This window comes from Geodermatophilus obscurus (assembly GCF_900143215.1).
Classification (GTDB): Bacteria; Actinomycetota; Actinomycetes; order Mycobacteriales; family Geodermatophilaceae; genus Geodermatophilus; species Geodermatophilus obscurus_A.
The window spans coordinates 1-56028 of sequence record NZ_FRDM01000016.1 but is presented as its reverse complement, the minus strand read 5'-3'; the positions used below and the strand labels follow the sequence as shown (position 1 = coordinate 56028).

At 74.8% G+C, this 56028-nt stretch carries 62 protein-coding genes and 1 pseudogene (1 of these 63 only partly in view); 47 read left to right on the top strand and 16 right to left on the bottom strand.

The features are described 5' to 3' along the window. Positions 1 to 637 carry the 5' portion of a CDP-alcohol phosphatidyltransferase family protein gene (locus tag BUB17_RS15415; protein WP_083606359.1) on the bottom strand. The gene continues 167 nt to the left of window position 1, outside the view, so the window shows 637 of its 804 coding nt (coding positions 1–637); the start codon lies at positions 635 to 637; its stop codon lies beyond the left edge, outside the window. Positions 638 to 729: 92 nt separating this feature from the next. Between BUB17_RS15415 and BUB17_RS15410 the strand changes: the two genes are divergently transcribed. Then, complete coding sequence (locus tag BUB17_RS15410) at positions 730 to 1884, top strand: D-alanine--D-alanine ligase family protein (protein WP_072919404.1); 1155 nt, start codon at positions 730 to 732, stop codon at positions 1882 to 1884. Continuing rightward, positions 1881 to 2525 (top strand): hypothetical protein, encoded by a 645-nt coding sequence (locus tag BUB17_RS15405; protein ID WP_072919403.1) that lies wholly within the window; start codon positions 1881 to 1883, stop codon positions 2523 to 2525. Before BUB17_RS15410 ends, BUB17_RS15405 begins: the two co-directional genes overlap by 4 nt. 118 nt (positions 2526 to 2643) lie before the next feature. Here the strand turns inward: BUB17_RS15405 and BUB17_RS15400 are convergent, their stop codons facing one another. Continuing rightward, positions 2644 to 3171, bottom strand: a complete 528-nt coding sequence (locus tag BUB17_RS15400) for a DUF3515 domain-containing protein (RefSeq protein ID WP_244277246.1) — start codon at positions 3169 to 3171, stop codon at positions 2644 to 2646. A gap of 101 nt (positions 3172 to 3272) precedes the next feature. After that, positions 3273 to 3506 (bottom strand): Lrp/AsnC ligand binding domain-containing protein, encoded by a 234-nt coding sequence (locus BUB17_RS15395; protein ID WP_012950031.1) that lies wholly within the window; start codon positions 3504 to 3506, stop codon positions 3273 to 3275. Between the two features lie 92 nt (positions 3507 to 3598). Between BUB17_RS15395 and BUB17_RS15390 the strand changes: the two genes are divergently transcribed. The 3 genes from BUB17_RS15390 to BUB17_RS15380 are packed head-to-tail and all read left to right on the top strand — an operon-like array spanning position 3599 to position 5755. Then, positions 3599 to 4633 (top strand): thiamine-phosphate kinase, encoded by a 1035-nt coding sequence (locus tag BUB17_RS15390; RefSeq protein ID WP_072919399.1) that lies wholly within the window; start codon positions 3599 to 3601, stop codon positions 4631 to 4633. Next, positions 4617 to 5126, top strand: a complete 510-nt coding sequence (locus BUB17_RS15385) for a GNAT family N-acetyltransferase (RefSeq protein WP_072919398.1) — start codon at positions 4617 to 4619, stop codon at positions 5124 to 5126. The genes BUB17_RS15390 and BUB17_RS15385 overlap by 17 nt, the downstream gene beginning before the upstream one ends. Further along, entirely contained in the window at positions 5123 to 5755 is a 633-nt protein-coding gene (locus BUB17_RS15380) for a cytidylate kinase-like family protein (protein WP_072919396.1), read from the top strand. Before BUB17_RS15385 ends, BUB17_RS15380 begins: the two co-directional genes overlap by 4 nt. A gap of 131 nt (positions 5756 to 5886) precedes the next feature. Here BUB17_RS15380 and rpmB read toward each other — a convergent pair whose 3' ends face one another. After that, positions 5887 to 6069, bottom strand: coding sequence for a 50S ribosomal protein L28 (gene rpmB, locus BUB17_RS15375; RefSeq protein ID WP_425283681.1), 183 nt, complete (start codon positions 6067 to 6069; stop codon positions 5887 to 5889). Between the two features lie 183 nt (positions 6070 to 6252). On the opposite strand from rpmB, the gene BUB17_RS15370 reads away from it, so the two are divergent. The 12 genes from BUB17_RS15370 (at position 6253) to smc (ending at position 18901) form a co-directional block, all read left to right on the top strand. Next, positions 6253 to 7881 (top strand): DAK2 domain-containing protein, encoded by a 1629-nt coding sequence (locus BUB17_RS15370; protein ID WP_072919395.1) that lies wholly within the window; start codon positions 6253 to 6255, stop codon positions 7879 to 7881. Then, positions 7881 to 10061, top strand: coding sequence for an ATP-dependent DNA helicase RecG (recG, locus tag BUB17_RS15365; RefSeq protein WP_083606354.1), 2181 nt, complete (start codon positions 7881 to 7883; stop codon positions 10059 to 10061). Before BUB17_RS15370 ends, recG begins: the two co-directional genes overlap by 1 nt. Next, positions 10058 to 10612 carry a 16S rRNA (guanine(966)-N(2))-methyltransferase RsmD gene (gene rsmD, locus BUB17_RS15360; RefSeq protein ID WP_072919393.1) on the top strand — a complete coding sequence of 185 codons (555 nt, stop codon included), beginning with the start codon at positions 10058 to 10060 and terminating at the stop codon, positions 10610 to 10612. Before recG ends, rsmD begins: the two co-directional genes overlap by 4 nt. Then, complete coding sequence (gene coaD / locus BUB17_RS15355; protein WP_072919392.1) at positions 10609 to 11091, top strand: pantetheine-phosphate adenylyltransferase; 483 nt, start codon at positions 10609 to 10611, stop codon at positions 11089 to 11091. Before rsmD ends, coaD begins: the two co-directional genes overlap by 4 nt. A 73-nt stretch (positions 11092 to 11164) precedes the next feature. After that, a complete protein-coding gene (locus tag BUB17_RS15350; protein WP_072919390.1) occupies positions 11165 to 11857 on the top strand; it encodes a hypothetical protein in 693 nt (230 codons plus the stop codon). A 310-nt stretch (positions 11858 to 12167) separates the two neighbouring features. Continuing rightward, positions 12168 to 12713, top strand: coding sequence for a YceD family protein (locus BUB17_RS15345; protein WP_141243037.1), 546 nt, complete (start codon positions 12168 to 12170; stop codon positions 12711 to 12713). A gap of 1 nt (position 12714) precedes the next feature. Further along, complete coding sequence (rpmF, locus tag BUB17_RS15340) at positions 12715 to 12894, top strand: 50S ribosomal protein L32 (protein ID WP_012950020.1); 180 nt, start codon at positions 12715 to 12717, stop codon at positions 12892 to 12894. A gap of 17 nt (positions 12895 to 12911) precedes the next feature. After that, a complete protein-coding gene (gene rnc / locus BUB17_RS15335; RefSeq protein ID WP_175561382.1) occupies positions 12912 to 13724 on the top strand; it encodes a ribonuclease III in 813 nt (270 codons plus the stop codon). A 6-nt stretch (positions 13725 to 13730) separates the two neighbouring features. Then, positions 13731 to 14609: a bifunctional DNA-formamidopyrimidine glycosylase/DNA-(apurinic or apyrimidinic site) lyase gene (mutM, locus tag BUB17_RS15330; protein WP_072919387.1), complete on the top strand. Its 879-nt coding sequence runs from the start codon at positions 13731 to 13733 to the stop codon at positions 14607 to 14609. 34 nt (positions 14610 to 14643) lie between these two features. Beyond that, entirely contained in the window at positions 14644 to 14931 is a 288-nt protein-coding gene (locus BUB17_RS15325; RefSeq protein WP_244277244.1) for an acylphosphatase, read from the top strand. A gap of 149 nt (positions 14932 to 15080) precedes the next feature. Continuing rightward, positions 15081 to 15272, top strand: coding sequence for a hypothetical protein (locus BUB17_RS15320; protein WP_012950016.1), 192 nt, complete (start codon positions 15081 to 15083; stop codon positions 15270 to 15272). Between the two features lie 62 nt (positions 15273 to 15334). Further along, the gene (gene smc / locus BUB17_RS15315) at positions 15335 to 18901 is read left to right on the top strand and encodes a chromosome segregation protein SMC (RefSeq protein ID WP_072919482.1); all 3567 of its coding nucleotides are present in this window, start codon (positions 15335 to 15337) and stop codon (positions 18899 to 18901) included. 113 nt (positions 18902 to 19014) lie between these two features. On the opposite strand, the gene BUB17_RS15310 is transcribed toward smc, so the two are convergent. Next, a complete protein-coding gene (locus BUB17_RS15310) occupies positions 19015 to 19806 on the bottom strand; it encodes a LysE family translocator (protein WP_208983417.1) in 792 nt (263 codons plus the stop codon). On the opposite strand from BUB17_RS15310, the gene BUB17_RS15305 reads away from it, so the two are divergent. Both BUB17_RS15305 and BUB17_RS15300 read left to right on the top strand, forming a co-directional pair. Beyond that, positions 19726 to 20532, top strand: a complete 807-nt coding sequence (locus BUB17_RS15305) for an AraC family transcriptional regulator (protein WP_072919385.1) — start codon at positions 19726 to 19728, stop codon at positions 20530 to 20532. The two genes, BUB17_RS15310 and BUB17_RS15305, sit on opposite strands and share 81 nt — an antisense overlap. 136 nt (positions 20533 to 20668) lie before the next feature. Continuing rightward, on the top strand, positions 20669 to 21181 hold the full coding sequence (locus BUB17_RS15300) for a DinB family protein (RefSeq protein WP_072919383.1): 513 nt from the start codon (positions 20669 to 20671) through the stop codon (positions 21179 to 21181). Positions 21182 to 21315: 134 nt separating this feature from the next. On the opposite strand, the gene BUB17_RS15295 is transcribed toward BUB17_RS15300, so the two are convergent. Continuing rightward, on the bottom strand, positions 21316 to 22722 hold the full coding sequence (locus BUB17_RS15295) for a MocR-like pyridoxine biosynthesis transcription factor PdxR (protein WP_208983413.1): 1407 nt from the start codon (positions 22720 to 22722) through the stop codon (positions 21316 to 21318). Between the two features lie 104 nt (positions 22723 to 22826). Between BUB17_RS15295 and BUB17_RS15290 the strand changes: the two genes are divergently transcribed. The 3 genes from BUB17_RS15290 (at position 22827) to BUB17_RS26905 (ending at position 24343) form a co-directional block, all read left to right on the top strand. Then, a complete protein-coding gene (locus BUB17_RS15290; RefSeq protein ID WP_072919382.1) occupies positions 22827 to 23189 on the top strand; it encodes a nuclear transport factor 2 family protein in 363 nt (120 codons plus the stop codon). Positions 23190 to 23741: 552 nt separating this feature from the next. After that, positions 23742 to 24143: an MmcQ/YjbR family DNA-binding protein gene (locus tag BUB17_RS15280; RefSeq protein WP_072919381.1), complete on the top strand. Its 402-nt coding sequence runs from the start codon at positions 23742 to 23744 to the stop codon at positions 24141 to 24143. 56 nt (positions 24144 to 24199) lie between these two features. After that, on the top strand, positions 24200 to 24343 hold the full coding sequence (locus BUB17_RS26905; protein ID WP_175561381.1) for a hypothetical protein: 144 nt from the start codon (positions 24200 to 24202) through the stop codon (positions 24341 to 24343). Between the two features lie 29 nt (positions 24344 to 24372). On the opposite strand, the gene BUB17_RS15275 is transcribed toward BUB17_RS26905, so the two are convergent. After that, positions 24373 to 25188, bottom strand: a complete 816-nt coding sequence (locus tag BUB17_RS15275) for an endonuclease/exonuclease/phosphatase family protein (protein ID WP_072919380.1) — start codon at positions 25186 to 25188, stop codon at positions 24373 to 24375. Between the two features lie 82 nt (positions 25189 to 25270). Then, positions 25271 to 26950 (bottom strand): alkaline phosphatase D family protein, encoded by a 1680-nt coding sequence (locus BUB17_RS15270; RefSeq protein ID WP_072919379.1) that lies wholly within the window; start codon positions 26948 to 26950, stop codon positions 25271 to 25273. Positions 26951 to 27021: 71 nt separating this feature from the next. Between BUB17_RS15270 and ftsY the strand changes: the two genes are divergently transcribed. After that, a complete protein-coding gene (gene ftsY / locus BUB17_RS15265) occupies positions 27022 to 28248 on the top strand; it encodes a signal recognition particle-docking protein FtsY (RefSeq protein ID WP_072919378.1) in 1227 nt (408 codons plus the stop codon). 133 nt (positions 28249 to 28381) lie between these two features. Here ftsY and BUB17_RS15260 read toward each other — a convergent pair whose 3' ends face one another. The 5 genes from BUB17_RS15260 to BUB17_RS15245 are packed head-to-tail and all read right to left on the bottom strand — an operon-like array spanning position 28382 to position 31371. Beyond that, entirely contained in the window at positions 28382 to 28780 is a 399-nt protein-coding gene (locus tag BUB17_RS15260) for a beta-eliminating lyase-related protein (protein ID WP_072919377.1), read from the bottom strand. A 3-nt stretch (positions 28781 to 28783) separates the two neighbouring features. Then, positions 28784 to 29566 carry an energy-coupling factor ABC transporter ATP-binding protein gene (locus tag BUB17_RS15255; protein WP_072919376.1) on the bottom strand — a complete coding sequence of 261 codons (783 nt, stop codon included), beginning with the start codon at positions 29564 to 29566 and terminating at the stop codon, positions 28784 to 28786. Then, positions 29563 to 30345: a cobalt ECF transporter T component CbiQ gene (cbiQ, locus tag BUB17_RS15250; RefSeq protein WP_072919375.1), complete on the bottom strand. Its 783-nt coding sequence runs from the start codon at positions 30343 to 30345 to the stop codon at positions 29563 to 29565. The genes BUB17_RS15255 and cbiQ overlap by 4 nt, the downstream gene beginning before the upstream one ends. A 1-nt stretch (position 30346) precedes the next feature. Continuing rightward, entirely contained in the window at positions 30347 to 30673 is a 327-nt protein-coding gene (locus BUB17_RS26900; protein WP_175561380.1) for a PDGLE domain-containing protein, read from the bottom strand. After that, positions 30670 to 31371, bottom strand: a complete 702-nt coding sequence (locus tag BUB17_RS15245) for an energy-coupling factor ABC transporter permease (protein ID WP_175561379.1) — start codon at positions 31369 to 31371, stop codon at positions 30670 to 30672. Before BUB17_RS15245 ends, BUB17_RS26900 begins: the two co-directional genes overlap by 4 nt. 342 nt (positions 31372 to 31713) lie before the next feature. Here BUB17_RS15245 and BUB17_RS15240 point away from each other — a divergent pair, with 342 nt between their 5' ends. The 21 genes from BUB17_RS15240 to dprA all read left to right on the top strand — a co-directional run bounded on the left by BUB17_RS15240 (position 31714) and on the right by dprA (position 51806). After that, on the top strand, positions 31714 to 33114 hold the full coding sequence (locus tag BUB17_RS15240) for an ammonium transporter (RefSeq protein WP_072919374.1): 1401 nt from the start codon (positions 31714 to 31716) through the stop codon (positions 33112 to 33114). Continuing rightward, on the top strand, positions 33111 to 33449 hold the full coding sequence (locus BUB17_RS15235) for a P-II family nitrogen regulator (RefSeq protein WP_012950005.1): 339 nt from the start codon (positions 33111 to 33113) through the stop codon (positions 33447 to 33449). The genes BUB17_RS15240 and BUB17_RS15235 overlap by 4 nt, the downstream gene beginning before the upstream one ends. Before the next feature lie 143 nt (positions 33450 to 33592). Continuing rightward, positions 33593 to 35968 carry a [protein-PII] uridylyltransferase gene (locus BUB17_RS15230; protein ID WP_072919373.1) on the top strand — a complete coding sequence of 792 codons (2376 nt, stop codon included), beginning with the start codon at positions 33593 to 33595 and terminating at the stop codon, positions 35966 to 35968. An 89-nt stretch (positions 35969 to 36057) separates the two neighbouring features. Continuing rightward, on the top strand, positions 36058 to 36276 hold the full coding sequence (locus BUB17_RS15225; protein ID WP_072919372.1) for a hypothetical protein: 219 nt from the start codon (positions 36058 to 36060) through the stop codon (positions 36274 to 36276). Positions 36277 to 36554: 278 nt separating this feature from the next. After that, positions 36555 to 38156, top strand: coding sequence for a signal recognition particle protein (gene ffh / locus BUB17_RS15220; RefSeq protein WP_072919371.1), 1602 nt, complete (start codon positions 36555 to 36557; stop codon positions 38154 to 38156). After that, complete coding sequence (locus tag BUB17_RS15215; RefSeq protein ID WP_244277242.1) at positions 38153 to 39247, top strand: amidohydrolase family protein; 1095 nt, start codon at positions 38153 to 38155, stop codon at positions 39245 to 39247. The genes ffh and BUB17_RS15215 overlap by 4 nt, the downstream gene beginning before the upstream one ends. Positions 39248 to 39524: 277 nt before the next feature. Then, positions 39525 to 40073 carry a hypothetical protein gene (locus BUB17_RS15210; protein ID WP_072919370.1) on the top strand — a complete coding sequence of 183 codons (549 nt, stop codon included), beginning with the start codon at positions 39525 to 39527 and terminating at the stop codon, positions 40071 to 40073. 125 nt (positions 40074 to 40198) lie between these two features. Then, positions 40199 to 41947 (top strand): proline--tRNA ligase, encoded by a 1749-nt coding sequence (locus tag BUB17_RS15205; RefSeq protein WP_072919369.1) that lies wholly within the window; start codon positions 40199 to 40201, stop codon positions 41945 to 41947. 212 nt (positions 41948 to 42159) lie between these two features. Next, positions 42160 to 42600 carry a 30S ribosomal protein S16 gene (gene rpsP / locus BUB17_RS15200; RefSeq protein WP_072919368.1) on the top strand — a complete coding sequence of 147 codons (441 nt, stop codon included), beginning with the start codon at positions 42160 to 42162 and terminating at the stop codon, positions 42598 to 42600. A gap of 3 nt (positions 42601 to 42603) precedes the next feature. Beyond that, on the top strand, positions 42604 to 42840 hold the full coding sequence (locus BUB17_RS15195; RefSeq protein WP_012949998.1) for an RNA-binding protein: 237 nt from the start codon (positions 42604 to 42606) through the stop codon (positions 42838 to 42840). 18 nt (positions 42841 to 42858) lie between these two features. Beyond that, entirely contained in the window at positions 42859 to 43407 is a 549-nt protein-coding gene (rimM, locus tag BUB17_RS15190) for a ribosome maturation factor RimM (RefSeq protein WP_072919367.1), read from the top strand. After that, entirely contained in the window at positions 43404 to 44147 is a 744-nt protein-coding gene (gene trmD, locus BUB17_RS15185; RefSeq protein ID WP_072919366.1) for a tRNA (guanosine(37)-N1)-methyltransferase TrmD, read from the top strand. The genes rimM and trmD overlap by 4 nt, the downstream gene beginning before the upstream one ends. 22 nt (positions 44148 to 44169) lie before the next feature. After that, complete coding sequence (locus BUB17_RS15180) at positions 44170 to 44655, top strand: NUDIX hydrolase (protein WP_072919473.1); 486 nt, start codon at positions 44170 to 44172, stop codon at positions 44653 to 44655. Positions 44656 to 44800: 145 nt separating this feature from the next. Beyond that, on the top strand, positions 44801 to 45157 hold the full coding sequence (gene rplS / locus BUB17_RS15175) for a 50S ribosomal protein L19 (protein WP_012949994.1): 357 nt from the start codon (positions 44801 to 44803) through the stop codon (positions 45155 to 45157). 65 nt (positions 45158 to 45222) lie between these two features. After that, entirely contained in the window at positions 45223 to 46164 is a 942-nt protein-coding gene (gene lepB, locus BUB17_RS15170; protein ID WP_072919365.1) for a signal peptidase I, read from the top strand. Positions 46165 to 46422: 258 nt separating this feature from the next. Further along, positions 46423 to 47133, top strand: coding sequence for a response regulator transcription factor (locus BUB17_RS15165; protein ID WP_244277240.1), 711 nt, complete (start codon positions 46423 to 46425; stop codon positions 47131 to 47133). Positions 47134 to 47450: 317 nt separating this feature from the next. Beyond that, the gene (locus BUB17_RS15160; RefSeq protein ID WP_072919363.1) at positions 47451 to 48227 is read left to right on the top strand and encodes a ribonuclease HII; all 777 of its coding nucleotides are present in this window, start codon (positions 47451 to 47453) and stop codon (positions 48225 to 48227) included. After that, positions 48224 to 48544 carry a DUF2469 domain-containing protein gene (locus BUB17_RS15155; protein ID WP_012949990.1) on the top strand — a complete coding sequence of 107 codons (321 nt, stop codon included), beginning with the start codon at positions 48224 to 48226 and terminating at the stop codon, positions 48542 to 48544. Before BUB17_RS15160 ends, BUB17_RS15155 begins: the two co-directional genes overlap by 4 nt. A gap of 132 nt (positions 48545 to 48676) precedes the next feature. Continuing rightward, positions 48677 to 49036, top strand: coding sequence for a YraN family protein (locus tag BUB17_RS15150; protein ID WP_072919362.1), 360 nt, complete (start codon positions 48677 to 48679; stop codon positions 49034 to 49036). Beyond that, positions 49033 to 50553: a YifB family Mg chelatase-like AAA ATPase gene (locus tag BUB17_RS15145; protein ID WP_072919361.1), complete on the top strand. Its 1521-nt coding sequence runs from the start codon at positions 49033 to 49035 to the stop codon at positions 50551 to 50553. The genes BUB17_RS15150 and BUB17_RS15145 overlap by 4 nt, the downstream gene beginning before the upstream one ends. After that, the gene (gene dprA, locus BUB17_RS15140; RefSeq protein WP_208983412.1) at positions 50550 to 51806 is read left to right on the top strand and encodes a DNA-processing protein DprA; all 1257 of its coding nucleotides are present in this window, start codon (positions 50550 to 50552) and stop codon (positions 51804 to 51806) included. The genes BUB17_RS15145 and dprA overlap by 4 nt, the downstream gene beginning before the upstream one ends. Positions 51807 to 51940: 134 nt before the next feature. Here the strand turns inward: dprA and BUB17_RS28260 are convergent, their stop codons facing one another. Beyond that, positions 51941 to 52342, bottom strand: coding sequence for a transposase (locus BUB17_RS28260; RefSeq protein WP_280173887.1), 402 nt, complete (start codon positions 52340 to 52342; stop codon positions 51941 to 51943). 53 nt (positions 52343 to 52395) lie between these two features. Then, positions 52396 to 53226, bottom strand: a pseudogene (locus tag BUB17_RS28255) (transposase); the annotation flags it as partial. 355 nt (positions 53227 to 53581) lie between these two features. Here BUB17_RS28255 and BUB17_RS26160 point away from each other — a divergent pair. The 3 genes from BUB17_RS26160 (at position 53582) to BUB17_RS27440 (ending at position 55263) form a co-directional block, all read left to right on the top strand. Beyond that, complete coding sequence (locus BUB17_RS26160; protein ID WP_141243036.1) at positions 53582 to 53839, top strand: hypothetical protein; 258 nt, start codon at positions 53582 to 53584, stop codon at positions 53837 to 53839. A 72-nt stretch (positions 53840 to 53911) separates the two neighbouring features. Beyond that, entirely contained in the window at positions 53912 to 54613 is a 702-nt protein-coding gene (locus BUB17_RS27445) for a helix-turn-helix domain-containing protein (RefSeq protein WP_208983411.1), read from the top strand. A 35-nt stretch (positions 54614 to 54648) separates the two neighbouring features. Next, positions 54649 to 55263 carry a transposase gene (locus tag BUB17_RS27440; protein ID WP_244277239.1) on the top strand — a complete coding sequence of 205 codons (615 nt, stop codon included), beginning with the start codon at positions 54649 to 54651 and terminating at the stop codon, positions 55261 to 55263. A 146-nt stretch (positions 55264 to 55409) separates the two neighbouring features. Here the strand turns inward: BUB17_RS27440 and BUB17_RS15125 are convergent. Then, positions 55410 to 56028: tetratricopeptide repeat protein (locus BUB17_RS15125; protein ID WP_141243035.1), on the bottom strand; the 619-nt coding region annotated here is incomplete at its 5' end.

Here is a 56028-nt window from a genome sequence, read left to right as displayed (position 1 = left end):
CCGTCAGCGCCAGGCTCAGCGCCCGCAGCGCCTGGGTGCGCGAGGGGTACAGGTAGCGGACCGGCACGAAGACCAGGACCGAGCAGACCACCAGCACCGCCGCGATCGCGCCCGGCCCGAGGTCCAGGACGATCGCGTAGAAGGCGACGACGTTCCAGTAGCTGGGGAAGCCCAGGAACGTGTGGTCGTCGGTCTTCGCGTCCACCCGGCAGAACTGGTAGCTGGAGGCCAGCAGCGGCAGCGCGGCCACGACCCACCCGAGCACGCCGTCGGGCAGCGACCCGGTGGTCCACAACAGCACGACGGGGGCGAAGGCGTAGGTCAGGTAGTCGACGATGTCGTCGAGCCGGGCCCCGTCGAACCAGGGGATCGTCTCCTTGACCCGCATCCGGCGGGCGAGCATCCCGTCGGTGCCGTCCACGACGAGGGCGATCAGGCCCAGCCAGAGCGCGGCCACCGCGTCGCCGTCGAACGCGGCGAGCACGATGAGCAGCGCCAGCACCGTGCCGCTGGCGGTGTAGAGGTGCACGGCGGCTCCGGCCAGCCGCAGCCCACGCGGGAAGGACGGCGGGACGACGTCGTCGGCCGCCGTCCCCGGGAGGCTCCCGCCGGGCGGGACGGCCAGGTTCTCGCGCATCGACGACGAGGTTCCCACACCACGGGTGCGGCGGCGCGGTTCACCGCCCGTCGTCCGGGCCCGTCGGGCGGCCTCCACTAGGGTCGGCCGCGATGAGCGGACAGGCGGGCAAGCTGCGGATCGCGGTCGTCTTCGGCGGCCGCAGCGCGGAACACTCCATCTCCTGCGTCTCCGCCGGGGCCGTCCTCGCGGCGCTGGACCCCGACCGGTACGACGTCGTCCCCGTCGGCATCGCCCGCGACGGCCGCTGGGTGCTCGCCGACCCGGCGCAGCGCCTGGCGATCGCCGACGGGGAGCTGCCGGAGGTCACGGGCGGGACGGCGGTCTCGCTGGTGGGCGACCCGGGGGGACGGGGGCTGGCCGTCCTCGAGCCGACCGCCGGCATGGCCTCCGCGCTGACCGAGGTTGACGTCGTCTTCCCGGTGCTGCACGGCGCGTACGGCGAGGACGGCACCATCCAGGGCCTGCTGGAGATGAGCGGCATCCCGTACGTGGGCTCGGGCGTCTTCGCCAGCGCGGCGTCGATGGACAAGGAGTTCACCAAGAAGCTGCTGGCGGCCGCCGGGCTGCCGCAGGGTGCCCACGTCGTGCTGCGGGACGCGTCGGGCGCGGTGTCGGCCGATCCCGGCGTGCTCGACGACGCCGCCCGCGAGCGGCTGGGCCTGCCGGTGTTCGTGAAGCCCTGCCGCGCCGGGTCCAGCATCGGGATCACCAAGGTGACCGACTGGGCGCAGTTGCCCGAGGCCGTGGCGACCGCCGCCGCGGTGGACCCCAAGGTGATCGTGGAGGCCGCCGTCCCCGGACGGGAGGTGGAGTGCGGCGTGCTCGCCCGGCCGGACGGCCCCCCGCAGGCCAGCCTGCCGGCCGAGATCCGGTTGCGCCCGGGCACCGAGTGGTACGACTTCGCCGCCAAGTACCTCGACGACGCGGTCGACTTCGACGTGCCCGCCGATCTCACCCCGGAGCAGACCCGGCTGGTGCAGGACACCGCGCGCACGGCGTTCCTGGCGCTGGACTGCCGCGGCCTGGCGCGGGTCGACTTCTTCCTCGGCACCGGCGCGGACGGCGCCGACCGGCTCGTGGTCAACGAGGTCAACACCATGCCCGGCTTCACCCCGATCTCGATGTACCCGCGGATGTGGGCGGCGACCGGCGTCGACTTCGCCGCGCTCGTGGACCGGCTCGTCGAGGTCGCCCTGGCCGCCCGACCGGCTGCCGAGGCGACGCTGGACGGCACCCGGGCGTGAGCCCGCCGGCGGTCGCCCGGCACGGCAGCCTGGTGCTGCTGCTGGCCCTGCTGCCGGGCTGCGCGCCCCCGTCCGACGGCGGGGCGTCCGCCGCACCCGCCGCGGCGACGCCGAGCACCTCCGGGGAGCTCGAGGAGCTGGTCGTCCCCGCCGTGCCGTCCGGCCTGCCGCGGGTCCCCGACGACGCCCTGTCACCGCCGGCGGGGGAGAAGTCGGTGGAGGACGTCGCCGGCTACGCCGAGGATCCGGCCCGTGAGCGCGAGGTGCTGCGCGACTACGGCTACCGGTTCGGCTGGGAGCGCTACTGGGGGTCCGGGGCGGGTCCGCTGACCACCGTCTTCACCCACCAGTTCGAGACGCCCGACGGCGCCGCGGCCTTCACCCGGGACGTGGCCGAGCACGACGGCGACGTCTACGGCGGCCTGCTGCGCGAGGAACCGCCGGTCCTGCCCGACGGCTGCCGGCTGCTGCAGCTCGCCGAGGGTGCCCCGGCGGCCGGGGTGGCCTCCCCGGCGGCGTTCGCCTGGTGTGCGCGGGGGGTGTTCAGCATCGCGGTCACCGCGGTCGGCGGGTCGCTGGACTCGGTGACCGAGGAGGTGCGGGCCGTGGTGGTGGCCCAGCTGGACCGGCTGCCGGCCTGACGAGCGCCGCGGCCCTCCTGCAGGGGCCCGCCGCGAGCTCGCGAGTGGCGGGGGCAGTGGAAGGACCCCGACCTCCTCCCGCCTCGCACGCTCGGCGCGAGCCTCGGGACGGGGCCGTTCAGCCGCCGGCGTCGACCGGCTGCACGGGGAGGGTGGCGCCGATGACCGGGCCGAGCGCGGTCACCGGCGCGCTGTCGGTGTCGGCGGAGACGGTCACCCGCACGTACACCGGCCGGTCGACGGCGGTCCACGCGATGCTGTCGGGGTCGCTGGTGTCCACCAGCCAGTCGACGCCGTTGACCTGGATCAGCGGGGACGTCGGCTCCAGCGCGGCCGGCCGCTCGACGCCGCAGACCAGCACGACCGGCGGCTCGCCCCAGGCGTAGGCGTAGGGGCTGTCGGACTGCACCGGGCGGGACGGCTCGCCGGCCAGCTCGAGGGGGAGCGCGCCCATGAGCGCCGGGCAGGCGGCGTCGGCCTCCGGGGTCACCGGGGGCACCGCCACCGGCAGCGGCGGCAGGTCGGCCCGCCCGGGGGCCGGCGTCCCCCCGACGTCGGCGACCGCGTCGTCCCCGGCGCCGCCGTCGTCGTCCCCACCGACGACGCGGGTGAGCACCAGCAGCACGACCACCAGCGGCAGGACCACGGCGGTGACGACGAGCGCGACGCGGCGCAGCGGGTCGTCCGGCCGGGACGGCTGCGGCGACGGCTCCCCGGGATCCGGGGCGGGGTCCTCGGTCAGGGCGCTCAGATGTTGACGACGGGGCAGGTCAGCGTGCGGGTGATGCCGTCGACCGACTGCACCCGGGCGACGACCAGCCGGCCGAGCTCGTCGACGGTCTCGGCCTCGGCCCGCACGATCACGTCGTAGGGACCCGTGACGTCCTCGGCCTTGGTGACACCGGAGATCTCGCTGATGCTCGACGCCACCTGGGCGGCCTTGCCGACTTCGGTCTGGATGAGGATGTAGGCGTGGACCACTGGAGACCTTTCCTCGGGCGGCGCTGCCGGTGCGGCGTCCGCACCGGTGGGCGGACAGTTCGGCAACCTACCCCAGCAGGCTGGAGGAACCGGTGACTCGTCCCCGCCCGCTGGTCCCGCGGGACGACCCGGCCGACAGCGTGCGCGTGGTCGGCGAGTTCGGCGTGATCGCCCGCGTGCTCGCGCGCTCCGGTGCGGCCCGGGTCGCCGACGTCGGACCCGGTGACGACGCCGCCGTGCTGCGCGCCCCCGACGGCCGCGTGGTCGCCACCACCGACGTCCTCGTCGAGGGCCGGCACTTCCGCCGCGACTGGTCCTCGGCCGAGGACGTCGGGCACAAGGCGGCCGCGGCCAACCTCGCCGACGTGGCCGCGATGGGCGCGGTGACGACCGCGCTGCTGGTCGGGCTGGCCTGCCCGCCGGACACCCCGACGACGTGGCTGGAGGGCGTGGCCGCCGGCCTGGCCGAGGAGTGCGCGCCGCTGGGCGCGGCCGTCGTCGGCGGCGACACGGTGTCGTCGGCCCCCGACAGCGGCGCCGTCGTCCTGTCGGTGACCGCGCTGGGCGACCTGGAGGGCCGGGCGCCGGTGCTGCGCTCGGGTGCCCGGCCGGGCGACGTGCTCGCCCTGGCCGGCCGGCTGGGCTGGTCGGCGTGCGGCCTCGCCGTGCTGCGGCGCGGGTTCACCAGCCCGGCCGCGGCGGTGGCCGCGCACCGGCGCCCCACGCCGCCCTACGCCGCCGGGCCGGCCGCGGCCGACGCCGGTGCGACGGCGATGTGCGACGTCAGTGACGGGCTGCTCGCCGACGCCGGGCACCTGGCCGAGGAGAGCGGCGTGCTCGTCGACGTCGACCGGGCGGCGCTGGTCCGGGCCACCCTGGAGCTGCCCGGCCCGCTGCAGCAGGTGGCGGCCGCCCTCGGCGGGGACCCGATGGCCTGGGTGCTGACCGGTGGGGAGGACCACGCGCTGCTGGCGACCTTCCCGGCCGGCTCCGGCCTGCCGGAGGGTTGGGCGACGATCGGCACGGTGCGCGCGGGGGACCCTGGCGTGCGGGTCGACGGCGAACCGGCCGAGGCGGCGGCCGCGGCCGTCGGGGCGGAGGGGACCGGGCATGCGCACTTCCGCTGAGGCCCGGCTGGCCGACGGCCGCCCGGTCACGCTGCGCGCCGTGGCCTACGACGACCTGCTCGCCGGGGAACTGGTGGCCCGCGTGCAGCAGGAGTACGTGGCCCGCTACGGCGGTCCCGACGAGGCGGTCGTCGACCCGGCCGAGTTCACTCCGCCGGCCGGGCTGTTCCTCGTCGCCGAGGTGGACGGCGTCCCCGCCGGGTGCGGCGGCTGGCGGGCGCACGAGCCCGGCGTGGCCGAGGTCAAGCGCGTGTACGTGGCCCCGGAGTTCCGCCGGCAGGGTCTGGCGCAGCTGCTCATGGCCGCGCTCGAGGAGAGCGCGGCCGCGGCCGGCGCCCGGTCGGTGGTGCTCAACTCCGGGTCCCGGCAGCCCGAGGCGCTGGCGCTGTACGCCGCCCTCGGCTACACCTCTGCACCCGGGTACGGCGTGTACGCCGGCCTGCCCGGGGCGGTGTTCCTGGGCAAGCGGCTGGACGGTGAGGAGGAACGGTGAGCGGAGCCGGTGTGGTGACCATCTCGGCCTCCTACGGCTCGGGCGGTGACCAGGTCGGTCCGGCCGTGGCCGCGCACCTGGGCCTGCTCTTCCACGACCGGGCCATCCCCGCGCAGGTGGCCGGCCGGCTGGGCATCCCGCTGGCCGAGGCCGAGGCCAACGACGAGACCGTCGCCCGCGGGCTGTGGCGGATCGTCGCCTCGCTCGGCAGCATGCCCGACCCGATGGGCGGCGTCGTCCCGGTGACCGAGCAGCTCGACGAGCGGACCTTCCGGCTGCAGACCGAGCGGGTGGTGCGCGAGATCGCCGACGGCCCGGGCGGGGTCGTCCTCGGCCGCGCCGCCGCGCTGGTGCTCGGCGACCGGCCCGGCACGCTGCACGTCCGCCTCGACGGCCCCGAGGAGCGGCGGCTCGACGCGGTGGTGGTGCGCACCGGACGCCCGCGCGACGAGGTGCGGCGCGAGCTGCGGGCCAACGACGCGGCGCGGGAGGGGTACGTGCGGCGGTCGTACCGCGTCGACGCGACCTCGCCGCGCAGCTACCACCTGGTGATCGACAGCACGGCCCTGCCGCTGCAGACGGTCGTCGATCTCGTGGTCGAGGCCGCCCGCGCCCGCGGCATCGGCTGAGTGCTCCGACGGGAGCGGCCCGGACGCGTCGGAGCCCGGAGGTCCGAGGACCTCCGGGCTCCGCATGGCGATCGGCCCCCTGCAGGGTCCCGCCGCGAGCTCGCGAGTGGCGGGGAGGACGGGGTCCTCTTTCAGGCGCGCACGACCTTGCCGGCGCGGATGCACGAGGTGCAGGCGTTGATGCGGCGACGGTTGCCCGGGGCGACGAGCGCCCGCACGGACTGGATGTTCGGGTTCCAACGGCGCGGCGTGCGGCGGTGCGAGTGCGACACCGACATACCGAAACCGGGCCCCTTGCCACAGACATCGCACACGGCAGCCACGGTGGATCACTCCCAGAGATTCGCTTTACGGACGGCGGCACGCCGACGCGCCCGCACACAGACCAACGGAGAGTCTAACCGCTCCCCGGCGGAGACGTCGCGGAGGGCGGCGGCAGCGAGCCCGGGCCCCGTCGCGCGCCCGGCGTCGTCGGTCCGCGTGGGTACCCTCCGGCCGTGCTGCCGGCGCTCGACGACGCCGCGGTCGGCCAGTGGTGCCGGGCCGCGGTCGCCGCGCTGTCCGCGGCCCGGGGCCGCCTGGACGACCTCAACGTCTTCCCGGTGCCCGACGGCGACACCGGCACCAACCTGCTGGCCACCGCCGAGGCCGCCCTGGACACGCTCGACGAGGCCGGCCGCGACCGGGCCGAGCCGGCCTGGGCGCTCGTGGCGCGCGGCGCGGTGCTGGGCGCCCGCGGCAACTCCGGCACCATCCTCGCCCAGCTGTGGCGGGGACTGGCCGACCAGCTGGCGGGCCAGCCCGCGGCCGACGGGCCCACCTTCGCCGCCGCGCTGCAGAAGGCCGCCGACACCGCCTACGGCGCCGTCGCCGACCCGGAGGAGGGGACCTTCCTCACGGTGGCGCGGGCCGGCGGTGAGGGGGCGGTCGCCGCGGTCGCCGGCGGCCACACCGCCCTGGGTGAGGTCGTGCGGGCCGCGGCCGACGGCGCCCGTGCCGCCCTCGAGGCGACGCCGGGACAGCTGGCCGTGTTGCGCGACGCGGGCGTGGTCGACGCCGGGGGAGCGGGTCTGTGCCTGGTCCTCGATGCTCTGGTGACCACCGTGACCGGTGTCGAGCCCGACCGCCCAGCCCTGGTCCGCCGGGCCGGACGGGGTCCGCACGCCGGGCACCACCACGGATCCGACACCGGCGACCTGCCCCACCAGCCGCCCGCCGGTCCGGGCAGCGAGGTGCAGTACCTGCTCGCCGACAGCGACGAGGCCGCCGTGGCGCAGCTGCAGGACCGGCTGGCCGCTCTCGGCGACAGCCTGGTGGTCGTCGGCGTCGACACCCCCGGCGGGCGCGAGTGGAACGTGCACGTGCACGTCAGCGACGTCGGCGCGGCCATCGAGGCGGGCATCGAGGCCGGCCGGCCGCACCGCATCTCGGTGACCCCCCTGGCCCCGGTGCGGGCCCCGGCGCCGGCGCCCGGTGCGCGCGCGGTCGTCGCGATCGTCCCGGACGGCGGGCTCGCCGAGCTGTTCACCACCGAGGGCGCCACCGTCGTCCCCTGCGGGCCGGGCGGCGTGGCCGAGGACGACGTGCTCGCCGCGGTCCTGGGGTCCGGCGCGGCGGGCGTCGTCGTGCTGCCCAACGACCCGACACTCACCGCCCTGGCCTCCCGCGCCGCCGAGCGCGCCCGCGAGGAGGGGCGTGACGTCGCCGTCGTCCCCACCCGCTCGCCGGTGCAGGGCCTCGCGGCGCTCGCCGTCGCCGACCCCTCCCGGCGCTTCGGCGACGACATCGTCACCATGGCCGAGGCGGCCGCGGCCACCCGCTGGGCAGAGGTCACCGTCGCCGAGCACGAGGCGCTGACCAGCGCCGGCCGGTGCGCGCCCGGTGACGTGCTGGGCTCGGCGGAGGGCGACGTCCTGCTCGTCGGCGGGGAGCCGGCCGCGGTCGCCTGCGAGCTGCTCGACCGCCTGCTGTCCGCCGGCGGGGAGCTGGTCACCGTCGTCGCCGGCTCCGACACCGTCCTCGCCGACGCCGCCTGCGCGCATCTGGCAGTCGTGCACCCGACCGTCGAGGTGGCCCGCTACGACGGCGCACCCGAGGGGGTCCGGCTGCAGGTGGGGGTGGAGTAGTGGCCGTCGAGATGGCCACCCGGCTGGACCGGGTGCTCGGTGCCAAGACCGCCAAGGCGATGGCCGAGCAGCTCGAGCTGTACACGGTGCGCGACCTGCTGCGGCACTATCCGCGCCGGTACGCCAAGCGCGGGGAGATGACCCGCCTCGACGACCTCCAGGTCGGGGACCGGGTGACCGTGCTGGCCCAGGTGCGCAAGGTGGCCACGCGGAAGATGCGCAACCGCCCGGGCACTCTCACCGAGGTCACCGTGGGCGACGGCGCCGGCTCGATGCAGCTGGTCTTCTTCAACCGCAGGCACGCGAACCTGCGGGAGGGGGCCTGGGGGTTGTTCGCCGGCACCGTCGGCGAGTACCGCAGGAGCAAGCAGTTCGCCCATCCGGACTGCCACCTCATCACCGGGGACGACGACACGGACTGGGCCCGCGCGCTCATCCCGATCTACCCGGCGAGCAGGGACGTCTCCAGCTGGGTCATCCAGAAGTCGGTCCGGCTGCTGCTCGACGCCTCCGGCGGCTTCGGTTTCGTCGACGACCCGCTGCCCGAGGAGCTGCGCGCCCGCCACGGGCTGCCCAGCCTGGCGGCCGCGCTGCTCGACATCCACCGGCCCACCTCCGACGAGGACGCCGAGCGGGCCGGGCACCGGCTCAAGTGGGACGAGGCGCTCACCCTCCAGCTGACCCTCGCCGCCCGCCGCCGCGCCGCCGCGCTGGAGCCCGGGATCGCCCGCCCGCGACGCCCCGGGGGCCTGCTGGACGCCGTCGACGCTGCCCTGCCCTTCGCGCTCACCGACGGCCAGCGCGAGGTGGGGGAGGAGCTCGCCGCCGAGCTGGCCCGCGAGCAGCCCATGCACCGGCTGCTGCAGGGCGAGGTCGGCGCGGGCAAGACCGTCGTCGCGCTGCGCGCCATGGCCCAGGTCGTCGACGCCGGCGGCCAGGCCGCGTTGCTGGCCCCCACCGAGGTGCTCGCCGCCCAGCACGCGCGCAGCATCGGCGCGATGCTCGGCCCGCTGGGGCGCGCCGGCGAGCTGGACGGCGACCCGGCCGGCACCCGCGTGGTGCTGCTCACCGGCTCGCAGAAGGCCGCCGCCCGCCGGCAGGGCCGCGCCGCGGTGGCCGACGGCAGCGCCGGCATCGTCGTCGGCACGCACGCGCTGCTGCAGGAGGGCGTGGACTTCGCCGACCTGGGCCTGGTCGTCGTCGACGAGCAGCACCGCTTCGGCGTCGAGCAGCGCGACGCGCTGCGGGCCAAGGGCAACCGGCCCCCGCACGTGCTGGTCATGACCGCCACGCCGATCCCGCGCACGGTCGCGATGACCGTCTACGGCGACCTGGAGACCTCCACGCTGCGCCAGCTGCCCGGTGGGCGCGGCGGGGTGGCCAGCTCGGTGGTCCCGGTCCGGGACAAGCCGGCCTGGCTCGACCGCGCCTGGGAGCGGCTGCGCGAGGAGGTCGCCGCCGGCCGGCAGGCCTACGTCGTCTGCCCGCGCATCGGTGAGGACGCCGCCACGGAGGAGGAGCCCGCCGACGCCGACGGCGCCCCGGCCGGGGAGGGCTCGGACCGCCGTCCGCCGCTGGCCGTGCTCGACGTGGCCGAGGAGCTGCGCGCCGGGCCGCTGGCCGGGCTGCGCCTGGAGGTCCTGCACGGCCGGATGAGCCCCGAGGACAAGGAGGCGCGGATGCGCGCCTTCGCCGCGGGGGACGTCCAGGTCCTGGTCGCCACCACCGTCGTCGAGGTCGGCGTCGACGTGCCCAACGCCACCGTGATGGTCGTTCTGGACGCCGACCGCTTCGGCGTGAGCCAGCTCCACCAGCTGCGCGGCCGGGTGGCCCGCGGCAGGCACCAGGGCCTGTGCCTGCTGGTGTCCGAGGCGTCCGCATCCTCGGCCACCGGGCAACGGCTGGCCGCGGTGGCCGGCACCTCCGACGGGTTCGAGCTGGCCCGGCTGGACCTGGAGACCCGCCGCGAGGGTGACGTGCTCGGTGCCGCGCAGTCCGGCCGCCGCTCGGGCATCAGGATGCTCTCGCTGCTGGAGGACGAGCAGCTCATCGCCGAGGCCCGCACCGAGGCCACGGCCCTGCTGGCCACCGACCGCGGCCTGGCCGACTTCCCGGGCCTGGCGATGGAGGTGGCCGCGCTGGCCACCGACGAGCGCGCGGAGTACCTGGAGAAGGCGTGACGCGGCTGATCGCAGGCGTGGCCGGCGGACGGCGGCTGAAGGTGCCGCCGTCGGGCGTGCGGCCCACCGGCGACCGCGCCCGGGAGGGGTTGTTCAACAGCATCGGCACCCTGCTCGACCTCGAGGGCGCCGCCGTCCTGGACCTCTACGCCGGGTCCGGGGCGCTGGGGCTGGAGGCGCTCAGCCGTGGCGCGTCCCCGGTGGTGTTCGTCGAGAACGGCCCGCGGGTGCTGCCGGTGCTGCGGGCCAACCTCGAGGCGGTCGGCCTGCCCGGCGGGCGCATCGTGTCCGGCTCGGTGCCCTCCGTCGTCGCCGGGCCGCCGCCGGCCCGATTCGACCTCGTCCTCGCCGACCCGCCCTACGCCACACCGCTGCCCGAGGTCCTCGGCGTGCTGCAGGCGCTGGTCAGCGGGGAGTGGCTGGTCGAGGGCGCCGTCGTCGTGGTCGAGCGCTCCAGCCGCGAGCCCCCCTTCGAGTGGCCGACACCTCTGCGCGGACTGCGCGACCGCCGCTACGGCGAGGCCGTGCTCCGGTACGGTCGCTGTCCGTGAGGCGAGCGGTCTGCCCCGGGTCGTTCGACCCCGTGACGAACGGCCACGTCGACGTCGTCAGCAGGGCCGCGGCCCTGTACGACGAACTGGTCGTCGCCGTCCTGGTGAACCCCGGCAAGGCCGGGCTGTTCACCGTCGACGAGCGCATCGCGCTGCTGCGCGACGCGGTCGCCGACGTGCCCAACGTGACCGTCGACAGCTTCCAGGGACTGCTCGTCGACTACTGCCGCAGCAACGACATCCCGGTGATCGTCAAGGGGCTGCGCGCGGTCAGCGACTTCGAGTACGAGCTGCAGATGGCGCAGATGAACCGGGAGCTGGCCGGGGTGGAGACGCTCTTCGTACCCACCGCCCCGCAGGTCGGCCACCTCTCCTCCAGCCTGGTCAAGCAGATCGCCACCTTCGGCGGCGACGTCTCGGGGCTGGTGCCCAAGGCCGTGCACGAGCGGCTCATCGCGCACCGGGAGCAGCGGACGTGACCGAGCTCACCAGGTCACGCGAGGGCGCGGCACCGCCGGTCACGGCTCCGACGAGCTCCGGCGAGGAGGAGACGTGACCGAGGTCGTCTACCGGCTGTACGAGACCGTCGACGAGCTCAGCAGCGTCATCGAGCACGCGCGCAGCGTGCCGATGTCCGGCGGCTCCTGCATGGTCCCCCGCGACGTCGTCCTCGACCTGCTCGACGACCTCCGCGAGAACCTGCCGGCCGAGGTGCACAAGGCCGGCGCGATCGTCGAGCAGCGCACCGAGATCCTCCAGCAGGCGCAGGCCGAGGCCGAGCGGTTGACCGGCCGCACCCGCAGCGAGACCGAGCAGGTGGTCGGCGCGGCCCGGCGGCAGCGCGAGGAGATCCTCGGCACGGCCCGCCGGCAGCGCGACGACCTGCTCGCCCGCGCCCAGGCCGAGGCGGAGGACCTGCTCGCCCGCGCCGAGGAGGAGGCCGAGCGGATCGCCGAGGAGGCCCGCCGGCAGTACGAGGCGTTGATCGCCGACGCGCAGGCCCAGCAGGCGGAGATGTTGGCGGCCGCGCAGGCCGAGCACGAGCGGCTGATCAGCGAGACCGACGTCTACCGGGGCGCGGTCGCCCGCGCCGACGAGCTCGGGGCGCAGACCGCCGCGGACGTCGCTCAGATGCGCACCGAGGTCGACGAGTACGTCGACACCCGGTTGGCCGACTTCGGCGGCACCCTCGAGCGGATGCTGCGCTCGGTGGAGAAGGCGCGCGCCAGCCTCCGCGAGCCCTGAGCCTCGCTGGGATCAGGGTCCCTGATCCAGAAGCGTCCACCCGCACGTTCCGCGGTGAGGGAGGACACCGCACGATCAGGGACCCTGATCGTGGCACCGCCCCGCCTCAGCACCGGGCCACCTCCGCTGCGGAACGGCGTCGCTCCCCATCGGGTAGGCTCAGTCCTCGGTCCGACCGCCGGAGGTCCCCGCACCCCGGCCGGCCTCCTCCCCGATGCCTACCGCGAGTACCGACATGCCTGCCGCCCAGCCGTCCCGCCCAGGCGCCGCGTCCCCGGACGCCCGGCGTCCCGCTGCCAACCCCTGGTCCGTGGACCTGCGCGAGCTCGGCCGGCGCCCCGGCTCGATGCAGGAGCTGGAGCGCACGCTGCCGGCGCCCGCCGACTGGCGGGTCGAACTCATCGGCGTCCCCGCGGGCGCCGAGGTCCGGCTCCGTCTGCGGCTGGAGTCGGTGATGGAGGGCGTGCTGGTCACCGGCGAGGTCGACGTCCCGGTCACCGGCTCGTGCGCGCGATGCCTGGAGCCGATCGAGGACGGCCTCGAGCTCGACGTCCAGGAGCTGTTCGCCTACGAGGGCAGCACGACCGAGGCCACCAGCGAGGAGGACGAGGTCCGCCGCGTCGAGGGCGACCACATCGACCTCGAGCCGATGGTCCGCGACCTCGTCGTCCTGAGCCTCCCGCTCGCGCCGACCTGCACCGAGGACTGCGCCGGGTTGTGCGTCGACTGCGGGCAGCGCCTCGACGACCTGCCCGCCGACCACACGCACGAGCAGCTCGACCCGCGCTGGGCCGGGCTCGCCGCACGTTTCACCGCCGCACCGAACGCCGGTGCGGACGACCCAGAGGAGAACTGACGTGGCCGTCCCGAAGCGGAAGATGTCCCGCGCCAACACCCGCGCCCGGCGCTCGCAGTGGAAGGCGTCCGCGCCCACCCTCACGCCGTGCCCGAACCGGGCCTGCGGCCAGCCCAAGCCGCCGCACCAGGCCTGCCCGAACTGCGGGCAGTACGCGGGCCGTCAGGTCCTCTCGGTCTGACCCCGGCAGGACCAGCCGTGGGGACGACGGCCACCGGTACCCAGCCCGCTGCGGGCGGGGCCGCCGGCCGTTCCCCGGCCGGTGTGGCGCACGCCGACCGCGCGGCCGCCTGGCTGCTCGACGCCCTGGGGGTCGAGCTGCCCGGCGGCCTGCTGGCGTTGGCGCTGACCCACCGGTCCTACGCCTACGAGCACGGCGGGCTGCCCACCAATGAGCGCCTGGAGTTCCTCGGGGATTCGGTGCTCGGCCTGGTCGTCACCGACGAGCTCTACCGGCGGCACCCCGAACTCCCCGAGGGCCGGCTGGCCAAGCTGCGCGCCTCGGTGGTCAACATGACCTCGCTGGCCGGTGTCGCCCGCCGGCTCGGGGACGGCGGCCTGGGTCCGCACCTGCTGCTCGGCCGCGGCGAGGAGACCACCGGCGGGCGGGAGAAGGACTCGATCCTCGCCGACGCCGTGGAGGCGATCATCGGGGCGGTGCACGTCGGGCTCGGCCTGGACACCGCCGCGGCGATCGTGCACCGGCTGTTCGACCCGCTGCTCGACCAGGCCGCCACCCGCGGCGCCGGCCTGGACTGGAAGACCAGCCTGCAGGAGCTGGGCGCCCGGCTGGGGCTCGGTGCGCCGGCCTACGTGGTCGAGGACACCGGCCCCGACCACGCCAAGACCTTCACCGCCGCCGTCGTCCTCTCCGGCACGGTGTACGGCCGCGGCGCCGGGCGCACCAAGAAGGCCGCCGAGCAGGAGGCCGCCGAGGCCGCCTGGCACGCCCTCTCCGACGGCGCCGGCCCCGACGGCGAGGCCGTCGCAGCTGCATCCGAAGCGGGTTGAGCCGACGTGCCCGAGCTGCCCGAGGTCGAGGTGGTCCGGCGCGGCCTCGAGCGCTGGGTCGCGGGGCGCACCGTCGCCTCCGTCGAGGTGGACCACCCGCGCGCCGTCCGCCGCCACCTCGAGGGCGCCGAGCACTTCGTCGCCGCGCTGACCGGGCGCACGCTCACCGCCGCCCACCGCCGCGGCAAGTACCTCTGGCTGCCGCTGGCCGAGGACGACGGCACGCCCGCCGGCCAGGCGCTCGTCGCCCACCTCGGGATGAGCGGTCAGCTGCTGGTCGAGAAGCCCGCCCAGCCCGACGAGACCCACCTGCGTGCCCGCTTCACCTTCACCGACGGCGGCCGCGAGCTGCGCTTCGTCGACCAGCGCACGTTCGGCGGGCTGGCGGTGGAGGACGCCGGCGAGGGCGGCACCGTGCCGCCCCGGGTCGCGCACATCGCGATCGACCCGCTGGACCCGGCCTTCGACGAGGCCGACTTCTCCGCGCGGCTGCGTCGGCGGCGCACGGAGGTCAAGCGCGCCCTGCTGGACCAGACGCTGATCGGCGGCGTCGGCAACATCTACGCCGACGAGTCGCTGTGGCGGGCCCGGTTGCACGGCAACCGCCCGACCGACCGGCTCACCCGGGCCCAGGTCGGCGCGCTGCTGGAGGGGGTGCGCGACGTCCTCCACGGGAGCCTGGCGCAGGGCGGCACCTCCTTCGACTCGCTGTACGTCGACGTCAACGGGCAGAGCGGCTACTTCTCCCGGCACCTGGCCGTCTACGGCCAGGTCGACCGGCCCTGCCCGCGCTGCGGGACGCCGATCGTGCGCGAGTCCTTCATGAACCGCTCCAGCTACAGCTGCCCGCAGTGCCAGCCGCGCCCGAGGCCCCGTCGCCCGTGAGCGGAGCGCTCCGCGGGAGCGGATCATGGGGACCGTGAGCGGTCAGCAGGACGGACGGCGCCGGGTCGTGGCCCTCGTCTCCGGTTCGGTGCAGGGCGTCGGCTACCGCTGGTTCGTCCGCGGACGGGCCGCTGACGCGGGGCTGACGGGGTCGGCGACCAACCTGTCCGACGGGCGCGTCGAGGTCGTGCTCGAGGGTCCGGACGCCGCGGTGGCCGCCGTCCTGGCCGATCTGCAGGGCCCGCGGGCGCCCGGCGCGGTCACGGCTGTCGACGTCCGGGACGAGCCGATCCGAGGGAGCACCGGGTTCACGACGGCGTGACCAACGCGACACCCTCCTGACACGGGAGCGTTGGAGTGTGCCCGTTGACCTGCGTGTCCGGGCCTGTCACCCTGATAGCACACGGACCGCGCCGACCGTCGTACGGGGCGCAGGTCACACCTTCACGCAGTCGAAAGGCCGTTGTTGCCATGGCCAAGGCCCTGTTCGGTCACGTCGTCGCCCCCGCGGAGCTCCGAGTAGTCGAGGAGAACGCCGTCCTGCGAGCCCGGGTGCGCCGACTGGAGCAGGAACTGGAGGAGCTGCGCGCCCAGCGCGACGCCGCCATCGCCCACGAGCTGCTCAGCCTGGCCGGCGACAACGCCGAGCCCGCGCTCGCCTAGTCCGGCCGCGCCCAGAGGCTCGTGCCGAGCGTGCGAGGCATGAGGAAGGCCGGGTCCGTCAACTGTTCCTCTCCAGCCTGACGCTGAAGGGCTTCAAGTCCTTCGCGTCCGCGACGACCCTGCGCCTCGAGCCGGGGATCACCGCTGTCGTCGGCCCCAACGGGTCCGGCAAGTCCAACGTCGTCGACGCCATCGCCTGGGTCCTGGGCGAGCAGGGTGCCAAGAGCCTGCGCGGCGGCAAGATGGAGGACGTCATCTTCGCCGGCACCGCCGGCCGCCCGGCTCTCGGCCGGGCCGAGGTCACGCTCACCATCGACAACTCCGACGGCGCGCTGCCGATCGACTACACCGAGGTGTCGATCACCCGTCGGATGTACCGCTCCGGGGAGAGCGAGTACGAGATCAACGGGGACAAGGTCCGGCTGCTCGACGTCCAGGAGCTGCTCAGCGACTCCGGCATCGGCCGCGAGATGCACGTCATCGTCGGCCAGGGCCAGCTCGACGCCGTCCTCTCCGGTCGCCCGGAGGACCGCCGCGCCTTCATCGAGGAGGCCGCCGGCGTCCTCAAGCACCGCAAGCGCAAGGAGAAGGCGCTCCGCAAGCTCGACGCGATGCAGGCCAACCTCGACCGGCTCGCCGACCTCACCGCCGAGCTGCGCCGCCAGCTCAAGCCGCTGGGCCGGCAGGCCGAGGTCGCCCGCCGCGCGGCCGGTGTGCAGGCCGACCTCCGCGACGCCCGGCTCCGGCTGCTCGCCGACGACCTCGTGCAGCTGCGCGACGCGCTGGACGAGGACGTCGCCGACGAGACCGCTGCTCGGCAGCGACGTGCCGTCGTCGAGGCGGAGCTGGCGCGGACGTCGGCGCGCGAGTCGGCACTCGAGGGGCAGCTCGCGGCCGACGCCCCGCTGCTGGCCACCGCCCAGGACACCTGGTACCGGCTGTCCGCCCTGACCGAGCGCTTCCGCGGCATCGCGCAGCTGGCCGCCGAGCGGCACCGTCACCTCTCCGCCGCCCCGCCCACGGCCGCCGCCGGCCGGGACCCCGACCAGCTCGAGGCCGAGGCCGACCGGGTCGCCGCCACCGAGGAGCAGCTGGCCGCGGGTCTGGAGGCCGAGCGCGGCCGGCTCGCGTCCGCCGTCGCGACCCGCACCGAGCTGGAGAGCGCGCTCACCGAGGCCGAGCGCGCCTGGGTGGCCGCCGCCCGCGCGCTGGCCGACCGCCGCGAGGGCCTGGCCCGGCTCTCCGGCCAGGTCGCCGCCGCCCGCTCGCGCGTGGCCGCGGGGGAGTCGGAGATCGAGCGGCTCGCGCTCGCCGCCGGCGAGGCCGCCGACCGCGCCGAGGTCGCCGCCGAGCGGCTGGCCGAGCGCCGGGAGGCGGTGGCCGAGCAGCAGGACGGCGACGTCGCGCTGGTCACCGCCCACCAGGACGCCGTCGCCGCGCACGCCGAGGCGGCCCGGGCGGTCATCGAGCTGGCCGCCGCCGAGCGTGCCGCCGAGCGCGACCGCGCCTCCTGGCAGGCCCGGCGCGACACCCTCGCCCAGGGCCTGGCGCCGGCCGACGGCGCCGCGACCGTGCTCGCCGCCGACCTGCCCGGCGTGCTGGGCCCGTTCGCCGACCGGGTGGCCGTCGCGCCCGGTGCAGAGGTCGCCCTGGCGGCCGCCCTGGCCGGCATGGCCGACGCGCTCGTCGTCGACTCCGTCGCCGGGGCCGCCGCCGCGCTGGCACACCTCAAGGACGTCGACGGCGGCCGGGCCGGCCTGCTCGTCACCGGCGGCCTGCCCGCGCTGCCCCGAGAGGGCTGGCCGGAGCTCCCCGAGGGCGTGCGCTGGGCCCGCGACCTCGTCGACGCCCCCGAGGAACTGCACCCGGCCCTGGACCGCGCGCTGGACCGGGTCGCCGTCGTGCCCGGTCTGGACGCGGCCGTCACCCTCGTCGGCACCCACCCGCGGGTGCGGGCGGTGACCGCGGACGGCGACCTGGTCGGCTCCGACTGGTCGGCCGGCGGCCAGGCCAACGCCCCCTCCGGCCTGGAGCTCCGCGCCCGCGTGGACGACGCCGGGCGGGAGCTGGCCGCCGCGGCTGCCCGCGCCGCCGAGCTCGCCGATCGGCTGGCCGCCGCGCGCGAGACCGCCCGCGCGCGCTCGGCCGACGTCGACGAGGCCCTCGCCGCCCGCCAGGCCGCCGACCGCACCCGCTCTGCTGTCGTTACGCAGCTGGCCGAGCTGGGTGCGGCCGCGCGGTCGGCCACCGCCGAGGCCGAGCGCTCGGCGGCGGCCCGGGTCCGGGCCGAACAGGCGCTCGAGCAGGCGCAGGCCGCGTTCACGGGGCTGGAGCAGCGGCTGGCCGAGGCCGAGGCGGCGCCGGTCGAGGAGGAGCCCGACCCCGCCGAGCGGGACCGGCTGCGATGGGAGGCGGCCGCGGCCCGGCAGGCCGAGACCGAGGCGCGGCTGGCCGTCCGCACCGCCGAGGAGCGGGCCCGGGCGTTGTCCGGGCGGGCCGAGTCGCTGCGCCGGCAGGCCCGCCAGGAACGCGCTGCCCGGGAGCGCGCCGCCGCTGCCCGGGTGGCCCGCGAGCGCGGCGCGCAGGTCGCCGCCCGGGTGCGGTCCGGCGCGGAGGCGGCGCTCACCGCGCTGGCGTCGTCCCTCGCCCGGGCCGCCGTGGAGCGGGACGAGCTGGCCCGCGTGCGCACCGCCCGCGAGGCCGAGCTGCTCGAGGTGCGCGCCGCCGTCCGCGCCGCTACCGCCGAGCTGGAGCGGCTGACCGACGAGGTGCACCGCGACGAGGTGGCCCGCGCCGAGCAGCGCTACCGCATCGAGGCGCTGGAGGGCCGGGCGGCCGAGGAGTACGGCGTCGACCTGCCCACACTCCTCGGCGAGTACGGCCCCGCCGCCCCGGTGCCGCCCATCCCGGCGCAGGTCGCCGCCGCGGAGGCCGCAGGAGAGCCCGAGCCGGCCCCGGTGCCCTACGACCGGGCCGCCCAGGAACGCCGCGCCGCCAGAGCCGAGCGCGACCTGGCCACGCTGGGCAAGGTCAACCCGCTGGCGCTGGAGGAGTTCGCGGCACTCGAGGAGCGGCACGGCTTCCTGGCCACGCAGCTCGAGGACCTCAAGGCCACCCGCCGCGACCTGCTCACCGTCGTCCGCGAGGTCGACGGGCGCATCCACGACGTCTTCGCCTCGGCCTTCGCCGACGTGCAGCGGGAGTTCGAGCAGGTCTTCGCCGTGCTGTTCCCGGGCGGACACGGCCGGCTGCACCTGACCGACCCCGAGGACATGCTCACCACCGGCGTGGAGGTCGAGGCCCGGCCGCCCGGCAAGAAGGTCAAGCGGCTGTCGCTGTTGTCCGGCGGCGAGCGCTCGCTGACCGCCGTGGCCATGCTCGTGGCGATCTTCCGAGCCCGGCCGTCGCCGTTCTACGTGCTCGACGAGGTCGAGGCCGCCCTCGACGACGTCAACCTCGGGCGGCTGCTCACCCTCGTCGAGCAGCTCCGCGCGACCTCGCAGCTGATCGTCATCACCCACCAGAAGCGGACGATGGAGATCGCCGACGCGCTCTACGGCGTGAGCATGCGCGGGGACGGCATCACCGGCGTCATCAGCCAGCGCCTGCGCGAGGCCGAACCGGCCTGACGGCGATGCGCCGGCTGAGGGTGCAGCGGTCGGAGATGCCTGCGAGACGCCAGTGGTCGGGCCGGTCCCCGAGGCAGCGGGCGCACCGCCGACCGTTCCTCCACCGACGAGCGTCAGCCGAGGACTGCCAACGCGGTGGCTGCGACCAGGGCAGTGGCGAGCGTGATGTTGAGAACGCGGGACAGGCGCGGGTTCTTCAGCAGCGGGGCGAGCGGCAGGCCGGCGCACAACCACACGACATGGATGATCACGATCATCCCCGCCAGCACGATGATCTTGACGGCGACGTCCACGGTGGCGTCCTCGGCGAGGGTGGAACTCGCGAACACTGCAGCGATCGCGACCCACGCCTTGGGGTTGGCCACGCCGAGCAGCGCTCCGCCCGCAAGGGTCGGGGCGGCCGAGGTCGCGGTCGGCTGGGCCAACGGAGGGGCGGTGGCGATGTGGTGAGCGAGCCAGAGGATGTAGCTGGCTGAGAGCGCCAGCAGGACGGTGCCGATCCCGGGCACCGCGAGCAGGGCGGCGGTGATCCCGGCAGCGACCGCGACGAGCACCACGGTCGTTCCTCCGATGACACCGATCAGATAGGGGAGTGTCGGGCGGACCCCGAAGGCCGATGCTGCGGCGACGAGGCTGATCGTGGTGGGGCCGGGACTCCCCATGATCGCCAGCGATGTCACCACCAGTGGGGCTACGGCGTCCCAGTGCACCGTCGCCCCCACATCGATCCGCGCTCGGCGCAGTAGCGTCCACGCATGCCGCGACAGCCAACCGGCCGGGGTGTCGAGGGTCTTGAACGATCGTGCAGGCAGCAGTCCAGCCGGATGCGCTTCGGCCCCGCCGGGCCCGGTGTCGAACGTGCGGAGGTGCGTCTGCACGGGGCCGCGTTCGAGCCCCATCGTCACGACGTGTACGCGGTCGGTGTGACGACCTTCGGCGTGCAGACCTTCGCCTACCGCGGCTCGCGTCGTGCATGCCTGCCGGGCGAGTTGCACGTCCTGCACCCGGACGAGACGCACGACGGCGCGGCCGGAACCGAGGAGGGGTTCGGGTACCGGATCCTCTACATCGCTCCGGAGCTGATCCGCGACGCCGTTGGCCAGCGCCCCTTGCCCTTCGTCGCGGAGCCGGTGCATCGGTCCGGTAGCGCGCCCGGGCGCGTCGCCGCCCTGCTCTCCGACATCGACGACCCGATCGACGACGTCCTCCGCATCGAGCTGGTCGTCGTCGTCGCCGACTGCCTCACCACGCTGAGCGACTCCCCGGTTCCACCGGTCGAGAAGATCGACATCGCGGGAGTGACAGCCGTGCGCGACCACCTGGCGGCACACGCACACGAACCCACGTCGGCGTCGACCCTCGAGGCCATCGCCGGAAGTGACCGCTTCACCATCGCCCGTCACTTCCGGCGCGCCTTCGGCACCAGTCCTGACCGCTACCGCATCCAGCGACGGCTCGCTGTCGCACGCGCGGCGATCAGCCAGGGGCAGTCCCTCGCACAGGCGGCTGCCGACGCCGGCTTCGCCGACCAGAGCCACATGACGCGCCAGTTCAAGCGCACGTACGGGTTTCCTCCGGGGCGATGGGCCACCCTGGCCGGGCAGGCCACGGGCGAGGAAGACCGTCCGTAGGTGATCCCAGGCCCAGGGTCCGCTGCCACCCCTGTCCGCTGATGACGGTGGACACGTGCCTCGGGCCCGTCCCTGGAGGCGCTCCAGGACCAGGACCGGGAGCCGAGCCCGCTGACGGGGCTGGAACGATCCCGCCATGACGACGACCGAACGTGCCATGCCCCCGCTGCAGGCCGACGAGCGCACCACGCTGGAGAGTTGGCTCGACTTCTACCGGGCCACGCTGGCCACCAAGTGCGACGGTCTCACCGACGACCAGCTGCGGACCGTCTCGGTGCCACCGTCACCGCTGACGCTGCTCGGGCTCGTGCAGCACATGGCCGAGGTGGAGCGGAACTGGTTCCGCCGGGTCCTGCTGGGCGAGCGGGTGGCCCCCGTCTTCGACCCCGACGCCGACCCCGACGGCCCCGATGGCGGGTTCGACCTGAGGGAGGACGTCAGCGTCGAGAAGGCCCGGGCGACGTGGGAGAGCGAGGTCGCGCAGGCCCGGGCGAACTGTGCCGGACGCGAACTGGACCAGACCAGTTCCTTCATGGGCGGCCAGGTGACCCTGCGGTGGATCTACAACCACATGATCGCCGAGTACGCCCGTCACGCCGGTCACGCCGATCTCCTCCGGGAACGCATCGACGGCGCCACCGGCGTCTGAGTGTGCTGTCGGACCTGACGCCGGTCGACCCTGGACACGGGCTCGAGGTCTGTCGGAAGTAGCACCTATGGCGGTGCGTGGTGGCCTCCGAGCCGGTGGCACATCCCATGCGCACGGCTGTCCGGGGCAGCGGCTCATCGCCCGTCAGCGAGACCCGCCACGGCGACGGCCAGGCGGCGAACCCCCTCCTCGATGACTCGCTCGCCGAGGTCGGCGTAGCCGAACAGCAGTCCTGCGGGGCCTGGCGCGGTGAGCCGGTACGGCGAGACGCCGGAGATGCCGACGCCGCCTCGTCGCGCCGCATCGACGAGGGCGTCCTCCTCCCAGGAATCGGGCAGCCAGGCGACCAGGTGGGTGCCGGCCGCCGCTCCAACGGGGCGCAGCTGGGGGAGGTGGTCGCCCAGAGCGGACAAGAGGGTGTCGCGGCGGCGGCGATACACCGGGCGCATCCGGCGTAGGTGGCGATCGAACTCGCCGTGGGTGAGGAAGTCGCTGAAGGTGAGTTGGTCGAAGGCCGACGATCCGCGGTCCGCGCCGATCTTCGCCGCCGCGACGGCGTGACGCAGCCGCTCCGGCACGACGAGCCAGCCGAGCCGGATGCCCGGCGCGAGGGTCTTGCTGGCGGTCCCGGCGTAGACGACGAGGTCGGGAGCCAGCCCCTGCATCGCCCCGACGGGCGCCCGGTCGTAGCGGTACTCGGCGTCGTAGTCGTCCTCGATGATCAGGGCGTCCCGATCCCTGGCCCACCGGAGCACGGCCGCCCGCGCCTCGGGGCTGAGCACCCCGCCGATCGGCCACTGGTGCGAGGGCGTGAGGACGAGGACGTCCGCCCGAGTGCGCTCGAGAGCGTCGATCCGGATGCCGTCCTCGTCGACCGGGATGCCGACGACCTGCATGCCCGCAGCAGCCGCGGATGGGCGCACGTCGTCGTTCGAGGACGGGTCCTCGACGGCGAGGCGCCCTGCGCCGGCCGCGGCCAGCACGTGCACCAGCAGCGAGATGCCCTGGGCGTAGCCCGTGCAGATCACGACGTCGTCCGGGTGGGCTGAGGTGCCCCGCACGCGGTTGAGGTACTCGGCGAGCGCGGCGCGCAGCTCCGGCAGCCCGCTGCCGGTCTGGTAGTTGAACCTGTCGTGCGGGGCCTCCGTGAGCACCCGGCGGAAGGAGCGCAGCCACGCCGCCCGCGGGAAACCCGCCACGTCGGCGCGCCCGTAGCGGAAGTCGACGACCGGCCGCGCCGGCGCCGGCGCGGAGCGGTCCGCCGACCGAGGCGCAGGGCCGGCCGCCACCTGCGTGTAACCGCCGGACCGGCTGACGAGGTAGCCCTCGGCGACGAGCTGCTCGTAGGCCTCGACCACCACCCCGCGGGAGACGCCGAGCTCGGCGGCGAGGGTGCGCGTCGGCGGGAGGGAGCTGCCAGTGGCGAGCCGGCCGGTCCGGATGCCCTCGCGGATCGACGCCTCGATCTGCCGGTGCAGCACACGGCCGTTGCCGCGCTGCACGTCGACCAGGAGGTCGGCTGCGGAGTGGGAGTTGACCACGCGTTTGGTCCTCCTCGCCAGCGTCCGATCGGACCATGGATCCACCCTGGGTGTGGGTCACGCTCTCTGCATCCCCTGCCGAGCACTCGACGAGAGGACCCGCCATGACCACGCTCCGCGAGACCGCCGAGGCATTCTCCGGCCACCGCTTCCGGGACGCCTACGCCGCCCTGCCTCCCGACATCCGCTGGACCCGGATCGGCCAGCGCGTCGTCACCGGCCGGCAGTCCGTGGTCGACGCGTGCGAGGCCACGCTGGCCGAACTGGCGACGACGACGATCGAGTTCACCCGCTTCGTCGTGGTCGCCGACGACAACGCCGCTGCCGTGGACGTCATCGGCCGGTACGTGGACGCGGACGGCACGACGAGCGTGGTGTCCTCTTGCGACGTCTATGAGTTCCGGGACGGGATGGTCACGGCCATCACCTCCTACGCCGTCGAGCTCGATCCGGCGACGCAGGGTTGACGGCAGGCAGCCCACACCACGGAGCGCCGTGGCCCGTGGCCGCGGGTTCTGGCGTGCCTCCCGGGACGGCGGCCGGTTGCCTCCTGACAGCCCCCTGTGCTCTCGGCCCGAACCCACGGCAGCTCCTGGCGCCGCCGGGCCAGCTCGTCACTCCGCCGAGTCAGCTGCTCCTCCTCCGCCGAGAGCTCGAGCCGTCGAGTTCACCACTCATCGCGGGTCCCACTCTGTGCGGCACCAGCGACACCTCCCTCCCGTGAGGCGCTGGTCATCCCTCCGGAGGCCGAGAGCCCTCGTCGGGGTAGACCGTTGCGACCCCACGCAGCACTGGTCCGAGGCAGCACGCGGACCGTCCTCGCTGCCCCTGCCCTCGACGATCTCGTCGGCGCGGCCGGACGCCGCAGCCCATCGCCCGCGTGGCACGGGCCTCAGTGCGGCACGTCCCCCAGCGTGGCCCGCGAGCGGATCCTCCACTCCCGCTGGCGTCGCCCCGGCCTCGGCCATCCGAGCCCGAGCGCTGCCCACTCCGACGGTGGCGAGCAGCACACTGCTGCGATGGCCACCTGGGACGACGTCCGCCGCCTCGTCGCGGCGCTGCCCGACACCGACGAGCACGCCTCCTACGGTGGGTGCCCGTCCTGGCGGGTGCACGGGAAGGCGTTCGTGTGGGACCGCCCGCTGCGGTCGGCCGATCGCCGGGCTCTCGCCGAGGCAGCGCCGGATGAGACCGAGCCGCTGCTCGGCATCCGCGTGGCCGACGAGGGCGTCAAGGCCGCGCTGATCGCCGGTGCCCCCGACGTCTTCCTCACCACCCCGCACTTCGACGGCTACCCCGTCGTGCTGGCCCGGCTCGAGCGGATCCCCGTGGACGAACTCGTAGAACTGGTCGAGGACGCATGGAGGTCGCGAGCGCCCAAGCGGCTGCTGGCCGAGCTCGACAGCCGCCCGGGCTCGTGAACGTCTGAGGTGCGTCGTACGCGCGGCCGGTCAGCGAGGAACGCCAGCTGCTCAGCGTGCTCGAGAGCGTGGTCAGGTGCGACGACACCACGACCGTCCGCCGCGACGCAGTCCGCGACACGACCGGACTCCTCCTCGACGACCAAGAGCCCGGTCTCGCTCGCGTGATCAGCGACGCCATCGAACTCGTCGCCCTGTGAACGGACTGCCGTCGCGAGCTCGGCCGAGCTCAGACCCCCGACCGGACCTCGAGGTCGACGACCAGCGGCAGGTGGTCGGAGGCGCCGGCGCCGTCGAGGACGTGCGCGCGGGTCACGCCGACCCCGGGGGAGACCCACACCTGGTCGATCCGCCGGTGCGGACGCCGGGCCGGGTGCGTCCCGCCGCGCCGGGCCTGCCAGAACCGCCAGCCGGCCCGGTCCTCGCGGTCGGGTGCCAGCTCCCAGGCGTCGGTGAAGCGCCCGGTCAGCGGGGCCAGCTCAGGGGCCCGGGGATCGGCGTTGAAGTCCCCGACGAGGACGCCGGTCTCCATCGACTCGGTGTGCAGCTGCGCGATCGCGGCGATCTGCTCGGCGCGCTCCTCGGGCGAGCGGGTGGAGAGGTGGGTGGTCGTCACCCACAGCGCGGCGCCGTCGAGCTCGACCATGGTCCGCAGCGCGCTGCGCGGCTCGCCTCCGCCGGGCAGCGGGTGCACGTCGCTGACCAGGATGGGCAACCGGGACAGCAGCGCGTTGCCGTACTGGCGGCGCAGCCCCTCCTCCCGGCGCGGCTCGTCGATCGCCGGGCCCCAGGCCAGTTGCATGTCCAGCGCCCGGGACAGCAGCAGGGCCTGGTCGACGTCCTCGCTGCGCCCGCCGAAGTACCGGTCCACCTCCTGCAGGCAGATGAGGTCGGCGTCCGCGGCCGCGAGCACCGTGGCGAGCCGGGGCAGGTCGTGGCGGCCGTCGTCCCCGACGCCGTGGTGGGTGTTGTAGGTGACCAGCCGGACCGGGACCGGCGGCTGGTCGGGGCCGGGAGCGGGCCTCGTGCCCAGGGGGTCGCTCACGAATCCTCCTCGCTGGCGCTCGTCGGCTCCGTTCGCGGGCGCTGCTGTGCCCATGGTCAGCTCGCAAGCTCGCTCGCCTGCGTCAGCCTGTCACCTCCGCGGGGACCGGGTTCGACAGCGGCAGGTCGACGACCAGCCGCAGCCGCTCCTGGCCCTCGTCGTCCCGGTCGGTGACGAACAGCCGGAACGAGGCGTCGCGGTCGTGCAGCACCAGCTCGCCGAGCTGGTTCCCGAAGTAGGGCCCCGCCAGCTTGGTCCAGTCCAGCTCGGACGGACGCACACGGGCGAGCCGGGACAGCCCCGTCGTCAGCCGCCGGGCCCACTGGCTCCAGCCGATCCGGAAGCCGACCTTGATCGGGTGCGGCGCCTGGTTGTGCAGCGGGGACACGGTCAGCTGGTGCACCCGGGTGCTCAGGTCGGCGGGCTGCACCAGCTCGGCGGCGTAGGCGTGGTGGACGTCGCCGGAGAGCACCAGCGCGGTCGCCGGCGCCCGGCCCTGCTCGCCCCGGGCCAGCCCGACGAGGGCACGGCCCAGCCGCTCGAAGGAGTCGCCGAAGGCGGCCCAGTGCTCCAGGTCGGCGGCCTGCCGCAGCTGCTCGGAGACCCAGCCCAGCGGACGGCGCAGGTGCCGCCGGACGAGCGTCTCGTTCCACCGCTCCACCTGGTGGATGGCGTGCGGCAGCAGCCAGGGGAGCGAGGTGCCCAGCACCAGGTGCTCGACCCCCTCGTCGACGGCGCGGCGCATCGCCGCCTCCACCCAGGCGAACTCGTCCTCGTCGAGCATCCCGCGGGCGGACTCCTCCAGCACCCGGCCGGCGCGGCTGTCGATCATGATCATCCGCGCCTCGCCCCAGTGCCGCACGTAGCTCCAGCGGACCGAGCGGGGGTCGCGGTCGGCGGCCTCGGCCATGGCCTGCAGCACCGGCTCGGCGTCGTCCCGGTGCTCCTGCACCGCCCGCCAGGTCTCGTCGTCGGCCAGCTCCTGCGGGCTGAGGTTGCCCAGGTGCTGGTAGACCCAATAGCTGACCAGGCCCCCGCAGATCCGGCGGGTCCACCAGTCCTGCCCGGTCACCTTGCGGCGCCAGGCGGCGGAGGTGTTCCAGTCGTCGATCATCTCGTGGTCGTCGAAGATCATCGACGACGGCACGGTCGACAGCAGCCAGCGCACCTGGGGGTCGCTCCAGGACTCGGCGTAGAGCCGGGTGTACTCCTCGAAGTCGTCGACCTGGGCGTCCTGCGGGGTCGGTCGCTGCCGGCGCAGGGAGAGCCACTGGCGGGTCGCGTGGGTGAGCTCGTCGGCGTAGACCTGGTCGCCGAGCAGCACCAGCGCGTCGGGCCAGGTGTCCTCGGGCTGGCCGGTCAGCCGCGCGGCGTAGGTGTCCAGCGCGTCGGGCGGGATGCCCTCGTCGGCGTCGACGGTGCTCGGGGTGGCGTAGCGGCAGGAGCCGAAGGCGATGGTGAACGGCCCGGGCCGGCCGGGCGTCCGGATGCGGATGGGCGGGAAGGTGGACGAGGCCTCCGGCCACACCTGCTCGCCGTCCAGGCGCACCTCGTAGGGCGTGGTGCTGCCCGGCTCCAGCCCCTCGACGACGACCAGGGCGTAGTGGTGGCCGCTCACGGCGAAGGTGCGGGCGCGGCGGCCGAGCACCTCCACCTCGCACGGCCGGTCGGTCTCCACCCACACGGTGGCCGACACCGGGTCGACGTGCCGCAGCAGGGGACCGAGGAGGAGGACCGGGTTCTCCCGGCCGGGCAGCGGCATGCCGCCCAGGGTGGCTCACTCGCGAGGGTTCCGCACGGACCTGCGTCACGGGTGCTGGGAGACTGAGGGCCATGGAGTTCGTGCTGATCGCGATCGCGATCCTGCTCGTCGGGCTGGTCCTCGGGGTCAGCCTGCTCGTCGGTCGCGGCCGGCGGACCACCCGGCTGGACGACGACGCCGCCACCGGCACCACGCTCACCCGGCCGCGCCCGCCGACACCGGAGACGAAGGCGCCGCCACGGCCGTCGGGGGCGACGGCCAGCGGGATGGGGACGACGGCCGAGCCGGACGCCGTCTCGCCGGAGGCGCCACCGGACGTCGTGCTCCCACCGGCCGAGCCCGAGCCGGGCCTGGTCTTCGAAACCCCGCCGCCCTCGGCCGGCCGGCTGGTGCGGCTGCGGTCGCGACTGGCCCGCTCGCAGTCGAACCTGGGGCGCGGCCTGCTCACCGTGCTCGCCCGCGAGCGGCTCACCGAGGACGACTGGGAGGAGGTCGAGGACACCCTGCTCGCGGCCGACGTCGGCGTGGCCGCCACCCAGCAGATCGTCGACCGGCTGCGCACCCAGTCGTTGGTGCTGGCCACCGCGTCCGGCCCGGAGCTGCGCCGGCTGCTGGTCCGGGAGCTCACCGCCGTCCTCGGTCCCGACCTCGACCGCTCGCTGGGCGTGGACCGGCACGACGGCCGGCCGGGGATCGCCCTGGTCGTCGGCGTCAACGGCGCCGGCAAGACCACGACGGTCGGCAAGATCGCCCGCGTCCTGGTGGGCGACGGCAAGAGCGTCGTCCTGGGGGCCGCCGACACCTTCCGCGCCGCCGCGGCCGACCAGCTGGAGACCTGGGGCGAGCGGGTCGGCGTCCTCACCGTGCGCGGCCGGGAGGGAGCGGATCCGGCGTCGGTCGCCTTCGACGCGGCGCGCACCGGGATCGAGGGCGAGGTCGACACCGTCGTGATCGACACCGCCGGCCGGCTGCACACCAAGGGCGGCCTGATGGACGAGCTCGGCAAGATCAAGCGGGTCGTCGAGAAGGTGGCGCCGGTGACCGAGGTGCTGCTGGTCCTCGACGCGACGACCGGCCAGAACGGCGTCGTGCAGGCCCGGGTGTTCACCGAGGCGGTGACCGTCACCGGCGTCGTCCTCACCAAGCTCGACGGCACCGCCAAGGGCGGCATCGTCGTCTCCGTGCAGCGCGAGCTCGGCATCCCGGTCAAGCTCGTCGGGCTGGGGGAGGGCGCCGACGACCTGGCGCCCTTCGAGCCCGAGGCGTTCGCCGAGGCGCTGGTCGGCGGAGCCGACTGAGGAAGGACCCCCACGCCTCGAGGAAGGACCCCCTGCCCCTCGCCGCTCGCAGGCTCGCGGCGGGACCCTGCAGGGGGCCGGCGGGGCCCGGGAAAGGCCTGCGGGGTCCTGCAGCGGGCCGGTCGACGCCGGGTCAACGTCCGAGTGCCGCCACCGCGGTGCGCACCTCGTCGTCGCGGAGCGCCATCGTCGCGTCGCCGACGGACAGGCCGTGCAGCCGCTCGGGCGCCTGCTCCTCGTGCCGGGCCAGGTGGGACTCGGGGTGGGGCAGCACGGTGCGCCGTCCGCGCCGGTCGGCGTGCACCCGCAGCACCGCCTGCTGGGCCATCACGCCGCTGGGCAGGTACACGGCCGCCGGCAGGCCGAGCACCCCGGCCACCTCCGCCTCCAGGTCGGCGACCACGCCACCCTCGCCGTAGCGGTCCAGCGCCGTGTCCGCCGGGACGGTGGCCAGCAGGTCGCCCGCCCGCTCGCCGTGGCTGCTCAGGAACCGGTCGCAGGAGGCGCGCAGCGCGACCAGGTCGTCGTCCACCGGTCAGTCCCGTCGGGCCGGAGCCCGGTCGGGCACGGTGCGCGGGTCGAACCCGTAGGGCAGCTCCAGCCGGTGACGGGCGAGCAGCTCGGCGTCGGCGAGCAGCTCCCGGGTCGACCCGTCGGCCACCACGACCCCGCCGTCCAGGACCACCGAACGCGGGCACAGCTGCACCGCGTAGGGCAGGTCGTGGGTCACCATCAGCACCGTCACCGGCAGCGACTCGAGCACCTCGGCCAGCTCCCGCCGTCCGGCGGGGTCGAGGTTGGAGGACGGCTCGTCGAGCACCAGGACCTCCGGGTGCATCGACAGCACCGTCGCGACGGCGACCCGCCGCCGCTGGCCGAAGGACAGGTGGTGCGGCGGCCGGTCGGCGGCCCCGGTCATGCCGACCTGCGCCAGCGCGGCGGCCACCCGCGCCTGCACCTCGGGCTCGGGCAGGCCGAGGTTGCGCGGGCCGAACGCGACGTCCTCGCCGACGGTAGGCATGAACAGCTGGTCGTCGGGGTCCTGGAAGACGATGCCCACCCGCCGCCGGACCTCCTGCAGGTTCCGCCGGTCGACCGGCAGGCCGGCCACGTGCACGCTGCCGCGCCCGCCGGTCAGGATGCCGTTGAGGTGCAGCACCAGCGTGGTCTTGCCCGCGCCGTTGGGGCCCAGCAGTGCCACCCGTTCGCCCCGCTCGACGCGCAGGTCGACGCCGTAGAGCGCCTGGTGCCCGTCGGGGTAGGCGAAGGCGAGGTCCTCGACGAGGAGCGAGGGCGCCTCGCAGTCGGCGGTGGTCACCCGAGGAGGAGACCCGTCACCAGGACGGCGGCCGCGCCCAGCGGGAGGAGGAGGGCGGTCAGCCACGCCCGCACGGGCACCGGCGCGACCGGTCCGCCCGGCATCCGGCCGGTGTAGCCGCGGGACAGCATCGCCAGGTGCACCCGCTCCCCGCGCTCGTAGGAGCGGATGAACAGCGACCCCGCGGCCGGGCCGAGCACTCGCAGCGCACCGAGGTTGCGACCCCGGAACCCACGGGACTCCCGCGCCACGCGCATCCGCTGCAGCTCGCCGCCGACGACGTCGGCGTACCGGATCATGAACATCAGGATCTGCACGAGCAGCGAGGGCAGCCGCAGCCGCTCGAGTCCGGCCAGCAGCGCCCGGGGTTCGGTGCTGGCGGAGAGGACGACGGCGGCGAGCACCGACAGCGTCGCCTTGGCCAGCAGCCCGCCGGCGGCGACCAGACCGCTCTGGGAGACCGCGATGCCGGCGACCTCCACCCGTGGCCCCTGCGCCACGAAGGGCAGCAACAGGGCGAACAGCACGAAGGGGACCTCGATCGCGAGCCCCCGGACCAGCCGGGCCGGTCCCACGCCGGCGACCGCGGCGGCGAGCAGCACCAGCGCCAGGTACCCGCCGTAGGCCGGCCACGACCAGGCGGCGTGCACGGGGGTGGCCACCACGACCAGCGCGAAGCCGAGGACGGCGACGAGCTTCAGATGCGGCTCCAGCCGGTGCACCGGGCTGTCCCCGGCGAGGTACGCGGCCCCCAGGACGCCGCCGTGCACCGCCGCCACGTCAGTCCTCCGCGGTCGCGGCGTCCCGGCTGCGGTGGCGCAGCAGCAGCGCGAGGCCCCCGGCGAGCAGCAGGGTCACCAGGACGCCGACGACACCGGCCAGCCCACCGGAGAGCCGCTCGGAGCCGACGCCGGAGACGCCGTAGTCGGCCAGCGGCGAGGCCGCGGCCGCGCTGTCCTCGGCGGTGTCGAGGAAGCCGGCCTGCTCGGCGGCCCACTCCAGCCCGTCGGGGGCGGCGCTGGCGTACCAGCTGACGACCCCGGCGACGACGAGGGCGACGGCCAGGCCGACGACCCAGAGGTTGCGGCCGCGCCTCGCCGTGCTCACCGGGCACCCGCCGGCACCGAGGTGGGCCGCTCGGCCAGCAGCGTGGCCCGGCGCAGCGCCCGGGCGCCGTGGACGAGGTCGGGCCGCACGGCGAGGACCGCACCGACCACCGCGACGGTGATGGCCGCTTCGCCGAGCCCGATGAGCACGTGCACACCGCCCATGGCCGCGGCCACCGTGCCGACCGCCACGTCGGCGACCCCGCCGACCGCGAACAGCCCGGCGAACGCCAGCGCCGCCACCGGCACCGAGACGAAGGCCGCCGTGCCGGCCGCGGCCAGCACGCCGCCGCGCGTCGTCGGCAGCACCGCCGCGAGCAGGCGGAACACCGCCCAGCCCACCGCGATCGCGACCAGGCCGAGCAGGGTCACGTTGGTGCCGAGCGCCGTCAGCCCGCCGTCGGCGAACAACAGGGCCTGCACCACGAGCACGACGGTCATGCAGAGCACCGCCGTCCACGGGCCCACCAGGACGGCGGCGAGCACCCCACCCATCAGGTGCCCGCTGGTGCCCGCGCCGACCGGGAAGTTGACCATCTGCACGGCGAAGACGAAGGCGGCGGTCAAGCCGGCCAGGGGAGCGGTGCGCTCGTCGAGCTCGCGCCGGGCGCCGCGCAGCGCCAGGGCCACACCGCCGGCGGCCACGGCCGCCGTGGCGACGGACGTCGGGGCGTCGAGGAACCCGTCGGGAACGTGCACGCTGCCTCCTCCGGGGGGCTGTCCTGCCTGGTGCGGCGGACGACTGGAGCCGACCTTATTGCAGCCTTCTCGCAGTTGCACATTCCTTGCAACAAGGCGCCACGGGCTCCTCGGGAGCGCGACGCAACACGGCCGGAACACGGGACCCGGACACGCGGGCGGGAGTTCACCACCCGGAAACAGTGGCGCGCCGGTCGCCGAAACGTGCCGACGGCACGGTGATCGCCACGCCCCCCTCCGCGGAGGGGGGACGGTCAGCCCCGGCCCGGGCGTCCCCGACGCCCGGCCCCGCTCCGTGGCCGGCGTCCGACGCCGGCCACACCGATCCGTCAGGAGGTTGCCGTGGACACCGGCGACACCGCATGGGTCCTGGCCAGCGCCGCCCTGGTGCTGTTCATGACCCCCGGGCTGGCGCTCTTCTACGGCGGCATGGTCCGCGCGAAGAGCGTCCTCAACATGATGATGATGAGCTTCGGCGCGCTCGCCCTGATCAGCGTGCTGTGGGTGCTCTACGGCTACTCGATGGCCTTCGGCGACGACATCGGCGGCGGGCTGCTGGGGAACCCGCTGGAGCTCGCCGGGCTCTCCCCGCTGCTGGGCACCAGCGGTCTGGACGGCGGCTTCCAGCCCGAGAGCCTGGTCTTCACGGTGCCCTCGATGGCCTTCGTCGCCTTCCAGGCGATGTTCGCCGTCCTCACCGTCGCGCTCATCTCCGGCGCCATCGCCGACCGGGCCCGGTTCGGCCCGTGGATGGTCTTCGCCGGCGTCTGGGCCACGCTGGTCTACTTCCCGGTCGCGCACTGGGTCTTCGCCTTCGACGGCGCGGAGTCCGAGACCGGCGGCTGGATCGCCAACGACCTGCTGGCCATCGACTTCGCCGGCGGCACCGCGGTGCACATCAACGCCGGCGCGGCGGGCCTGGCGCTGGCCCTGGTGCTCGGCAAGCGGCGCGGCTTCGGCCGCGACCCGATGCGGCCGCACAACCTGCCGCTGGTGATGATCGGCGCCGGCATCCTGTGGTTCGGGTGGTTCGGCTTCAACGCCGGCTCCGCGCTGGCCGCCAACGGGCAGGCCGCCGAGGTCTTCGTGACCACGCTGGTCGCCACGGGCGCCGCCACCCTGGGCTGGCTGCTGATCGAGAAGCTGCGCGACGGCCACGCCACCTCGCTGGGCGCCGCCTCCGGCGTCGTCGCCGGCCTGGTCGCCATCACCCCGGCCTGCTCCTCGGTGACCCCGGTCGGCGCTGTCCTCGTCGGGTTCGTCGCCGGCATCGTCTGCGCCCTGGCCGTCGGCCTGAAGTACCGCCTGGGCTACGACGACTCGCTGGACGTCGTCGGGGTGCACCTCGTCGGCGGCATCTGGGGCACCCTGGCGGTGGGCCTGCTCGCCTCCGCGTCCACCACGGCCGGCGTCGACGGTCTCCTCTACGGCGGCGGCGTCGACCAGCTGTGGCGGCAGGCGGTGGGCGCCGGTGTGGTGCTCGGCTACTCCTTCGTCCTCACCCTGGGGATCGGCTTCGTGATCCACAAGGCCATGCGCTTCCGCGTCGCCGAGGAGGACGAGGTCACCGGCATCGACTCCGTCGTGCACGCCGAGACCGGCTACGACCTCGACTCCCTCGGCGGCGGCAGCGGACGCGGCTCCGCGACACTGGGCACCCAGGCGCACGCCATGCCGCAGGACCCGGCGGGTACCAACGAGGCCCGGGGCATGACCGTCACCACCGAAGGGAGCCGGGCGTGAAGCTCGTCACCGCCATCGTCAAGCCGTTCAAGCTCGACGACGTCAAGAACGCCCTCGAGCTGATCGGCATCGCCGGGCTCACCGTCAGCGAGGTCCAGGGCTTCGGCCGGCAGCGGGGCCACACCGAGGTCTACCGCGGAGCGGAGTACCAGGTGGACTTCGTGCCGAAGGTGCGCATCGAGGTCGTGGTCGGCGAGATCGAGGCCGCCCGCGTCGTCGACGCCATCGTCGAGGCCGCCTCGACCGGCCAGATCGGCGACGGCAAGGTCTGGGTGACCACGATCGACGAGATCGTGCGCGTCCGCACCGGCGAGCGCGGGGCCGACGCGCTCTGAGACCCGGCCCCCTGCAGGGGCCCGCGGCGAGCTCGCGAGCCGTGGGGGCAGGGGGTCCTTCAACGGCCGGGGTGGCGGGTCGAGCACCTGCCGCCCCGGCCGACGCCGTTCCACCGGAGTTCTCGAAGGAGCGAGGGGGAGACGTGCTGGACACCGGGTCGCTGCCCGCACTGCCGCGGGCCGAGCGCAGCGAGGTGCTCGACACCTGGCTCGCCGGCCTCCTGGACGAGGCGGTCGCGGGCACCCCGCCACCGCGGTCGCGACGAGGTGGTCCGCCACCGCGCACCGGCCCCGACGGCGTCGCGCTGGTGGCGGTGGGCAGCCTGGGCCGCCGGGAGCCGCCGCCGCACGGTGACCTCGACCTGGTCCTCGTCCACGAGGGGCGCCCGGAGATCGCCGCCCTCGCCGACGCCGTCTGGTACCCGATCTGGGACGCCGGGCTGCGCCTGGACCACTCGGTGCGCACGGTGCCCGAGGCGGTCGGCGTCGCCTCCACCGACGTCAAGGCCGGGCTGGGGCTCCTCGACGTCCGCTTCGTCGCCGGGGACGCCGGGCTCGCCGCCGCGCTGCGCACCGCCACCCTCGGCAGCTGGCGGCAGTCGGCGTCCCGGCTGCTGCCCCAGCTGCGCGACCTGCGCCGCGGCCGCGCCCGGCAGGTCGGCGAGCTGGCCTTCCTCCTCGAGCCCGACCTCAAGGAGGCCTACGGCGCTCTCCGGGAGGGCCAGGTGCTGCGTGCGGTCGCGGCCGCGCAGCTGGCCGACGAGCCGAGCGCCGAGGTCGAGCAGGCCTACGCGTTCCTGCTCGACGTCCGCGACGAGCTGCGCCGGCGCGCGGGCCGGCCGTCGGACGTGCTGGTCCGGCAGGAGCAGCGCCCGGTCGCCGTCGCGCTCGGCCTGCCCGACGAGGACGCGCTGCTGCGCGAGGTGAGCCTGGCGGGGCGCCGGCTGGCCTTCGTCGCCGACGAGACGTGGCGGCGGGTGGAGGCCGCGCTGGTCCGCCGCCCCCGCGGCCGCTACCGCCGGGTGCACCGGGAGCCGCTGGCCGAGGGCGTCGTCCGCCAGGGCGACGAGGTGGTGCTGGCCCGTGATGCGCGCCCGGCCGCCGACCCCGGCCTGGTGCTGCGCGGCGCGGCCGCCGCGGCGCGGGAGGACCTGCTGCTGTCCCCGTACACGCTCAAGGTGCTGGCCGTGCACTCCCCGCCGGTGCCCGAACCGTGGCCCGCGGAGGTGCGCTGGTCGTTCCTGCGGCTGCTGGCCAGCGGCCGGGCCGCGGTGGCGGTGCTCGAGCAGCTGGACCAGGAGGGGCTGCTGTCCCGGCTCCTCCCGGAGTGGGACCGGATCCGCTCGCTGCCGCAGCGCCACCCCTGGCACCGGTTCACCGTCGACCGGCACCTGGTCGAGGCCGCCACGGCCGCCGCCGAGCTCACCCGGGACGTCGACCGGCCCGACCTGCTGCTGGTCGGCGCGCTGCTGCACGACATCGGCAAGGGCTGGCCCGGCGACCACAGCGAGGTCGGCGAGCCGATCGCGGCGCGGATCGCCACCCGGATGGGCTTCTCCGCGGCCGACGTCGCCACGCTGGCCGCGATGGTGCGTCACCACCTCCTGCTGCCCGACACGGCCACCCGGCGCGACATCGACGACCCGGCCACCATCGACCGGGTGGCCGCGACCATCGGCTCCGACCCCGCGCTGCTGCAGCTGCTGCACGCCCTGGCCCAGGCCGACGGCGCCGCGACCAGTTCCTCGGCGTGGTCGCCGTGGAAGGCGCACCTGGTCGCCGCGCTGGTCGCCCGCGTGCAGGCGCGGCTGGGCGGCACCCCGGTGCCGGAGCCCGAGCCGGTCCTGCACCCGGGGCAGCCGCAGGTCAGCACGGAGGCTCCGGCCGACGCGGCCGGGGGCATCTCCGTCGGCGTGCAGGACGTCGCCGACGGCCAGCAGGTGACCATCGTCGGCCCCGACCGGCACGGCCTGTTCAGCCAGCTGGCCGGGGTGCTGGCGCTCAACCAGCTCGACGTGCGCGCGGCCAAGGTCAACGTCGTGGGGGACCGGGCCACGGCGGTCTTCGCCGTCCGGCCGCGGTTCGGGCGGGCGCCGGTGGCCTCGATCCTGGCTGACGCCGTGCGGGCGGCCCTGGAGGGCACGCTGCCGCTGGCCGAGCGGCTCCGGCAGCGGGAGGCCGACTACCGGCAGGACGCCGCCCGGGCGACGCCGCCGCGGATCTCCTGGCACAACGGCGAGGTGACCGGCGACGCGACCGGGATCGTCGAGGTCCGGGCGGGGGACCGGGCCGGGCTGCTCTACCGGCTGACCGCGGCGCTGGCGACCGAGGGCCTGGACGTCACGTCGGCGCGGATCGAGACCCTCGGCGCCGACGCCGCCGACCACTTCTACGTCTGCAACCCCTCCGGGGAGCCGATCGGCAGCGAGCAGCGGTCCCGGGTGGAGACCGCGCTGGGCGCCGCCGTCCGCGGTGCGGTGCCCGACCCGGTGGCCGGCCGGGGGAACACGCCAGGCTGAGGTCCGCGGTCCTGTCGTACCCCCGTGCCACCGTCGCGGGAGCAGCGGGACGGAACGGTCCCGGCACCGACCGCAGGGAGGTCCTCCGCATGACCGGTCAGTCCTTCGAGGCCGCCGCAGCCGAGGGCAGGGTGTGGGCCTGCCCGTCCTGCGACGGGGACCGGGAGTTCGTCCAGCCGCCGTGCGTCGACGGGCACACCGAGGACGGCGGCGAGTGCCCCGAGTGGGCCTGCGCCGACTGCGGGACGGCGGTGTTCTCGGCCGCCCCGCTGGCCGCCGCGGCCCTGCCCGTCCGCCGCGCCGCTTAGGAGAAGGGGCCCGTCCTCCGCACCCTTCGCGAGCTCAGGGCGGTGCACGAGACGGGCCCCACGGGACCCTGCAGGGTGGCCGTTCCGGCACGTCACCGGGCTCGTGGCGGGGGGCCCTGTACGGGGCCGGCCGGTCGATGCCACCGTTTTCCGGCTCGCGCTCGTTAGGCTGGAGCAGAGGTGGCGCGACGGCCCCGGGGCTCCCCGGACGCCGGAGGCCGAGCAGCCGGTCGGAGCGGCCGGCCGGCCGCGCCCGCGAGAACTGCTGAGGACGTGCTGTGTTCGAGACCCTCTCCGACCGCCTGGACAAGGTCTTCAGCGGCCTGCGCGGCAAGGGCCGGCTCACCGAGGCCGACATCGACGCGACCGCGCGGGAGATCCGCATCGCGCTGCTCGAGGCCGACGTCGCCCTGCCGGTGGTCCGGACCTTCATCGCCGCAGTCAAGGAGCGGGCGCGCGGCGCCGAGGTCTCCCAGGCGCTGAACCCGGCACAGCAGGTCATCAAGATCGTCAACGAGGAGCTCATCGAGATCCTCGGCGGGGAGACCCGGCGGCTGCGCTACGCCAAGCAGTCGCCCACCGTGATCATGCTCGCCGGTCTGCAGGGCGCCGGTAAGACGACCCTGGCCGGCAAGCTCGGCCGCTGGCTCAAGGCGCAGGGCCACACGCCGCTGCTGGTGGCCGCCGACCTGCAGCGGCCCAACGCGGTCAACCAGCTCTCGATCGTCGCCGGGCAGGCGGGGGTCGACGTCTACGCGCCCGAGCCCGGCAACGGCGTCGGCGACCCCATCCGCGTCGCCGCGGACTCCATCGAGCACGCCCGGCGCACGATGCACGACGTCGTCGTGGTCGACACCGCCGGCCGGCTGGGCATCGACGCCGAGCTGATGGCGCAGGCCGCCGGCATCCGCGACGTCGTCCAGCCCGACGAGACGCTGTTCGTCGTCGACGCGATGATCGGTCAGGACGCCGTCACCACCGCCGAGGCCTTCCGCGACGGTGTCGGTTTCACCGGCGTCGTCCTCACCAAGCTCGACGGTGACGCCCGCGGTGGTGCGGCGCTCTCGGTGCGCCACGTGACCGGCCAGCCGATCATGTTCGCCTCCACCGGCGAGAAGCTCACCGACTTCGACGTCTTCCACCCCGAGCGGATGGCCTCGCGCATCCTCGGGATGGGCGACGTCCTCACCCTGATCGAGCAGGCCGAGCAGGCGTTCGACGCCGAGCAGGCCGAGAAGATGGCCGGCAAGCTCGTCAGCCGCGAGGGCTTCACCCTCGAGGACTTCCTCGAGCAGATGATGGCCATCCGCAAGATGGGCCCGATCGCCAACCTGCTCGGCATGCTGCCCGGCGCCGGGCAGATGAAGGAGCAGCTCAAGCAGGTCGACGACCGCGACCTGGACCGCACCGCGGCGATCATCCGCTCGATGACGCCGGAGGAGCGGGTCAACTCCAAGATCATCAACTCGTCGCGGCGGGTGCGCATCGCCAACGGCTCGGGCGTCACCGTCACCGAGGTCAACCAGTTGCTGGAGCGCTTCGCCCAGGCCCAGAAGATGATGGGCCAGATGGCCGGCAGCATGGGTCTGCCCGGCATGGGCCCCATGTCGAAGAAGGCCCGCGGGCGGCAGATGCAGGCCCAGTCCAAGAAGGGCAAGAAGGGCAAGGGGAAGGGGGGCGCCGCCAAGCGGGGTGGCGGCCCCGCCCGCCGTCCCCCGGGCGCCCCGGCGCTGCCGCCGGGTGCCGGCAACCCCTTCGGCGGGGGCTTCCCGGGCGGCGGGATGCCCGGCGGGATGCCCGGTCTGCCCCCGGGGCAGGGCCTGCCCGACCTCACCAAGCTGAACTTCGACCAGCCCGGGGACGAGCGGCCGTCCCGGTGAGCGGGCGGGCGGGGCAGCCGGCACTGCACCTGGCAGGCGTCGTGCTGCCCGAGGGGGAGCACCGCGACCTGTGGATCCGCGACGGCCGGCTCACCTTCGAGCCGGTCCCGGGCGCGGAGACCGTCAGCCGCGGTGGCTGGCTGGTGCCCGGCCTGGTCGACGCGCACTGCCACGTCGGCATCGGCCGCGGCGGCGTGCCGGTCGAGGACCTCGCCGGCCTGCGCGCGCAGGCGCTGACCGAGCGCGCCGCGGGTGTGCTGGCGCTGCGGGACTGCGGCTCCCCGGTCGACACCCGGGCCCTGGACGACGAGCCGGACCTGCCGACGATCGTCCGCGCCGGTCGGCACATCGCCCGCGCCCGCCGCTACATCCCCGGGCTGGCCACCGAGATCGAGCCGGACGCGCTGGTCGAGCAGGTCCGCGCGCAGGCCCGCCGCGGCGACGGCTGGGTGAAGCTGGTGGGGGACTGGATCGACCGCGGCGTGGGCGACCTCGCGCCCGAGTGGCCGGCCGACGTCCTCGCGGACGCGATGGCCGCCGCGCACGAGGAGGGGGCCCGGGTCACCGCGCACACCTTCGGCACCGACGCGCTGCCCGACCTCATCGGCGCGGGCATCGACTGCATCGAGCACGGCACCGGCCTGACCGAGGAGCTCATCGGGCAGATGGCCGGCCGTGGCACCGCTGTCGTCCCGACGCTGGTCAACGTCGAGAACTTCCCCGACTTCGCGGCGGCGGGGGAGAAGAAGTTCCCGAACTACGCGAGCACGATACGGCGGCTGCACGCCTCCTCCGGTGCCGTCGTCCGGGCGGCGTTCGAGGCCGGGGTGCCGGTGTTCGCCGGCACGGACGCCGGGGGCGGCATCGACCACGGCCGGATCGCCGACGAGGTGCGCGCGCTGCACTCGGCCGGGATCCCGGCCGAGGCCGCACTGGCCGCGGCCTCGTGGTCGGCTCGGTCCTGGCTCGGGCTGCCGTGCATGGAGGAGGGGGCGCCCGCCGACGTCGTCGTCTACGACGCCGACCCGCGCGCCGACCTCGACACCCTCGCCCGTCCCCGGCACATCGTGCTGCGCGGTCGGGTCGTCTAGGCCGAGGGGGTCCGAGCTCCAGCGTGACCTCGGTGCGGCCCGGGGCGGAAGCCAGCAGCAGCCCGCCGCCGGAGCCCCCGCGGTCCGCCGGGCGATGTCGAGGCCCGGGCCGGTCGACCCGCCGCCGCTGTGCCCCAGTGCCACGGCGGCGTCATGCGCTGATCGAAACGCCCCCCGGCCGGCAGGACGTGTCCCCAAGTCGGGGGGATGAGCACGGGGACCGCGCTCGTCAGTCTCTTGGCGTGAGCTCGACCGACGCGGCGGGAGCGTCTGCGGCATGACGCGAACCGTCGCACTCGCAGCCCTCTGGACCGCCTCGGCGGCGTCGGTCGTCGGGCTCGGCTTCCTCGCCGTGTCGCTCGTCGACGCCGAGACCTCGCCGGGGACCCGGCCGATCGCGGCCACCGAGTCGGTGTCCACCGCTGACGACGCCGGCCTGCCTGTCCCGGCGTCGCAGCCACCGACCGCGGCGCCGCCCTCCGGTGAGTACGCCACGGTCGGGGGCACGGTCTTCGCCTCCTGCGACGGCGGGATCCTGCAGGTGGCGGCTGCCCCCGCGACCGGCTGGTGGGTCGACGACCAGGACCAGCACGGGGAGGTCGAGCTCGAGAGCGCCACCCGGGAGATCGAGGTGCACGTCGCCTGCGCCGACGGCGTGCCCCTGTTCCGCGACGAGGGCGTGCGGGCCGACGACAACCGGCCCGAGGACGCCGGCTCGTCGTCGCCCACCCCGAACGTCGACGACTCGACCGGCCGGGTCGGCGGTGGTTCCGGCTCCGACGACCCGCCCGGCGACGACAACGGCGGCGACCGCGACGACGACTGACCGCTGCTCGTCCTCCAGACCCGCTGCCGGGCTCGGTGCTCCCCGCACCGAGCCCGGCGGTGTGCCCTCCGCCGTCGCGGCAAACCCAGCGGCGGCTCAGCGGGCCCGCCTGCGAGACTCGTCGCGTGCTGTTGCGGATGTCCACGCTGTTCCTGCGCACCCTGCGCGACGACCCGGCCGACGCCGAGGTGCCCAGCCACCGCCTGCTGGTGCGGGCCGGCTACATCCGGCGGGCGGCGCCCGGCGGCTTCACCTGGCTGCCGCTGGGCTACCGCGTCTTCCGCAACGTCGAGCGGGTCGTCCGCGAGGAGATGGACCGGATGGGCGCCCAGGAGGTGCACTTCCCGGCGCTGCTGCCGCGCGAGCCCTACGAGGCCACCAACCGCTGGACCGAGTACGGCCCCAACCTCTTCCGCCTCCAGGACCGGCGGGGTGCCGACTACCTGCTCGGCCCCACCCACGAGGAGATGTTCACGCTCCTGGTGAAGGACCTGTACTCGTCCTACAAGGACCTGCCGCTGTCGCTGTACCAGATTCAGACCAAGTACCGGGACGAGGCGCGGCCCCGGGCGGGGCTGTTCCGCGGCCGCGAGTTCACCATGAAGGACAGCTACTCCTTCGACGTCGACGACGCCGGCCTGGACAAGAGCTACGCCGCCCACCGCGACGCCTACATCCGGATCTTCGACCGGCTGGGCCTGGAGTACGTCATCGTCTCCGCGATGTCGGGGGCCATGGGCGGGTCCAGGAGCGAGGAGTTCCTGCACCCGACCCCGATCGGCGAGGACACCTTCGTCCGCTCACCGGGCGGGTACGCGGCCAACGTCGAGGCGGTCAGCACCGTCGTCCTCGAGCCGGTCCCGCTCGACGGGCTGCCCGAGGCCCACGTCGAGGACACCCCGGACACCCCGACCATCGACACGCTGGTCGCGGTGGCGCAGGAGCTGTTCCCCCACGCCGGCTACACGGCCGCGTCGACGCTGAAGAACGTCGTCGTCCTGCTCGTACACCCCGACGGCACCCGGGAGCCGCTGGTCGTCGGCATCCCCGGCGACCGCGAGGTCGACCTCAAGCGGCTGGAGGCGCAGCTCGCGCCCGCCGAGGTGGAGCCCTTCGCCGACTTCGACCAGCACCCCGCGCTGGTCAAGGGCTACATCGGCCCGCAGGCACTGGGCGCCGACAGCGCGTCGGGCATCCGGTACCTGGTCGACCCGCGAGTGGTGCCCGGCACCCGGTGGATCACCGGAGCCAACGAGCCCGGCAGGCACGTGTTCGACCTCGTCGCCGGCCGCGACTTCACCTGGGACGGCGTCGTCGAGGCCGCCGAGGTGCTGGCCGGCGACCCCGCGCCCGACGGCTCCGGACCGCTGGAGCTCGCCCGCGGCGTCGAGATGGGCCACATCTTCCAGCTGGGCCGCAAGTACGCCGAGGCGCTCGATCTGAAGGTGCTCGACGAGAACGGCAAGCTCGTCACCGTCACCATGGGCTCCTACGGCATCGGCGTCTCCCGGGCGGTGGCGGCGATCGCCGAGTCCACCCACGACGAGCTGGGCCTGGTCTGGCCGCGCGAGGTCGCGCCGGCCGACGTGCACGTCGTGGCCACCGGCAAGGACGCCGCGGTGTTCGAGACCGCCGAGTCGCTGGCGCAGGACCTGGTCACCGCGGGGCTCACCGTGCTCTACGACGACCGGCCCAAGGTCTCGCCCGGCGTCAAGTTCAAGGACGCCGAGCTGCTGGGGATGCCGACGATCGTCACCGTGGGCCGGGGACTGGCCGAGGGTGTCCTGGAGCTGCGCGACCGGGCCACGGGGGAGCGCGAGGAGGTGCCGGTCGGCGAGGCCGCAGCTCGAGTCAGAGCGGTCGTCGGGAAGTAGTCCCGTCGGCCCTGTCCAGAGGCTCGCGTCCCAGCTTGCGAGGGCGGGAGGAGGACGGGGTCCTCTCTCTGGCACAATGGTCGGTCGAACACGGCGGTGGGCGGCCCTCTCACCGTTGCCGGCCGTGTCCAGCCGCACCGCCCCCGGCGTACCCCCACGCGTCGCTCCGGGCGGGCACACACGACCTGCGTTCGAGGAGAACACCACACACCGTGGCCACCAAGATCAAGCTCATGCGCCTGGGCAAGATGCGCGCGCCGTACTACCGCATCGTCGTCGCCGACTCCCGCACCAAGCGCGAGGGTCGTTCGATCGAGACGATCGGCAAGTACCACCCGAAGGAGGACCCGTCCTTCATCGAGGTCGACTCCGAGCGGGCGCAGTACTGGCTGGGTGTCGGCGCGCAGCCGACCGAGGCCGTCGCCGCCATCTTCCGGGTCACCGGTGACTGGCAGAAGTTCAAGGGCGAGCCCGCGCCGCCGCCCATGAAGGTCGCCGCCCCGAAGCCGGACAAGAAGGCCCTCTACGAGGAGGCCGTCCGCGCCTCGGGTGAGGAGCCGGCCGCCGGCGCCACCACCCCCAGGAAGAAGGCCGCTCCGCAGGCCGACGACGCGGCGGCGGGCGACGCCCCCGCCGAGACGCCCGCCGAGTAAGTCGTGCTCGAAGAGGCGCTCGAGCACCTGGTCAAGGGCATCGTCGACCACCCCGAGGACGTCACGGTCGACCTGCTCAGCAACCGGCGCGGCAAGACCCTCGAGGTCCGGGTGCACCCCGACGATCTCGGCAAGGTCATCGGCCGCGGCGGTCGCACCGCCAAGGCGCTGCGAACCGTGATGACCGGTGTGGGCGGCCGCGGCCTGCGGGTCGACGTCGTCGACACCGACGGGCGCTGAGCGCCTCTCCCTCGCCTGGTGGGCACCGAACCAGACGACACCACCGACACCGTGGTGGTCGGCCGCATCGGCCGGCCCCACGGTGTCCGTGGTGAGGTGACCGTCGAGGTCCGCACCGACGACCCCGACCTCCGCTTCGCCCCCGGTGCGGTCCTGCGCACCGAGCCCGCCGACCGCGGGCCGCTCACGATCGCCGGCCACCGCTGGCACCGCGAGGTCCTCCTGCTGGCGATCGACGGCGTCGAGAGCCGCGAGGCGGCCGAGGAGCTGCGCAACACCGAACTGCACGTGCCCGTCGCCGAGCTGCCGGCGCTCGAGGACCCCGACGTCTACTACGACCACCAGCTGGTCGGCCTGACCGCCCGGCTGCCCGACGGCACGGAGCTGGGCACCGTGAGCGCCGTCCGCCACGAGGGCGCCGACCTGCTCGTCGTCCGCCGTCGGGTGGACGGGGAGGTCGTCGCGGGGGAGCTGCTCGTGCCGTTCGTCACGGCGATGGTCCCGACCGTCGACCTGCCGGGCGGGTTCCTCGTCGTGGACCCGCCCGAGGGGCTGCTCGACCTGTGAGCGCCCCGTTCCGGGTCGACGTCGTCACCATCTTCCCGGAGTACCTGGCCCCGCTGCGCCAGTCGCTGCTGGGCAGGGCCGCCGAGCGCGGCCTGGTCAGCGTGGGCGTCCACGACCTGCGGCAGTGGACCGACGACGTGCACCGCACCGTCGACGACGCTCCCTACGGCGGCGGCCCCGGCATGGTGATGAAGCCCGAGCCGTGGGCCCGGGCGCTGGAGGCCGTCCGCCCGCCGGGCACCCGCCTGGTCGTGCCGACCCCGGCCGGCCGGCCCTTCACGCAGGCCGTGGCTGCCGAGTGGGCCACCGAGCCCGGCCTCGTCTTCGCCTGCGGCCGCTACGAGGGCATCGACCAGCGGGTCGCCGAGTGGGCCGCCGAGGCCGGACCGGTGTCGGAGGTCTCGATCGGTGACTACGTGCTGGCCGGCGGCGAGTCCGCGGTGCTGGTCATGGTCGAGGCGGTGACCCGCCTGCTCCCCGGCGTCGTGGGCAACCGGGAGTCCGTCGAGTACGACTCGCACGCCGACGGGCTGCTCGAGGGCCCCTCCTACACCCGGCCGGCGTCCTGGCGCGGCCACGATGTCCCGCCGGTGCTGCTGTCCGGCGACCACGCCGCGATCGCCCGGTGGCGCCGGGCGGAGTCCCTGCGGCGGACGGCGGCCCGACGGCCGGACCTGCTGGCGGCGTTGCCCGAGGACGCGCTGACCGACGCCGACCGCGCCGTCCTCGACGGTGGCTGACCACCCGGGAGGCGGGCGGGCGGTGGTGCGGCCCACCGCCCGCGTGGTGGTGCTCGACCCGGACGGGCGGGTGCTGCTGCTCGGCGCCCGGCTCACCGACCCCGCCGTCCCACCCGGGGACGTGCTGTTCTGGTACACGCCCGGCGGCGGTGTGGAGCCGGGGGAGGGCGTGCGGGAGGCCGCGACCCGTGAGCTGGCCGAGGAGATCGGCCTGGTCGTGGAGCCCGGTGAGCTGGAGGGCCCGGTCTGGCTCCGCCGGCACGTCGGCCGATTCGCCGGCGTGCAGATCGACTCGCGGGAGACGTTCTTCGTGCTGCGGGACGTCGTGCACGAGGTGGATGCGAGCGGACGCACGGAGCTGGAGCTGCTCGGCGCCGAGCCGCACCGCTGGTGGCGTGCCGCAGAGGTCGCCACCAGCGCCGAGACCTTCGCACCGCGGCAGCTCGCCGACCTGCTGCCGGAGCTGTCCGCCGGCCCGTGGACGGGGCCGCCGCGCTTCGTCGGCTGAGGATGTGGCACAGTAGAGAGCTGCTGCGGACGCATCGCCCCGTCGACGCCGAGCTCCTCCCGGAGCGCAGTTCCCCGGATCGGACAGCCGGGGGAGCCTGTTGTCCGCACCGCAACGACATGACCGCTAGGACAGGACTGCCGCGATGAACACCCTGGACGTACTCGACGCCGATTCGCTGCGCGACGACATCCCCGAGTTCCGCCCGGGCGACACCGTCAAGGTGCACGTGCGCGTCATCGAGGGCAACCGCTCCCGCATCCAGGTCTTCCAGGGCGTCGTCATCCGCCGTCAGGGCGGTGGCATCCGCGAGACCTTCACCGTGCGCAAGGTCAGCTTCGGCGTCGGCGTCGAGCGCACCTTCCCGGTGCACACCCCGGTCGTCGAGAAGATCGAGGTGCTGACCCGCGGTGACGTCCGTCGCGCCAAGCTGTACTACCTCCGCGAGCTGCGCGGCAAGGCCGCCAAGATCAAGGAGAAGCGCGAGACCGTCTCGCGCTGACACGACGCAGGCAGGCCGGTCCGGCCTGACCACGGCGGGTCTCCCGCAGCCGTACGCTGGCTCCGATGAGCAGCGACCGGCCCGGGCGGCCCGCCGACGTCGTTCCGGAGGGGGAGGACCCCCGAGCGGCCGGATCCGCCGCCGACACCGGCCCCATCCGCCGCCCGGGCGGCCGCGCCGCGCGCCGGCGCGAGGAGGCGGCCAAGAAGGGCTCGCTGATCCGCGAGCTGCCGGTGCTCCTGCTCATCGCCTTCGTGCTCGCGCTCCTGGTGAAGACCTTCCTCGTCCAGGCCTTCTTCATCCCGTCGGGCTCGATGGAGCGGACCCTGCACGGCTGCCCCGGCTGCACCGGCGACCGCGTCCTGGTCAACAAGGTGCCCTACTGGTTCGGCGAGCCGGAGCCCGGCGACATCGTCGTCTTCGAGGGGCCGGAGAGCTGGTCGCCGGAGGTGGACGTCCAGGAGCCGGGCAACGCGATCTCCAGCGGTCTGCTGTGGCTCGGCCGCGCCATCGGGGTGGCTCCACCCAGCGAGGACGACTACGTCAAGCGGGTCATCGCCACCGGCGGCCAGACGGTCCAGTGCTGCGACGCCGAGGGTCGCGTCACCGTGGACGGCGTACCGCTCGACGAGCCGTACGTCTTCGAGAACACCCCGCTGGAGAGCCGGGCGTTCGGGCCCGTCACCGTTCCGGCGGGCCGGCTGTGGGTCATGGGCGACCACCGGTCGGCGTCGGCGGACTCCAAGGCGCACATCGGCGACGAGAACTCCGGAACGGTCGCCGTGGACGACGTCATCGGCAGGGCCGCGCTCATCGTCTGGCCGCTCGACCGTTTCGGGACCCTCGGCTCGCCCGACATCCAGGGCACCGAGGCGGCCGGCGTCCCGGCCCGCCCGATGCCGGTCTCCGGTGCGGCGGCGGTCGCCGCCCCGTACGCCATGGGCCTGGTCGGCGCCGTACCGCTCACCGCCTGGCGACGCCGGCGACGCCGGTCCCGCTCCGGCTGACGGCCTCCCGTCCCGTTCTCGACCCGCACCTCCCGGTCCGCCCGGGGCGTGCGGGTCGAGTCGTTCCGAGGAATGGCATCGCCATGTCGACACGAATGCGGCGGGTCACCATTCCGGTGTTTCAGGTGTGACCGGTCGTCGCTCGATCGGGTGCCGGATAATTCTTTCGAGAAATGTTGGAAAAGCGTTCAAGCAAACGTCTCACCCGTCCGATGGAGATCGTGAGAAAGTCCCCGAACGTGTGAAACGGAGCCGATTGTGTCCGCACCCATGGCGAGCGCTGCTCGTGGCGTCACCCGCGTGCTCATCCTCGCCGACGCGCCCGTCCTGCGTCGTGGGCTGGTCAGCATGGTCAACGAGACCGCCGGCATGCAGTCGGTCGGCACTCCGGGCGAGCTGCGCCGGGCCCTCACGCTGGTCGAGACCGCCCGTCCCGACGCGGTGGTCGTCGAGCTGGGGCCGGGCCGCGCCGCGACCCTGAACGCCTGCCGCGACCTGCGCCGCCGGTACCCCCGGGTGACGATCGTGGCCCTGGGGACCTCCGAGGACCCGGCCGTGGTGAACGAGGCGCTGGCCGCCGGCGTCCGCGGCTACCTGATGATCAACACCTCGCCGACCCTGCTCGGCTGGGCCATCCTGGCCGCCCGCGCCGGGCGCACCGTCGTCGACCCGCAGATCCGCCGGGTCGAGCCGTCGGCCACGCCCGCGGCGAAGCCGTTCGCCCCCGAGGTGCCGTTGACCCGCCGCGAGTCCGACGTCCTCGACGAGCTCATCCAGGGCCAGTCGAACCGGCAGATCGGCCGCAACCTGTTCATCAGCGAGGACACCGTCAAGTCCCACGTCAAGGCCATCCTGCGCAAGCTGGGCGCCCGTGACCGGGCGCACGCGGTCTCGCTGGTGCTGTCCTCGCGCAACCCGGCCGCCTGCACCTGCGGCACCCACGCGGCCCTGGCCCCCGCCGAGGCCTGAGAGAGGACCTCCGGCCCCCTGCCGCTCGTAGCAGGACCCCGTCCTGCCCACCCCTCGTCGAAGGACCCCCTGCCCCCCGCTACTCGCAAGCTCGCAGCGGCCCCAGCAGGGGGCCGGCGGGACCCGGGACGGGGCCTGGGGCCCCTGCGGGGCCGGGCCGTCCGCCTCCTCGGCGGTCCGCCCGGGTATCCACCCGGCCGCCCCGGCGGCCGACCGTCCACGGGCCGGCCCCTCTGACCCCGGGGCCGGCCCCTGGCGTTCCCGCCCGGCGACTGCCCGCCCGCGGTCCCTCGCCGGCGTCGTACTGTCGGACCGCGATGGCTGTCCGTACCACCCCCGCTCCTCCCGGACCGCGGCTCCGCGCCGGCGCCGGCACGTTCCTCGACGACCGCTCCGACACGCTCTGGGACATGGAGCGCTCCCTGCGCCGCCGCGGGTTCTCCGCGGTCGCCGGTGCCGACGAGGCCGGCCGCGGAGCCTGCGCCGGCCCGCTCGTCGCCGCCGCCTGCGTGCTCCCCGCCGGCCGCCGGGGTCGGGTCCCCGGCCTCGCGGACTCCAAGTTGTTGACCGCCGCCGCCCGGGAGCGGGTCTACGAGGAGGTCGTCGACCGCGCTGATGCGTGGTCGGTGGTGGTTCTGCCGGTCGCCGACCTCTACGCCCGCGGCATGCACGTGACCAACATCGAGGCGCTGCGCCGCGCGGTGTGGACCCTCGACCCGGGCGCGGACTACGTGCTCACCGACGGCTTCCCGGTGCCCGGGCTGGCCCGCCCCACCCTCGCGGTGTGGAAGGGCGACCGGGTCGCGGCCTGCGTGGCGGCGGCGTCGGTGCTGGCCAAGGTCACGCGGGACCGGATCATGCTGGACCTGCACGAGCGCTGGCCGGAGTACGACTTCGCCGTCCACAAGGGCTACAGCACCGCTGCTCACGACGCCGCCCTCCAGCGGTACGGCCCCTGCCCGGAGCACCGGATGCGCTTCGTCAACGTGGCCCGCGCCCGCGACGCACACGCCGCTCGGGGATCCCAGCTGACCGGCTCGGCGGCGATGGTCGATGATGGAGCCATGCGCCCTGTGTCCGGAGAGCCTCGATGAGCACCGAGGACCTGGAGAAGTACGAGACCGAGATGGAGCTGCAGCTCTATCGCGAGTACCGGGACATCGTCCGGCAGTTCACCTACGTGGTGGAGACCGAGCGGCGCTTCTACCTCGCCAACTCCGTGGACCTGCAGGTCCGCGAGGCCGGCGGCGAGGTCTACTTCGAGCTCAAGCTCTCCGACGCCTGGGTCTGGGACATGTACCGGCCGGCGCGGTTCGTGCGCAACGTGCGGGTGCTGACCTTCAAGGACGTCAACGTCGAGGAGCTGGACAAGCCCGACCTCGAGCTGCCCGACGGGCCCCGGCTGACCTGATCGGCGTGTCACGGGCCTGAGGCTGGCCCCGCCCGGCGACATCCCCGGGGCCGGCGTCCACAGGCGGCGCCGGTGTCCACAGATCGGCTCCGGAAATGTCCCGGCCGGTCCCGGCGGACGACGGTCGGCCGGGTGCGAACGACATCGGACCTCGGCGCCCACGGCGAGCGCATCGCCGCCGCCTACCTGACCGACAGCGGCCTGCGCGTCCTCGACCGGAACTGGCGCTGCCGCGACGGCGAGCTCGACATCGTCGCCCGCGACGGCGACGCGCTGGTCTTCTGCGAGGTCAAGACCCGCCGCGCCGTCGGCTTCGGCCACCCCGTCGAGGCGGTCGGGCACGTCAAGCAGCGCCGGCTCCGGGTCCTGGCCCAGCGCTGGCTGGCCGCCCACGAGGAGCACGCGCCAGAGCTGCGCTTCGACGTCGTCGGCGTGCTGGTGCGGGCCGACCGGCCGGCGCTGGTCACCCATCTGCGGGCGGCGTTCTCGTGACGCTGGCGCGGACCTGGTCGGTCGGTCTGGCCGGGGTGCACGGCGCGATGGTCGACGTCGAGGTGGATCTGTCGGCCGGCGTGCCCGGGGTGGTCCTCGTCGGCCTGCCCGACGCGGTCGTCCGCCAGTCGGTCGACCGCGTGCGGGCGGCGGTGGTCAACGCCGGCGGGAAGTGGCCGCTGCGGCGGATCACCATCGGGTTGTCCCCGGCGTCGATGCCCAAGCAGGGGAGCGGCTTCGACCTGGCGCTGGCCACCGCGGTCCTGGCGGCCGACGGCGCGGTGCCGGCGGAGTCGGTGGGCCGCCTGGTGCTGATCGGCGAGCTGGCCCTCGACGGCTCGGTGCGACCCGTCCGCGGGGTGCTGCCGGCGGTGCTCGCCGCCGCCCGCGCCGGGCACGCGACGGTGGTGGTGCCCGCTGGCAACGCGGGCGAGGCGGCGCTCGTCGAGGGCATCGAGGTGCTGGCGGCCGGCACGCTGGCCGAGGTGGTCGCCCACCTGAGGGGCCGGGCGCCGCTGCCCCGGCACGTCCGGCCCGCCCTACCGCCGGCACTGCCCGGGCCCGACCTGGGCGACGTGGTCGGCCAGCCGATCGGCCGCCGGGCGGTGGAGGTCGCGGCCGCAGGAGGGCACCACCTGTTCCTGTACGGACCGCCCGGCGCCGGCAAGACGATGCTCGCCGAACGGCTGCCCGGCCTGCTCCCGGCGCTGGACGAGGAGGCCGCGCTGGAGGTCACCGCCATCCACTCGGTCGCCGGGACGCTGCCGCCGGACTCCCCGTTGGTCACCCGTCCGACCTTCGAGGCGCCGCACCACTCGGCGACGATGGCCGCCCTCGTCGGCGGCGGCTCGGGCCCGATCCGGCCCGGTGCGCTGTGCCGGGCGCACCGCGGCGTGCTGTTCCTGGACGAGGCCCCGGAGTTCCCGCGCGCGGTGCTGGACACGCTGCGCCAGCCGCTCGAGCGCGGGTCGGTGACCATCTCCCGGGCCAGCGGCGCGGCCACCTTCCCGTGCCGCGCGCAGCTCGTGCTGGCGGCCAACCCCTGCCCGTGCGCCGGCGCGGCCGGGGACGCCGCCTGCACCTGCAGCCCGCTCGAACGGCGGCGCTATCAGGCCCGGCTCTCCGGGCCGCTGCTCGACCGGATCGACCTGCGGGTCGACCTCCCGGCGGTCACCCGGGCCGCCTGGCTGGAGACCGGGACGGCGCCCGAGCCGACCTCCGTCGTCGCCGCCCGGGTCGCGCAGGCCCGGGCGGCTGCGGCGGCGCGGCTCTCGGGGACCGGCCTGGGTGTCAACAGCCAGGTGCCGGGGCGGCTGCTGCGGGAGAGGTGGTCCCCGCCGCGGTCGGCCCTGCGGCTGGTCGAGCGGGCCCTGGAGCGCGGGGCGCTGTCGGTGCGCGGCTACGACCGCGTCCTCCGCGTGGCCTGGACGTTGAGCGACTTGGCGGGGCGCACGGTTCCTGGTCCGGACGACGTCGCCGAGGCCCTCGGCCTGCGGCTGCAGCGGGCCGCGGCGTGACCGCGCTGCCGAGCCTCGACGAGGATCTGGCGGAGGGGCTTCCCGAGGCGGCGGCGGTCGACGGGCTCGCCGGCTCCGCGGTTCGGCGGGCGCGGGCCTGGCTGAGCCGGGCCGCCGAACCCGGCAGCGTCGCCTTCTGGCGCTTCGTCGAGGACGCCGGTCCGGTCGAGGCGGTGCGCCGGCTGCGGTCCGGCCGCGCGCCGGACGTCGTCCGGGCGCTGGTGGGTGCCCGGGCCGGCCAGGACGCCTCGCTGGAGGACCTGCTGCGGGCCGAGCGATGCGGCGCGCGTCTGGTCGTCCCCGAGGACGACGAGTGGCCCGCAGGCCTGCTGCACTGCCTCGCCCTGGCCTCCGTCGAGGAGCCCGACGACCCGCGGTACCACTCGCCGCGGTCCACCGCTCTCGTGCCGCCGCTCGGGCTGTGGGTCCGCGGCTCCGCCCGGCTCGACGAGTTGGCCGATCGTTCGGTGGCCGTCGTCGGCGCCCGGGCCTCGACCGCGTACGGCGAGCACGTCGCCGGCGAACTCGGCCACCAGCTGGGGCAGCGCGGCTGGACGGTCGTCTCCGGCGGCGCCTTCGGCATCGACGCGGCCGCACACCGCGGTGCGCTGGCGGCGGACGCCCCGACGGTCGCGGTGCTGGCCTGCGGCGTCGACCGGCCCTACCCGGCCGCGCACGGGGCGCTGTTCCACCGCATCGCCGAGTCCGGGGTGCTGGTCAGCGAGTGGCCGCCCGGCGCCGCTCCGCACAAGCACCGCTTCCTCGTCCGCAACCGGCTGATCGCCGCGCTGACCCGCGGCACCGTCGTGGTCGAGGCGGCGGCCCGCTCCGGTGCCCAGGCCACCGCGCGACGAGCGCAGAAGCTGGGCCGGCAGGTGATGGTCGTCCCGGGCCCGGTGACCTCGGCGATGTCGGTCGGGTGCCACGAACTGCTCCGCGACGTCGAGCTCGGAGCGGTCCTGGTCGCCGACGCCGCGCACGTGGTGGAGACCGTCGGCCGGCTGGGGGAGGACCTCGCCGACCCGCCGGAGCGCCCTGCCGGTCCCCGCGACGGGCTCTCCGACGTCGCCGTCCGGGTGCTCGACGCCTGTCCGGTCCGCAACGGCGTCAGCCCCGAGCGGCTGGCCACGGTGGCCGGCTGTGACGTGCTCGACGTGCTGCGGGTGCTGCCCGCGCTGGAGCTCGCCGACCTGGTCGAGCGGACCGAGGCCGGGTGGCGGCTGGCTTCAGTACCCAGGGCCCGCCCGCGGTGAGGAGGGCGGGCGCCGGTTCCATGGTAGGCAACCGAAGTATGCGGCGCCTTGATCGGGCGACGGTGCCACAAGCGGTACGCTCGCTAACGGGGCTCCTCGCGGTTCCTGGTGAACGGTCCCGTTCAAAGGGGTGTTCACGCTGCCGTCCGGGCGGCGCTGGCGAGCAGGATACGAGCGCGGTAGTGGGCCGGGTTGCGGTAGCCGCGGCCGGTGCGCTTGATCTGCTTGATCGAGGTGTTCGCCGCCTCGGTGCGGGCGTTGGTGACCCCGGTGACCAGCAGGACCTCGATCGCCGGCCACCAGGCGGTGGTCGTGGCCCAGAGGCGGTCGGTCTCGGGCATGTCCGCGGCCAGCACGTAGGCGCCCAGCCGCATTCGCTGCTCGTGTGCCTCGGCGAGTGAGCCGCTGGTCAGCAGCCGGCGCAGCTGTTCCTTGATGCCCCAGGCCGCGCCGATCTCATCGGTTGGATCGTCGGTGCGCAGGGTCGCGCGCAGCCGGGCCAGCGCGGCCGGCGAAAGGGTGTTCCCGGCGCGCAGCAGCAGCCGGCGGTTGGTCCAGGCCGGATCCTCGAGCCGGCCGCGGCGGCCTTCTGCTCCCGGGTCACCCGCTGGCGCACCTGGGTGACCGTGTCGTTGGCCAGCTTGACCAGGTGAAAGGCGTCCACGCTGATCGCGGCGGCCGGTAGCTGTTCGCGCAGCGCACGGCGGAACGCCGCGGACGGGTCGATCGCCACCACCTCCACCGCGGCCCGCCAGGCGTCGCTGCGGGCGCCCAGCCAGGCGCCGACGCCGGCGGAGTCCCGCCCGTCGACCACACCGAGCACCCGCCCGGTGTCGGCGTCGACCAGCGTGGTCATCCACGGCTCGTAGCGGCGCCAGCCGCCGTCGGGGTCGCGGAAGTACCGCACCTGCCGGTAGCGGTGCTCATCGACGCCCAGCCGCCGGACCGGAGTCCGGTCGGGGTCGCTGAGCAGGTCGGCGGCGGCAGTGAGCATCGAGGCCACCAGCCACCAGGACACTCGGTGGGCGCGGGCCACCTCGCTGGCCGCCCGGCCGGAGACCACGACGGCTGCGACCAGCGCTCCGGTGAGCCGGGCGGTGGACCGGGCGTAGGCCGGCACCTGGTCGGTGACCTCGCTGAACGTCCGCCGCGGACAGCGGGGCTCGTCGCAAAACCAGCGGCGCTTGGCCCACACCACCTCGGTCGGCCCGGCGACCGGCAGGTCCCGCAGCCGCTGCCGACGGCGGGAGTGCACCCGCCCGGCCAGTACGCCGCAGACCGGACAGCCGGGTGGATCGGTGGACTCGACCTCGACCCGACGGACGCCGCCGGCGTCGCTGACGGCGTCGATGACCCGGTAGTCGGGCAGGTTGAGGATCGCGCTCGCAGCATCACGCTGCGAGCCCGTAGGCTCGAACACGGCTCGTGGACCTCACTGGTGCGGATGTCTAGGCAACACCCATCCCAGCAGGACCACGGGCCCTCAACGTCTCTGGGCCCAGTTCACGATCACCGGTTCACGCCACGTCCTTCACCGGGATCCGCGAAGAGCCGCTAACGGAGGCCGTCGTCACCGTGACGGTGCGGGCGCTGACCTCCGGGCCAGCTCGACCCGAACGCGGCCCGCAGCATCGCTTTCGTTAGCGACGGCATCGCCGCCAGCGTCGAGCTGCGCAGCCACCAGGACAGACGAGACGGATCTGAACGCCGCCCGCTGCGCCGGCAAGGCCATCCGGGCGATGAAGGCGGTAGCAGGCGAGTCGGAGGTCGGCGCCATGTCCGACCGGCTGCTGGCGTCGAAGGCACGTTGCCGAAAACAAGTTCCTCCACGGCGGGCAGCGCTCCGGTTCGGGTGGGTGGCCGGTCCGTGGGTCGAGCTGGCCGACGGCCGCCGCGGCAAGCGGCTGGTGCCGCATCCGCTGGAGGTCCGCGCGGTCGTGGGCGCCGTTCACATGGCCGCGTTCGCGGACCGGTCGAACGCCGATATCGGGCTCTTCGTACCTGAGGTGGGTGTGAGGGACTCGCGCGTGTGAGCTGGGCCGGGAAGGGGTCGAGGCCTTCCAAGATCGGAAGCGACCAAGCTGCCCGACCGGAAGGCCTCGACGGTGTCCGAGCCTACGGCGTGCGCTCGCGCGAGCTCACGTCCTGATCTGTCCTACTGCGACCGCTGTGATCTGCTCGTCGGCCTGGACGGGTTCCACGTCCTCGAGGTCACCGAGCAGCCCGGCCGGGTGCAGGTGGTGGTTGAGTCGGCGCCCGAGCCGATGGGCTGCCTGGCCTGCGGAGTGCTGGTCGGCAGCCACGGTCGCCGCGACATCGTCTTGATCGATGTGCCCTGCTTCGGGCGGCCGGTCCGGCTGGTGTGGCGCAAGCGGATCTGGCGCTGCGCCGAGACCGAGTGCACCGGCAAGGCGTTCGCCGAACAGCACGCCGACCTGGCTCGGCCACGGGCGCTGCTGACCACCCGGGCCGCCTGGTGGGCGGTGGGCCAGCTGCGCCGCGAGCACGCCTCGGTCGCCGGGATCGCCCGGCAGCTGGGCACGACTTGGCGCACCGTGTGGCGGGCGGTCAAGCCGCTGCTCGATGCGATGGCCGCCGACGAGGCCCGCTTCTCTGACGTCACCTCCCTGGGCGTGGACGAGCACATCTGGCACCACGTCTCCACCAAGCCCGAGACCGAGGGCGGTCGCGGCCCGAAAGAGCTGACCGGCATGGTCGATCTGAGCCGTGACCAGCACGGACGGGTCCGCACCCGATTGCTGGACCTGGTGCCCGGCCGTCGGGCAAGGCCTACGCCGACTGGCTGACCGCCCGCGGTGACGCGTTCCGGGCCCGGGTGCAGGTGGCGACCCTCGACCCGTTCCACGGCTACAAGAACGCCATCGACGACCGCCTCGAGGACGCCACCGCGGTGCTGGACGCCTTCCACGTCGTCAAGCTCGGCACCGACGCCGTCGACCGCTGCCGACGCCGCATCCAGCAGGAGATCCACGGCCACCGCGGCCGCCGCAACGATCCGCTCTACGGGATCCGGAACACCCTGCGGGCCGGCGCGGAGAACCTCACCGACCGGCAGTGGGAACGCCTGCACGCCGCATTCACCGCCGACGAACGACACCTGGCGGTCTGGCTGGCCTGGTCGTGCGCCCAGCAATTGCGCTCGGCCTACCGGCACGAGCGCACCGCCGAGGGCCGCAAGATCGCCGAGAAGGTCATCGACTCCTTCCCGACCTGCCCGGTGCCCGAGATCGCCCGCCTCGGCCGGACGCTGAAGCAGTGGCGCGAAGCGTTCCTCGCCTACTTCGACACCGGCCGCGCCAGCAACGGTGGCACCGAAGCCGTCAACGGCCTCATCGAGCTCCACCGCCGCATCGCCCGCGGCTTCCGCAACCGCGAGAACTACCGGCTACGCATGCTGCTGATCGCCGGCGGTCTGACCAGCCCCCACCTCAAGTAAGAAGAGCCCGATATCGGTCAGTACTGGCGGGACCACTACGGGATCGTCCGCGCAGACGGGGAGCCGGTGTACCAAGGGACAGTCAACGACTGACAGCGCACCAGTATCACCCGCCGCGTGCTGACTCTCACTGCGATCGCTTGACGCTACGTCGGGCCAGGCGCCGTCGCGCAATCTCGTTCGCCGGGGTCGTCTCGTGCATCACTGTGCGTGGCGGTGAGGGCGGCCATCTCCGTACGCAGACGTTCGGCCTCCTCGTGCTCACCGATCAAATTGAGGGCGCGAATGGTGGCGGTTAGGTCATCGATCAGGTGGCCGACATCGTCCTGCTGGTCATCGATGTCAAGGGCGGTATTGAGGTGAATCAGCGCGTCGGTGGGCCGGTTCTGGGCGAGCAGCAGGTCCGCAAGGGTGCGCAAGTCATCCGCGACACCCGGGTGGTAACCGCCCGACCAGTCGTGCAGGTCCGCCAGTCGCTGTAGAACTGCGATCGCCCCGCCGGGTCGGCCAGCAGCGAGGAGCGCGTCGGCCAGTGGGCGCAGTAGGAGAAGCAGTTGGATTGCCTGCGGGCCGTGCGCGGCGATGGCGGCGTCGAGTGCGGCCTGGTAGGAGGCGGCGGCATCATGGGGGCGTCCGGCAGCGGCGTAGGCGCGCCCGAGGCGATGGGCGACGCCAGCGGTACGGGCCGGGTCGGTGCTGGGGAGGGTCAGCAGCCGGTCGAGTGACTGCTGAGCCTCCTCCAGCCGCCCGGCATCGGCCAGCGCG

Excerpts from the sequence above, each read along its gene's own strand:
- BUB17_RS15410 (WP_072919404.1), top strand. The coding sequence starts at position 730 with ATGAGCGGACAGGCGGGCAAGCTGCGGATCGCGGTCGTCTTCGGCGGC.
- BUB17_RS15385 (WP_072919398.1), top strand. The coding sequence starts at position 4,617 with ATGCGCACTTCCGCTGAGGCCCGGCTGGCCGACGGCCGCCCGGTCACG.
- BUB17_RS15320 (WP_012950016.1), top strand. The coding sequence starts at position 15,081 with ATGGCCAAGGCCCTGTTCGGTCACGTCGTCGCCCCCGCGGAGCTCCGA.
- BUB17_RS15305 (WP_072919385.1), top strand. The coding sequence starts at position 19,726 with ATGCGCTTCGGCCCCGCCGGGCCCGGTGTCGAACGTGCGGAGGTGCGT.
- BUB17_RS15300 (WP_072919383.1), top strand. The coding sequence starts at position 20,669 with ATGACGACGACCGAACGTGCCATGCCCCCGCTGCAGGCCGACGAGCGC.
- BUB17_RS15290 (WP_072919382.1), top strand. The coding sequence starts at position 22,827 with ATGACCACGCTCCGCGAGACCGCCGAGGCATTCTCCGGCCACCGCTTC.
- BUB17_RS15280 (WP_072919381.1), top strand. The coding sequence starts at position 23,742 with ATGGCCACCTGGGACGACGTCCGCCGCCTCGTCGCGGCGCTGCCCGAC.
- BUB17_RS15270 (WP_072919379.1), bottom strand. The coding sequence starts at position 26,950 with ATGCCGCTGCCCGGCCGGGAGAACCCGGTCCTCCTCCTCGGTCCCCTG.
- ftsY (WP_072919378.1), top strand. The coding sequence starts at position 27,022 with ATGGAGTTCGTGCTGATCGCGATCGCGATCCTGCTCGTCGGGCTGGTC.
- BUB17_RS15225 (WP_072919372.1), top strand. The coding sequence starts at position 36,058 with ATGACCGGTCAGTCCTTCGAGGCCGCCGCAGCCGAGGGCAGGGTGTGG.
- BUB17_RS15210 (WP_072919370.1), top strand. The coding sequence starts at position 39,525 with ATGACGCGAACCGTCGCACTCGCAGCCCTCTGGACCGCCTCGGCGGCG.
- rplS (WP_012949994.1), top strand. The coding sequence starts at position 44,801 with ATGAACACCCTGGACGTACTCGACGCCGATTCGCTGCGCGACGACATC.
- lepB (WP_072919365.1), top strand. The coding sequence starts at position 45,223 with ATGAGCAGCGACCGGCCCGGGCGGCCCGCCGACGTCGTTCCGGAGGGG.
- BUB17_RS15160 (WP_072919363.1), top strand. The coding sequence starts at position 47,451 with ATGGCTGTCCGTACCACCCCCGCTCCTCCCGGACCGCGGCTCCGCGCC.
- BUB17_RS15155 (WP_012949990.1), top strand. The coding sequence starts at position 48,224 with ATGAGCACCGAGGACCTGGAGAAGTACGAGACCGAGATGGAGCTGCAG.
- BUB17_RS26160 (WP_141243036.1), top strand. The coding sequence starts at position 53,582 with ATGTCCGACCGGCTGCTGGCGTCGAAGGCACGTTGCCGAAAACAAGTT.